37 protein-coding genes and 1 riboswitch are annotated in these 46091 nt (G+C 59.8%); of the genes, 26 read left to right on the top strand and 11 right to left on the bottom strand.

All coding sequences use genetic code 11. The annotated features are described in order from the left end of the window. Positions 1 to 259: 259 nt before the first annotated feature. Entirely contained in the window at positions 260 to 1594 is a 1335-nt protein-coding gene (locus R4P64_RS28845; RefSeq protein ID WP_317823583.1) for a plasmid pRiA4b ORF-3 family protein, read from the top strand. A gap of 69 nt (positions 1595 to 1663) precedes the next feature. Here the strand turns inward: R4P64_RS28845 and R4P64_RS28840 are convergent, their stop codons facing one another. Beyond that, positions 1664 to 2239 (bottom strand): TerD family protein, encoded by a 576-nt coding sequence (locus tag R4P64_RS28840; protein WP_033235982.1) that lies wholly within the window; start codon positions 2237 to 2239, stop codon positions 1664 to 1666. Positions 2240 to 2351: 112 nt separating this feature from the next. Further along, positions 2352 to 5579, bottom strand: a complete 3228-nt coding sequence (locus R4P64_RS28835) for a DEAD/DEAH box helicase (RefSeq protein ID WP_317823582.1) — start codon at positions 5577 to 5579, stop codon at positions 2352 to 2354. Positions 5580 to 5689: 110 nt separating this feature from the next. Here R4P64_RS28835 and R4P64_RS28830 point away from each other — a divergent pair, with 110 nt between their 5' ends. Both R4P64_RS28830 and R4P64_RS28825 read left to right on the top strand, forming a co-directional pair. Continuing rightward, positions 5690 to 6784: an alpha/beta hydrolase gene (locus tag R4P64_RS28830; protein ID WP_141486668.1), complete on the top strand. Its 1095-nt coding sequence runs from the start codon at positions 5690 to 5692 to the stop codon at positions 6782 to 6784. Between the two features lie 120 nt (positions 6785 to 6904). Beyond that, the gene (locus tag R4P64_RS28825) at positions 6905 to 7999 is read left to right on the top strand and encodes an alpha/beta hydrolase (RefSeq protein WP_095888562.1); all 1095 of its coding nucleotides are present in this window, start codon (positions 6905 to 6907) and stop codon (positions 7997 to 7999) included. Between the two features lie 58 nt (positions 8000 to 8057). On the opposite strand, the gene R4P64_RS28820 is transcribed toward R4P64_RS28825, so the two are convergent. After that, complete coding sequence (locus R4P64_RS28820; protein WP_033236112.1) at positions 8058 to 9428, bottom strand: dicarboxylate/amino acid:cation symporter; 1371 nt, start codon at positions 9426 to 9428, stop codon at positions 8058 to 8060. 319 nt (positions 9429 to 9747) lie between these two features. On the opposite strand from R4P64_RS28820, the gene R4P64_RS28815 reads away from it, so the two are divergent. Next, entirely contained in the window at positions 9748 to 10665 is a 918-nt protein-coding gene (locus tag R4P64_RS28815; protein WP_317823580.1) for a phosphodiesterase, read from the top strand. A 6-nt stretch (positions 10666 to 10671) separates the two neighbouring features. Here R4P64_RS28815 and R4P64_RS28810 read toward each other — a convergent pair whose 3' ends face one another. After that, complete coding sequence (locus R4P64_RS28810) at positions 10672 to 12087, bottom strand: stealth family protein (RefSeq protein ID WP_045071533.1); 1416 nt, start codon at positions 12085 to 12087, stop codon at positions 10672 to 10674. Between the two features lie 412 nt (positions 12088 to 12499). Next, a riboswitch (SAM riboswitch) is annotated at positions 12500 to 12613 on the top strand. 89 nt (positions 12614 to 12702) lie between these two features. Between R4P64_RS28810 and R4P64_RS28805 the strand changes: the two genes are divergently transcribed. The 3 genes from R4P64_RS28805 (at position 12703) to R4P64_RS28795 (ending at position 15642) form a co-directional block, all read left to right on the top strand. Then, on the top strand, positions 12703 to 13929 hold the full coding sequence (locus R4P64_RS28805) for an LLM class flavin-dependent oxidoreductase (protein WP_317823579.1): 1227 nt from the start codon (positions 12703 to 12705) through the stop codon (positions 13927 to 13929). Between the two features lie 19 nt (positions 13930 to 13948). Next, positions 13949 to 15316: an NtaA/DmoA family FMN-dependent monooxygenase gene (locus tag R4P64_RS28800; RefSeq protein ID WP_317823578.1), complete on the top strand. Its 1368-nt coding sequence runs from the start codon at positions 13949 to 13951 to the stop codon at positions 15314 to 15316. An 80-nt stretch (positions 15317 to 15396) separates the two neighbouring features. Continuing rightward, entirely contained in the window at positions 15397 to 15642 is a 246-nt protein-coding gene (locus R4P64_RS28795) for a hypothetical protein (RefSeq protein ID WP_045071479.1), read from the top strand. Between the two features lie 3 nt (positions 15643 to 15645). Here R4P64_RS28795 and R4P64_RS28790 read toward each other — a convergent pair whose 3' ends face one another. Further along, positions 15646 to 16071 (bottom strand): nuclear transport factor 2 family protein, encoded by a 426-nt coding sequence (locus R4P64_RS28790; protein ID WP_116104351.1) that lies wholly within the window; start codon positions 16069 to 16071, stop codon positions 15646 to 15648. 378 nt (positions 16072 to 16449) lie between these two features. On the opposite strand from R4P64_RS28790, the gene R4P64_RS28785 reads away from it, so the two are divergent. From R4P64_RS28785 to R4P64_RS28765, 5 genes are read left to right on the top strand one after another with little or no spacing between them, the layout of a single operon-like run. After that, a complete protein-coding gene (locus R4P64_RS28785; protein ID WP_317823577.1) occupies positions 16450 to 18054 on the top strand; it encodes an ABC transporter substrate-binding protein in 1605 nt (534 codons plus the stop codon). A gap of 8 nt (positions 18055 to 18062) precedes the next feature. Then, positions 18063 to 19019 carry an ABC transporter permease gene (locus R4P64_RS28780; protein ID WP_317823576.1) on the top strand — a complete coding sequence of 319 codons (957 nt, stop codon included), beginning with the start codon at positions 18063 to 18065 and terminating at the stop codon, positions 19017 to 19019. Beyond that, complete coding sequence (locus tag R4P64_RS28775) at positions 19019 to 19873, top strand: ABC transporter permease (protein ID WP_033236003.1); 855 nt, start codon at positions 19019 to 19021, stop codon at positions 19871 to 19873. Before R4P64_RS28780 ends, R4P64_RS28775 begins: the two co-directional genes overlap by 1 nt. Positions 19874 to 19906: 33 nt before the next feature. Then, a complete protein-coding gene (locus R4P64_RS28770; RefSeq protein ID WP_095888574.1) occupies positions 19907 to 21607 on the top strand; it encodes an ABC transporter ATP-binding protein in 1701 nt (566 codons plus the stop codon). Positions 21608 to 21661: 54 nt separating this feature from the next. Continuing rightward, positions 21662 to 22654 (top strand): TauD/TfdA family dioxygenase, encoded by a 993-nt coding sequence (locus R4P64_RS28765; RefSeq protein ID WP_317823575.1) that lies wholly within the window; start codon positions 21662 to 21664, stop codon positions 22652 to 22654. Between the two features lie 83 nt (positions 22655 to 22737). Here R4P64_RS28765 and R4P64_RS28760 read toward each other — a convergent pair whose 3' ends face one another. Continuing rightward, on the bottom strand, positions 22738 to 23739 hold the full coding sequence (locus tag R4P64_RS28760) for an MBL fold metallo-hydrolase (RefSeq protein WP_317544499.1): 1002 nt from the start codon (positions 23737 to 23739) through the stop codon (positions 22738 to 22740). Between the two features lie 300 nt (positions 23740 to 24039). Between R4P64_RS28760 and R4P64_RS28755 the strand changes: the two genes are divergently transcribed. The 7 genes from R4P64_RS28755 (at position 24040) to R4P64_RS28725 (ending at position 35046) form a co-directional block, all read left to right on the top strand. Further along, positions 24040 to 25140 (top strand): LLM class flavin-dependent oxidoreductase, encoded by a 1101-nt coding sequence (locus R4P64_RS28755; protein WP_317823572.1) that lies wholly within the window; start codon positions 24040 to 24042, stop codon positions 25138 to 25140. A gap of 98 nt (positions 25141 to 25238) precedes the next feature. Continuing rightward, positions 25239 to 27332, top strand: a complete 2094-nt coding sequence (locus R4P64_RS28750; protein ID WP_317823570.1) for a hypothetical protein — start codon at positions 25239 to 25241, stop codon at positions 27330 to 27332. After that, a complete protein-coding gene (locus tag R4P64_RS28745; protein WP_045071461.1) occupies positions 27325 to 28836 on the top strand; it encodes an ATP-binding protein in 1512 nt (503 codons plus the stop codon). Before R4P64_RS28750 ends, R4P64_RS28745 begins: the two co-directional genes overlap by 8 nt. Continuing rightward, positions 28833 to 31757 carry a Z1 domain-containing protein gene (locus tag R4P64_RS28740; RefSeq protein ID WP_317823568.1) on the top strand — a complete coding sequence of 975 codons (2925 nt, stop codon included), beginning with the start codon at positions 28833 to 28835 and terminating at the stop codon, positions 31755 to 31757. The genes R4P64_RS28745 and R4P64_RS28740 overlap by 4 nt, the downstream gene beginning before the upstream one ends. 33 nt (positions 31758 to 31790) lie before the next feature. Further along, entirely contained in the window at positions 31791 to 32645 is an 855-nt protein-coding gene (locus R4P64_RS28735; protein ID WP_092807616.1) for a ParA family protein, read from the top strand. After that, positions 32642 to 33133: a hypothetical protein gene (locus tag R4P64_RS28730; protein WP_317823566.1), complete on the top strand. Its 492-nt coding sequence runs from the start codon at positions 32642 to 32644 to the stop codon at positions 33131 to 33133. The genes R4P64_RS28735 and R4P64_RS28730 overlap by 4 nt, the downstream gene beginning before the upstream one ends. A gap of 62 nt (positions 33134 to 33195) precedes the next feature. Further along, complete coding sequence (locus R4P64_RS28725; RefSeq protein ID WP_317823565.1) at positions 33196 to 35046, top strand: TerD family protein; 1851 nt, start codon at positions 33196 to 33198, stop codon at positions 35044 to 35046. 174 nt (positions 35047 to 35220) lie between these two features. On the opposite strand, the gene R4P64_RS28720 is transcribed toward R4P64_RS28725, so the two are convergent. Continuing rightward, positions 35221 to 35991, bottom strand: coding sequence for a hypothetical protein (locus R4P64_RS28720; protein ID WP_317823563.1), 771 nt, complete (start codon positions 35989 to 35991; stop codon positions 35221 to 35223). 144 nt (positions 35992 to 36135) lie between these two features. Here R4P64_RS28720 and R4P64_RS28715 point away from each other — a divergent pair, with 144 nt between their 5' ends. Further along, positions 36136 to 37059 (top strand): HNH endonuclease signature motif containing protein, encoded by a 924-nt coding sequence (locus tag R4P64_RS28715; RefSeq protein WP_317823561.1) that lies wholly within the window; start codon positions 36136 to 36138, stop codon positions 37057 to 37059. Between the two features lie 131 nt (positions 37060 to 37190). Here the strand turns inward: R4P64_RS28715 and R4P64_RS28710 are convergent, their stop codons facing one another. Further along, a complete protein-coding gene (locus tag R4P64_RS28710; protein WP_317823559.1) occupies positions 37191 to 37787 on the bottom strand; it encodes a T3SS (YopN, CesT) and YbjN peptide-binding chaperone 1 in 597 nt (198 codons plus the stop codon). Between the two features lie 244 nt (positions 37788 to 38031). Between R4P64_RS28710 and R4P64_RS28705 the strand changes: the two genes are divergently transcribed. From R4P64_RS28705 to R4P64_RS28680, 6 genes are all read left to right on the top strand, one after another. Then, positions 38032 to 38331, top strand: a complete 300-nt coding sequence (locus R4P64_RS28705; protein WP_317823557.1) for an IS1096 element passenger TnpR family protein — start codon at positions 38032 to 38034, stop codon at positions 38329 to 38331. Between the two features lie 19 nt (positions 38332 to 38350). After that, positions 38351 to 39418: an IS1096 element passenger TnpR family protein gene (locus R4P64_RS28700; protein WP_317823555.1), complete on the top strand. Its 1068-nt coding sequence runs from the start codon at positions 38351 to 38353 to the stop codon at positions 39416 to 39418. Between the two features lie 389 nt (positions 39419 to 39807). Beyond that, positions 39808 to 41460: a sodium:solute symporter family protein gene (locus tag R4P64_RS28695; RefSeq protein WP_411742715.1), complete on the top strand. Its 1653-nt coding sequence runs from the start codon at positions 39808 to 39810 to the stop codon at positions 41458 to 41460. Between the two features lie 27 nt (positions 41461 to 41487). After that, positions 41488 to 41619, top strand: coding sequence for a putative transporter small subunit (locus R4P64_RS28690; protein ID WP_045071446.1), 132 nt, complete (start codon positions 41488 to 41490; stop codon positions 41617 to 41619). 103 nt (positions 41620 to 41722) lie between these two features. After that, positions 41723 to 42166, top strand: a complete 444-nt coding sequence (locus R4P64_RS28685; RefSeq protein WP_411742714.1) for a MarR family winged helix-turn-helix transcriptional regulator — start codon at positions 41723 to 41725, stop codon at positions 42164 to 42166. Further along, on the top strand, positions 42163 to 43956 hold the full coding sequence (locus R4P64_RS28680; RefSeq protein WP_317823550.1) for a long-chain fatty acid--CoA ligase: 1794 nt from the start codon (positions 42163 to 42165) through the stop codon (positions 43954 to 43956). Before R4P64_RS28685 ends, R4P64_RS28680 begins: the two co-directional genes overlap by 4 nt. Here the strand turns inward: R4P64_RS28680 and R4P64_RS28675 are convergent. The 3 genes from R4P64_RS28675 to R4P64_RS28665 are packed head-to-tail and all read right to left on the bottom strand — an operon-like array spanning position 43953 to position 45808. Continuing rightward, positions 43953 to 44333, bottom strand: coding sequence for a helix-turn-helix domain-containing protein (locus R4P64_RS28675; RefSeq protein ID WP_317823549.1), 381 nt, complete (start codon positions 44331 to 44333; stop codon positions 43953 to 43955). The genes R4P64_RS28680 and R4P64_RS28675 overlap by 4 nt on opposite strands. A gap of 24 nt (positions 44334 to 44357) precedes the next feature. After that, entirely contained in the window at positions 44358 to 45587 is a 1230-nt protein-coding gene (locus R4P64_RS28670) for a type II toxin-antitoxin system HipA family toxin (protein ID WP_317823547.1), read from the bottom strand. Further along, positions 45584 to 45808 carry a helix-turn-helix domain-containing protein gene (locus tag R4P64_RS28665; protein WP_092807465.1) on the bottom strand — a complete coding sequence of 75 codons (225 nt, stop codon included), beginning with the start codon at positions 45806 to 45808 and terminating at the stop codon, positions 45584 to 45586. The genes R4P64_RS28670 and R4P64_RS28665 overlap by 4 nt, the downstream gene beginning before the upstream one ends. Positions 45809 to 46091: the final 283 nt, after the last annotated feature.

Here is a 46091-nt window from a genome sequence, read left to right as displayed (position 1 = left end):
TCCCCGAAACACCCCCGGGATCGAGCGAACGGTACACCCGTCGCCTCGGATCGACCGAACGTACCGTTCGCACCATCGCGGGCGGGTTAAAACTCCGCAAACAGGGTACGTAGCGACGACAAAACTCATGGGATGTCAGTAGTTCGTGGCATAGTGAACAGCTATGGTTGGCCTCCGCAACTCCAGTGGCTCGCACCTGCGACTTGTGCCGACAGGATTGGATCAGCAAGAACCCGCTGCTTCACAGCAGACTCCCGCTGTGCCCGAACATCCCTCGATGAACTCGCGTGGACAGCGCCGTTCACTGCCGGCAGGTCTACGAATCTCGATTCGGCTTGAAGAGGTGTCCACGCAGATATCGCGGCGGTTGATTGTCGATTCCGATTTCACGCTCGACGATTTCCATGCCGTAGTTCAACGGGCAATGGGTTGGCACGATATGCATGGACATTCGTGGCGGAAGATCGGCACACGGTTTCCTGGTGATTTTCTGGAATACGCTCCGCGTAATCGTGTGGCTGATCGTCGTAGCCGCGGCCAGAGCGCAGTCGCCGAGAACGAGGTCCACGTTCACGAAGTTCTGATGTCTCCCGGTGACATGATCCAGTACCGGTACGGACGAGCCGGTGCGTGGCGGCATTCTGTGACTCTCGAATCGGTTGACGACGAGGCCGCGGACAAACCCGCGGTGTGCATCGAAGGTGTTGGTGCGTGCCCGCCCGAAGAATGTGCGGGACCTGAAGAATTCGAGCAACTATTGAGTGTGCTGCTTTCCGAGGAATTGCGCTCTCGGGAGTGGACTCTGGAGTGGGCACAAACCGATTTCGAGCCGAATAAGTTTGTGTTGGAGGAGGTCAACGAGCGATTGGCTCGTTGTGTCGGAACGGTGGCGCGCGAGTCCGCTATCGCGTCGTTCCCACGCACCTTCGATATCTGGAATCTTTTCGAATTGCTCGCGCCGGCTAGCGCACCTGAGTTGCATGACGTCTTTGCGATGGCGCGACTCGATGATCGGTCCGAGTCTTCGTTGCAGATACGTGTTGCTGTGGGCTCGCGGCTTCAGATGTTGTTGACGTTGATCGGTGACGATGGAATCGATGTCGAGTCATTTCTGTCGACGGTCGACGCGGCGCTGGACCAGCCGGAACTCGAGCCGGTTAATCTTCCCAAGGCTCAGCGTTTGTTTGTGCTGCTCCGAAGCTGGGGTTTGGCCAGGAAGCTGAAGGGCCGGATTGTCCTGACTCGTCGTGGGCGTTCAGCGAGTGCAGATGCAGACGCTTTGTGGAATTGCATTGTCGACGGGGTTCCCGTTGCGTCGGCGGGACCTGCGCGGGCGATTGAACTTCTTGTCCTGCTCGCTGTTGCCGCGGGGCTGGAGCCGTCGGATCGACATCACCTTGTTGCGGGAACTCTTGGCCAGATCCGATCGTCCCCGGCGTTGGTTGCAGAGCCCGCGATTCCGGGCAAGTCTGCCGGCACCACGATCGAGGTTCTCGATCTGGTCGGCGCGATTGGATACGACCTGGTAGGGATGATCTCGACGTCGGATATGCCCTGGGCGCAGTATCTTGCGCGGGCAGTCCTTCAGCGCTAAAAGTACCGCTGGAACGAACATGGGGTCCGAGCCTGAATCAGGCTCGGACCCCATGTTCGTGGCGCGATGTCAGATGTTGACGCCGTAGTCACGGGCGATGCCCGCTAGGCCTGACGCGTATCCCTGGCCGATTGCCCGGAACTTCCACTCGTTGTTGTGCCGGTACACCTCACCGAAGAGCATGGCTGTCTCTGTGGACGCATCTTCGGACAGGTCGTAGCGAGCAAGCTCTGATCCGGTGGAGAGGTCGACCACGCGAATGTAGGCATTGGTGACCTGGCCGAAGGATTGGAGGCGCGCGTCGGCGTCGTGGATCGATACCGGGAAGAAGATGTTGGTGACGTTGGGCGGTACCGCCGGGAGGTCGATGTTGATTACCTCGTCGTCTCCGTCGCCTTCGCCGGTGAGGTTGTCGCCGGTGTGCTCGATGGCACCGTCAGGGGACCGTAGGTTGTTGTAGAACACGAAGTGAAGATCGGAAAGTACCTTGCGTTCCGGGCCGGTGACCAACGCACTGGCATCAAGGTCGAAGTCAGCGCCACTGGTACTTCGTGCGTCCCATCCAAGTCCGACAGCGATTTTGGTCAGATTGGGTGCTGCTTTCGACAGAGATACGTTGCCGCCCTTGGCAAGTGTGACGCCCATTCAGGTTCCTCTCGTTCGAATGTGGTGATATCCGCATTCGTGAGTTCTGTGTTGTCCGTTCACAAATAACCATACCGTTCCCCGAGATTACGGGGTGGGACAAGCCTGGCGTTTACTCGAATAGCGAACGGATGTCTTCGGCGCCCAGAGTGGAACTGAGGAGCTCGTCGGAGTCCATCACGCTGGCGAACAGCGCGGATTTCTTGGCTTTGAGAGCCATCACCTTGTCTTCGATCGTGTCCTTGGCGATGAGGCGGTACACCATCACGTTCTTGGTTTGGCCGATGCGATGTGCTCGGTCCACGGCTTGAGCTTCGGTGGCGGGGTTCCACCACGGATCGAGAATGAAACAGTAGTCGGCCTCGGTGAGGTTGAGCCCGAAGCCACCTGCTTTGAGACTGATCAAAAACACTGGCGCAGCACCGGTTTTGAACTTTTCCAACACGTCGCCGCGGTCGCGCGTGCTGCCGTCGAGATAGCAGTGCTCGATGTTATCGGCGTCGAGGCGGCGGCGAACGGCGTTGAGGAAACCGGTGAACTGACTGAAGATCAAGGCGCGGTGTCCGCCGGCGATGACGTCGTCCAATTGCTCGAGAAGTGCGTCGACTTTGGCTGACGGGATCGTCGCGTGCTTGTCGTCGATCAGCGAGGCGTCGAGGCTGAGTTGGCGAAGTAGTGTCAGTGACGCGAGGATGGTGAAACGGTTCTTGTCGACGTCGGACAGCAAGCCGAGGATCTTCTGGCGTTCGCGTTGGAGATGCGTGTCGTAGAGCGCGCGATGCTTGGGGTAGAGGTCGATCTCGAGTACTTGTTCTTGCTTTGCCGGTAGGTCGCGAACCACCTGCTCCTTGGTGCGTCTGATCATCAACGGTTTGACACGTCGGCGCAGTTGTTCCAATCGCTCTGTGTCCCCGCCATTTTCGATCGGCCGACGGTACAGCTCGGTGAAGTGGGCGGAATTCGGAAAGAGTCCGGGAGCCGTGATCGCAAGCAGTGACCACAGTTCGGAAAGGTTGTTCTCCATAGGTGTGCCGGTGATGGCGAGTTTGAACGGCGTCTCGAGTTTTCGTGCGCACTGGTGGACTTTGGATTTGTGGTTCTTTGCGAACTGGGCTTCATCGAGGATGAGGCCCGACCAGCTGTTGGCAGAATAGGCGTCGGAGTCGAGGCGGAGCAACGCGTACGACGTGATGACGATGTCGGCGCCGATAACGATGTCGGTGAGATCGAGGTTCTGTCGTTTGAGTGTCCCGGTGACGATGACCGTACTGAGTTCTGGTGTGAATCTGGCTATTTCGGATTTCCAGTTGGAGACAACGCTGGTCGGGGCAACGATCAGAAAAGGTGGTGCCACCGGATCGGATTGGCGTGCACGGGCAATCATCGCCAGTGTTTGAAGCGTCTTGCCGAGCCCCATGTCGTCGGCCAGTATTCCGCCGAGTCCGTGTTCCAGAAGGAAATTGAGCCACCGGAATCCGTCGACCTGATAGGGACGCAGTGTGGCCAGCAATGTCGACGGAACATCCACGTGGTCGATGGAGGCATGGGTGAGCAACCCGTCGACCTGCTTTTTCCACTGCGCTGCTTGACGTTCGACGATTCCGAGCGACGTGAGATCGTCCCAGAGTCCGGCTTGGAACTTGCTGATTCGCAGCGGTCCGTTGGGGCGATCGAGGAGTGAGCGTGCTTCGGCGATGAGGCGTTGCAGTTCACGGAGTTCGGGTTTGTCGAGGCTGAAGTATGCGCCGTCGGGCAACAGCAGTTCGGTGGCGCCGATGCTGAGGGCGGCAAAGATGTCGGCAAAGGGCACTTCTTGGCCGTCTGCGTTGACGGTGACCCCGAGGTCGAACCAGTCCGATCCGGCGCTGTCCGGCGAAGCGCTGGTGGAGAGCCCGATGACAAGCGAATCATCGGTGGCGCGATAGTTGGCGGGTGTCCCGTCGATGGTGACGTCAGCGTCTGGATGGTCACGGAGCAACGGAAGGACATCGAGTGTGAATCGCATCGTGTCCAGGCCCGCCAATGAACCGTGGACCAGTTCTCGCGTGTGTGGCCGAGTGGTGTCGGAGGGGCCGAACAGGGGGCTCACGGTGTCGAGGATGGATTGTTCCCTGGCTGGAGAGCGGCCGTCGAGTGACCCGGGATGTTCACCCACGCCTACGGTCAATCGATCGTTCCCGATGGTGTACTGCCACTCCCACGTCAGGTCAACACCATGATCATCGCCGTACTTCGCTCGCAGGTGAAGGACCGGACCGCTGATCTCGGGTGACGCGTACGAATTGTCGCTGGAGACGATGTCGGCAATTGAGCTGAGTCTGACCGCGAAGCGGGAGGTGAAGGTTTCGCGGTGTTCTGCCGGCACGTCGATGGCGTCGCCTGCGTTGATGAAGTCCTTGAGGGCGGGGGAGACGGAGGTGTTCAGCGGTGCCAACCGGATTCTGCCGTCGTGGTCGACTGCGTAGATGCCGTGGACAGTGCTACCGATTGTTCCCCAGATCGGTGGGGTTGGCTCTGATGTTCTCTCGCCGTCGTTCGTGAAAAATGGGCGCGGTGTGACTTGAAGTCCGTTGTCCGGACCATGCGTCACGTCGATGCACACGTCCACTCCGTCATCGATCAATACTGGTCCGAGGCTCGGCTTGGCATGGAGGAGTGGGATGCCGGCATTGCGCGCCTCGGCGAGCAACGCCCACAGGCCAGGACTGGGGAAGTCCGCCAGATCGAAATCGGTGGCGTTGTAGTGGCGGTACGCGGTCCTGGCACTGATCAGTAGGTGGATGTCATTGAGTATCCGGATGTGTTGCGCCGGGTGTTGGTGGAAGCTGCCCAGCTTGTTCCACGCGAGGCCCCCGGAAATCCATCCCCGCGCGCCTGGTTGCACGGGTTTGACCAGTAGTTGGTTTCGTGGGCCGTTGGTGCGCAGAGTGAATTGAATGCCAAGATCACTGGCGCCTCGTTCGACAGGATTCGGCCGAAGTAACGCCCGGATCGTGTCTTCCCAGTTCTTGGGCGCCGGTGGTTGTGAGGACCTCGCCGCGGCAGCTATGACCAGGGCAGCGACGTGCTTACAGTTCATGCGCACCGGGCACGTGCAAATGCCACGGAGGATCGTGGCGACGTTGGTGGTGTTGTTATGGGTGCGCCGGCTGAGGAAGACCGTAGATACGTACTCCTCGTTGCCGATTACCTCGCCTTCGAGAGTCTGGGTCGCCTCGTCCCACTCGAATTCGCGAACGGCTCCTTGGCGGAAATAGTCGAGTCCGCGTTGAAATGTGGTTGTGCCGACTACAGCGCGGATTTGGTCCAGGTCGAGGACTAGGACTGATTCCGGCTGCATCTTTCCACCCTAATCCGCGAGTCCGACACCGCTGTGAAACAGCGGTAATGACCGCCGATTTTAAACTGGACGGTATGTTCACTTTGTCGGATTAGAAATTGGGAGTCTGGATGAATGTCCATGTGAACACGCGTGCCCGGATTGGGAAGCTCGGGGCCGCGCTGATCGCGGCGTGTGTCGCGACCGCGCCGCTGGTCGGTGCCGGTACGGCCAACGCGCAGCAGAGCACCGGCAGTATCGGAAGTTTCGATTTCGGATCGAGCGTTCCCGAGATATTTCGGGATGATCCCGGACCGCTTCCAGTTCTGCGCGACGACATAGTGGCACCGGCAATTGTGGGTGAAGTGCACACCGGAGCGCAGGCGTCGCGCCTGACTGTTGCGTCGCCGGCCTTGAAGCGCGAGGTGGGTGTCGAGGTGCTACTTCCGGCCGACAACTCGGTTCCGCGCCCGACGCTCTACATGCTGCAGGGCGTCGACGGCGGTGAGGGCTCGAACGGCTGGGTCACCATGGGCGGCGCCCCCGCGTTTTTTGCTGACAAGAATGCCCATGTCGTCATGATCAACGGGGGATCAGCGAGCTTGTTCTCGGATTGGGAGAACGAGGATCCGGCGCTCGGATTGCACAAGTGGGAAACCTTCATCGCGAAGGAGTTGCCACCGTTGATCGATGCTCACTTCGGGACCAACGGCGTCAATGCAATCGCCGGGACGTCGATGGGCGCACAGGGCGCGATGATGCTCGCTCATCGGTACCCGGATCTGTATCGCGGCGTCGCGGTGTTCAGCGGTTGCTATTCGACGATGGATACCTGGGGCCGAACCAGCGTGCAGGCGACGATTACCTCGCGCGGCGGTGATCCGGCCAATATGTGGGGAGAGCTCGGTGGGCCCGAGTGGGAAGCACATGATTCCGTGTTGAACGCAGAAAGCCTGCGCGGCAAGGAGATCTACATCTCCACTGCCAACGGCGCCCCCGGGGCGGATGAAACGCTGCAGACGCCGGAACTGCTCGAGCGGCTGGTTGTCGGCGGCGGGATCGAGGCTGCCGCAAAGGTGTGCACCAAGGTGTTCGATCAGCGATTGCGGTCACTCGATATCGACGCCACCGTGGACTACGAGCCCAACGGCACCCATGCGTGGGCGTACTGGCGTGAGCGCTTGCCGAAGGCGTGGCCGACGCTGTCGAAGGCTCTGGGTGTCTGACGGTACGTGCGCAGCTGTCGTTTCGCCGCTGATCAGGCGTGGTGCGATGGGCCAGCGGGTGAGTGTGTCCGAATTACACGGTATCTTTCAAATGACTGTATTTAATTGTTTGGGAGCCTGATGTCGAAGTGCCTGACCCCGCTCACCCCCGTGAGGCGGGCGGGAATCGTTGTAACCACTGCGTGTGTGTTCGGACTGCAGGTGCTCGGTATCACTTCGGTAGGCGCGACGCCGATCTCCGACAGTCTCGAGACGTTGGAATACGGTTCGACTGTGCCCGGGTCCATGCAGGGCGACCCAGGGGCACCAGCACAACTGTTGGACGGCATTACGGCCCCCGCAATTGTCGGAGAGAACGTGACTGGACCGCAGTCCGTTCGGCTGACGGTGGCATCTCCTGCTTTGCGGCGTGACGTCGGCGTCGAAGTTATTCTTCCCGCGGACAACTCTGCGCCGAGACCTACCCTGTATCTCCTGGACGGTGCCGACGCTCAGGAGAAGTCCAGTGGGTGGGTGCGGTACGGCGTCGCGCCGGATTTCTTTGCCGACAAGAACGTCAACGTCGTGATGATCAACGGCGGCAAGGCCGGCATGTACACGGATTGGGAGAACGAGGATCCGGCACTTGGACTGCACAAGTGGGAAACGTTCATTGCGAAAGAGTTGCCCTCGCTCCTGAACGCGAGATTGAACACCAACGGCGTCAATGCAATTGCGGGCATTTCGATGGGCGCGCAGGGTGCGATGATGCTCGCCCACCGAAATCCGGGCCTGTACAAAGGTGTGGCGGGTTTCAGTGGGTGCTACTCGACCACGGACACCTGGGGGCGCGCCAGCATCCAATCGACGGTCACGTCGCGCGGCGGAAACACCGACAACATGTGGGGGATTCCGGGCGGGCCGGAATGGGAAGCGCACGATTCGCTCCTCAATGCCGAGCAACTCCGCGGAACGGAAATCTACTTGTCCGTCGCGACGGGCGTGGCGGGCGAGAACGAAAATTTGCGGACGCCTGACTTGGCCGATCGTCTGGTCGTCGGTGGCAGTATCGAGGCGGTTGCACACATGTGTACCAAGGCATTCGACCAGCGTCTCACCGCACTCGGTATCGATGCCACAATCGACTACGAACCGACCGGTACGCACTCGTGGCCGTACTGGCGTGAGCGTTTCCCCAAAGCGTGGCCAACTTTGGCCAAGGCGCTCGGTATCTGACCAGAAAAAATGTCCCCACACCGATCACGGTGCGGGGACATCTTTTGGTGTGGCCGAATTATGCGTCGACGAGTTCTTCGGCAAACGGATTACCGTTGCGAGGCGCGTTGAAGCGGGCCGTGTCGAGGATGCCTTCGCGCTTGGCCACGATCACCGGGACGAGTGCCTGCCCGGTGACGTTGACGGCCGTACGGCCCATGTCGACGATCGGTTCGACGGCAAGCAGCAGACCGACGCCGGCAAGTGGCAGTCCGAGTGTCGAGAGCGTCAGGGTGAGCATGACTGTTGCGCCGGTAGTTCCAGCGGTAGCGGCCGAACCGATAACCGACACGACAACGATCAAGAGGTAGTCGGTGAAGTTGAGCGGAACGTCGTAGAAGCCGGCAACAAAGATGGCGGCGATTGCGGGATAGATTGCGGCGCAACCGTCCATTTTCGTGGTGGCACCCAGCGGCACGGCAAACGACGCGTACTCGCGCGGCACGCCGAGATTGCGCTCGGTGACGCGTTCGGTCAGTGGGAGTGTGCCGATCGACGAGCGGGAAACGAAGCCGAGTTGAGTGGCAGGCCAGACGCCGGAGAAGAAGTTACGAACCGAGAGGCCGTGTGCAGCAATGAGAGCCGGGTAGACGACAAAGAACACGATCGCCAGACCGATGTAGACCGCGGCGGTGAATACACCGAGCGATCCGATGGCGTCCCAGCCGTAGGTTGCGACGGCGGTGGCGATCAGGCCGGCGGTGCCGATCGGCGCGAGGCGAATGATCCACCACAGCACCTTCTGGATGATTGCCAGGAGGGAAGCGTTGAACTCGAGGAACTTCTCTGCCTTGGCGCCGACCTTGAGCGCCGCGATTCCGATTGCCGCTGCGATGACAAGCAGTTGCAGAACATTGAAGCTCAGTGAGGTTGTCGCGACGCCTTCGGTGACTGACGTCTTGGCACCCAGACCGAGGAAGTTGTTCGGCACCAGGCCGGTGATGAACGCCCACCACGATCCGGAGCTCTTCGGTTCCTTGGCAGATTCGACGGCAACGTCGGTACGTGAACCTGGATCGGTGATCAGGCCGACGACGATGCCGATGATGACCGCGATGAATGCCGTGATCGCGAACCACAACAGAGTCTGCACAGCCAATCGAGCGGCATTGGCAACCTGACGCAGGTTTGCGATGGAACTGACGATGGCGGTGAACACCAGCGGAATGACCGCGACCGTCAGCAGTTTGACGTAGCTGCTGCCGATGGTCTGGACAGTTCCGACGAGCCAGTTCACATTGCCGTCTGCGGCGTCAGGCATCGCGCGGGCAACCAGACCGAGAATGACACCGATAACCAGACCGGCAACAATCTGAGGTCCGAATGACGTTGCCCACGAGGGGAACCGGGTTTTTGATTCCGGCACGCCGGTAGAGGTGGAGCTGGGCATGACAATGCCTTTCAAAAAATTGAAGAGAGCGAAACGCGGCACGCCGTGAAGAAGTTCAGGCGGGGTTTCGTGAAAATGTTTCCTGGTACGCGTCTATCAGGCCGAGCGCGGACACATTGCGCTCGCCTGCAGGCGAAGGTCGACGTAGCGTCGAGAGGTCAGGAACAACACTGCGAAGACTCTACTCGCAGCTTCAACTACCGATGATTCCGGGCGGTCCATGGGTGTGCGTGAATGAGGGCCGGAGACTCGATGACTACTGTCGAGGTTCGGTAGGTGCACCGGTACCTGCGCGTCGGCTAGCGGAAGCGAGAGACCGATGAGCGTTCGACATGCCGAATATCCACGTCCAAAGCACTTCCTGGTGCATATAAGCGACACGCACCTCGTCGAGGGCGGGGACCTGTACGGCGCCGTCGACGCGACAGCTCGACTGCGGCAGATTCTTGCCGGCGTCGAGGCGTCAGGGGCGCGTCCGCGGGCGTTGGTGTTCACCGGGGATCTCACCGACAAAGGGGAGTCGGACGCGTACGAGACGCTGAAATCGATCGTGGAACCGGTGGCAGGCAGACTTGGTGCCGAGGTCGTCTGGGTGATGGGTAACCACGACGATCGGGAACACTTCCGGACGCGGTTGTTGAACGAGTCACCGTCGACCCGGTCGGTCGATCGGGTCTACGACATCGACGGCCTCCGCATCATCACGCTCGACTCCACTGTTCCCGGCCACCACTACGGATCGATCAGCGACGCCCAGTTGGATTGGCTGCGAACACAATTAGCGACTTCAGCGCCCGACGGAACGATTCTCGCCCTTCATCACCCGCCGATTCCCTGTATCCAGGATCTGGCTGTGCTGGTCGAACTACGAGATCAGCCGCGGTTGGCCGAAGTGCTCCGGGGAAGTGACGTGCGGGCAATTCTCGCGGGCCACCTGCATTACTCGACGACGGCGACGTTCGCGGGAATTCCCGTGTCTGTGGCGTCGTCGGCCTGCTACACCCAGGACCTCAACGTAGCGGTCGGCGGACAGCGTGGCCGAGACAGCGCACAAGGCTGCAATCTCGTCCACGTGTACGCCGACACGATTGTTCATTCGGTAGTGCCGCTCGAGCGCGACGACGTTGTCCGCGACGATACGGTGGGTGAGGCCGTCAGCGCCCGCGACGCTGCGGCGCGTCTGGCGGACGCAGGCATTCGCATCGGTGAGCACAACGATATTGCCGTCGCGCAGTAGTATCCGTCAGGCCTCCCACGGCGCTTTGACGGGATAGTAGTTCTCGAGGAATTCGGTGACCTTACGGGTACGTAGTTCGAGATCGATTTCCGGTTCACTACCGTCGTTGAGGCAGAAGAAATCCATCGAACGGTCTTTGAGTAGTGAATTCATCTGTCGCAAACCGGCTTTGACAGTGGTGTCGACGTATTTGACGGTAGCCGACTTCTGTACGACGGAGCGGCCGCTCATCAGCGCGTAGTAGTGGTACAGCGAATTGGTGACCGAAATGTTGGTGCTTGCGCGGAAGGTACTCGCAGCGGTGGCCGCAAAATCGTCCGCGAATTCGCGTTCCATTTCCGCCATGACACTTTTGCGTAGCGGGGTGGCGGCATGCTCGAGGTGCCGAGTTGTCATCAATCCGAATCGCTCTTGTAGTAGACGTCGATTGACCCGAGCCGCATTCTCGAATCCGCTGCGATCGTCGTCGTTGTGTCCCAAACCTATTCGCGTATCCGCCTCGATGAACATGCTGATTCCACCGGGCGAGAAGAACATGTCGGGGCCGACGGATCTGCCGAAGAACATGTCGTCGTTCGAATAGAGGAAATGTTCGGAGAGTCCGGGTATGTGATGCAGTTGGCATTCGACCGCTTGAGAATTGTGAGTGGGCAGTACAGACGGGTCGGCAAAGAACTTTTCGCTGGGCATGAAAGTGACCCGAGGATCGTCGGCCAGCCAGGCCGGACGATCGGAATCGGTGGCGACAAAGATTCTTCGGATCCACGGCGCATACATGTGCACGGACCGTAGTGCGTACTTCAATTCGTCGATTTGACGGAATCGTGCTGCGGATTCGTCACCTTCACCGACAATGTAGTTCTGCATCCGAAGTGCGCGTTGCGCCTGAAATTCCTCGGAAGAACCGTCCACCCAGGAAAAGACGAGGTCGATGTCGAAATTGATGTCGGAGGCATGGGCGGCAAACATGTTCTCGATCGTCGGCCACACACGGCCGAAACGCTCCACCGTTCCACGAACTGCTTCTTCCGGACGCACCGTCCGCCGGGTCAGTGAATTTTCGATGGGCAGAACGATCTCTGTGTCGGACATCGACCACAGTTCGATCTGAAGTCCGATATTCGCGCCGTAGTTCAGGCCACTCGCCAGATGAACGCGCGGCCGAAACAGTCGAAAGATGCGGGCTTTTGGTGTGGAGGACAGTGCGCCGTCGGCTATCAAGAGCGCTGGACTCTTCTTCGCGTCGAGAGTCTTCGAATAGAAGGGTGTGTTCTGGCATCCGTCGATCAGCGCGCGGCGCAATTTCTTTCGGTTGGCCCAATTGACCGCGATGACTGCGCGTTCGTCGTTTCCGCGTACGAGGAGGTATTCGACACCTGCCGCGTCGAGAATATCGCGGATGAACAGCAGGTCCTCGATCATCGCTTCGAGCGGGGTTGTGGTGACGATAGGGAGGGCAAACCGATTCTTGAACCGCACAGTTTCCGGGCGGTCCTCCAATCGAGCGCGCACGGGGGACGAGACGGGTTTCACTGTGTCAGTGGTGTCCTGCTCCGGGGGTACGAAGTAGATGTCGTGCGGAGCGGGAGATTGTGTGATGACGTGCCTTTCGATGACAGGGCGCGCGGAGGCGGTGTCGTGCCAGTCTAGTCGGGAATTGGAGCGATTCGTGTTGGTGGGGAGTTTGCGCATACTCGGTACCGACACGCGAATTCGAATCCTCGAGAGTGAAAAGGATCGGGTGCCGGTTGTGGCAGGTGGCGCGTGGTTTCTGCCATCTTCTGGCATCTCGGGTTCATAGGGACCAAGTGCTGTTCTCGATAGGGTCACAGCAGGTGCAGAGTTCCAGCGACAAGGACCGGCTAGCTGGACGGCAACCCTTCATGCCGATGGGGTGCCCCGGGATCACACCTGGCGACACGCGTGGTGTGTGTCGCAAGCGGCAGTTGCGGCACTACCCGTCAGTGAAAGAGGGCTGACGGTTCTGCGGCCGGCACTGTGCGCTCCCGAGTAGTCCTCGAACAGGAGTAGAAGCCGATGACCTCCACCCTTCCCATCCACCTCGCCGTAGCGCTTGACGGCGCCGGCTGGCACCCCGCGGCCTGGCGAGAACCCCATTCGCGTCCGAGTGAGCTGTTCACCGCGTCGTACTGGACCGATCTCGTGACTACAGCCGAACGCGGTCTGCTCGACTTCGTGAGTATCGAGGACAGCCTCTCCGTGCCGGGCAACCCGTTCGAGCCCGTCGGTGACGCGGTCGATCGTGTGCGCGCTCGACTGGACGCGCATCTCGTGGCGGCCAGGCTGGCACCGGTGACGCGCAATATCGGATTGATTCCGACGATCACCACAACGCATACCGAGCCGTTCCATGTCTCCAAAGCTGTTGCAACGCTCGACTACACGTCGCGAGGCCGCGCGGGGTGGCAGGTGAAAGTCTCAGCGTCTGAAGCGGAGGCTACGCATTTCGGCCGGCGCGACATCCCCGCGTTGACCGAAGATGATCGGGCATTGCTGGTTTCAGGCAATCTTCCCGATTTTGTGCGGGATCTGTTCGACGAGTCAGCAGAGGCCGTCGACGTGGTTCGGCGTCTCTGGGACAGCTGGGAGGATGACGCCGAAATTCGTGACGTGGAGCGTCGACGGTTCATCGATCGAGAGAAGTTGCACTACATCGACTTCGAGGGCAAGTACCTATCCGTCCGTGGACCGTCGGTCACTCCGCGGCCGCCGCAGGGGCAGCCAATCATCGCAGCTTTGGCGCACCAGCGCGTTCCGTACGAGCTGGCTGCTCGAACAGCCGATCTGGTTTTTGTGACTCCTCTCGACGATGGTCAGGTGCCCTCGATTCTCGCCGAAGTGCGGGCGGCGCAGGAACGGGTTGAGCGCTCGGGCGAACCGCTCCGGGTATACGGCGACATTGTTGTGTTCTTCGATGCGGCAGGGGAATCGGGTCGAGAACGACTCGACCGCCTGGACAATGCATCGGGTACCCCGTACCGCTCTGATGCACTGATCTTCACCGGCACGCCGGCTGAATTGGCCGATCACCTTCTCCGCTGGCAGCAGTTGGGGATCGAGGGCTTTCGTTTGCGACCCGGTGTTGCCGTGGACGATCTTGACACGATTGTGAATGACCTGGTACCAGAACTGCAGAAGCGCAACGTATTCCGTCCAGCGTATCCAGATACGAATCTCCGCGGACTTCTCGGATTGCCGATCGACGTCCCCAACCGCTACGCCGCCGGCACTCCGGCTGCCTGAACAGACGAGGAATACTTTCATGAGTTCTCAGCAGCGTAAGCAGGTCATCTTGGGTGCCTACCTGGGCGGCGTCAACCATCAGACGGCGTGGTGGGATCCGCAGGCGGGCAGCCAGATCGAATTCGACTCCTTCGAACACACCGCTAGAACCGCCGAGCGCGGAAAATTCGACTTCTTCTTCCTGGCAGAAGGACTGGCACTTCGCGAACGCGCGGGACAGATCTTCGATCAGGACATCATCGGCAGGCCGGATACCTTCACGGTGCTCGCCTCATTGGCGGCAGTAACCGAACACCTCGGATTGGCCGGCACCATCAACTCGACGTTCAACGAACCGTACGAGTTGGCCAGACAGTTCGCGACGCTCGATCAACTGTCTTGTGGCCGCGCGGCCTGGAACGTCGTGACTTCGTTCGATGCCTTCACCGGGCAGAACTTCCGTCGCGGCGGTTACCTCGATCGTGCGCAGCGGTACGAGCGCGCCGAGGAAACCGTCGCACTCGTCCGTGAAATCTGGGATTCGTGGCGAAGTGACGACATCGTCGCAGACAAGGATTCCGGTCGTTTCCTCGCGCGAGCAGAGGCTGGTGAATTCGCTTTCCACGGATCACAATTCGATGTGAACGGTCGGTTCACTGTTCCGCGCAGTCCGCAGGGGCGCCCGGTCATTCTTCAAGCTGGTGTCTCGCCGCAAGGGCGGGATTTTGCGGCCGGCAATGCCGACGCGATCTTCTCGCCGTACGGGCAGCTGCCTGAGGCGTCGGACTTCTATCGGGACATCAAGGCCCGTGCTGTTGCAGCCGGGCGTGATCCGGGTGACATCAAGATTCTGCCGTCGGCGAGCTTTGTGCTCGGCACGTCCGAGGCTGATGCTATCGAGAAGTACCGTGACATTCGCGATCAGCAAGTAACAGGTCAGACTGCGTTGATCCTGCTCGAGCAGATCTGGAATCTCGATCTTTCGGGTTACGACCCGGAAGGACCGCTACCTGATATCGCACCGGATCCCGAAGCACCCCCGATCATTCAAGGACGGGCATTCATCCATCAGGACCGATTCGAGACGGTCGCGAAGTTGCGCGCCGTGGCCGAGAACAAGAAGCTGAATCTGCGTGAGGTCGTGATCGATCAGTTCGAGCGCGGGCCGATAGTCGGTACAGCGCAACAGATCGCCGAAAAGATCGATTCGTTTGTGCAGAACGACGGTTCTGATGGATTCATCCTTGGTTCGCACCTCGTACCAACAGGATTGGACGAGTTTGTCGACGACGTAGTCCCGCTGTTGCAGGACCGTGGCGTCCTGCGCGCCGAGTACGAGGGAACGACGCTACGCGACAATCTTGGTCTGGCAATTCCGGCTGATCGTGGTCTTGTGGCGCCGCGATGACGCGTGCGAGTAGCGCGTGGGGATCGGGGTACTCCGACAACGTCGGCACCTAACGTCGGCAGTCCTGGAGGAGGAAGGCCATGCGTGTGAAAAGCCTGGTCGGAGCCGGCGCAGTGGCAGTTGCCCTGGTTGCCGGTCCCCTTGCCCAAACGTCTGCCCAAGCATCCGCGGAAGGCTCAGTGGCTCCGGGCTCGGATAGCCTGCCAGACTCGCTGACCTGCGAGAGCGTCTTCGACGCCTTGGAGGATCAGAGCCCGGAGTGGACGGAGGAGGGGATCGACCAGGTCGAAGACTGGTGCGAGTCGATCACCGGTGAAGAGGACTGACCGTCAGCCGCGCGCTATGACGCGTCGTGAGAGTCGCCAGCGGCCGTCCTCCAGCTCGAACTCGTCTGCGTAACTTCCGACGCCACTGAGGCGAGGCGCCGTGGCGGTGTCGACGTAAAACGTCCACACCGCTTCGGCGCGGGCCGTGGTGTCCGACGTGACCTCGACGGCGACCGCGGTGGTCACGTGGCGGGTGAAGGTTCCCGGTCCCTGAATTCCGGCAGCACGGCGTTCGCGCACACCGGCAGCGATTTCCTCGCGGCCGCGTCGTACCTGGAGCGGCAACCCGCGGTCGGGGTTGGCCGGCATTGTCCATTCGGCCTGCTGAGTGAATTGTTCGACGTAATCGTCGACTGCTCCCGTATCGGCGAGGTGAGCGATCCGCGCGAGTGCGGTTCGGATCTGCTCGGCTGGGCTTTCGGGCTGCATCTGTCTCCTTGGTATTAGGGCGGACTTTCCGGACGCTACCGCGGTGAGCTGGGAATAGTAGGTCCGGTCTCGTTGAGCGGTCACAAAATTCGTGAGTTCGGATCACCGTGAGTCCAACTATTTCCCCAACATAAGGGGAAATGATTAAGTGTGTTCACGAAGGCAAGTGCCTTGAATCTGACCGGAAGGTTTACCGTGTCCGTCCCTCTGCGATGTCTGCGCTGACTTCTTCAGCGCCACACCGGCTGGTGTAGCCCTCATTGCCCACTGAACTTCACGGTTCGGGTTCTTCGAGGCCACCAGGACGACCACTTTCCCTTTTGCGTGCCGCGCTCAGCGCGCGTTGCTGCGCACCCTCATACGAAGGACCACACCTCCGTGAACTCGTCATTTCCGACGGCCGGGCTTGATCGCCGTGCCTTTTTCCGTGGCAGCGCTATTGCCGCATTCGCAATTCTTGGTACCGGCTCACTGGCTGCGTGCTCCTCGGCTGTTGGTGAACAGCGTTCGGATGCAGGTGAATCGGTGGAACCAGTGCGCGGCGGCACGCTCACCCTGGCAATTCCGGACGATGTCAGCCCATCCGCTCTTTTGACCAGCACAACAATTGCCGGCACTACCATCTCCGGGCTTGTCTTCGAGACATTGACCCGCTACCCGATCGATTCCGTAGTGCCGCAACCTCTTCTCGCCAAGGACTGGAAGCTCTCGGACGACGGTCTGACGTTGACACTGAATCTGCGCGACGACGTCACCTTCCACACCGGCCGCCCGTTCACCTCTGTGGATGCGGAGTTTTCGCTGCGTACGTACGCCGATCCCAAGTTCTCCGCGCAGCTGCGCAGCACAGCAGCCGCCATCACAGGCTACGACTCCTCGGATCCGAAAAAGCTGGTACTGACGCTCGCGCACCGAACCGGTAACATCTTCGACTTGCTGGACCTGGCGCCGATCTTCGACTCGGAGACCTTCGACAAGGCGGTCAGCGGTGAATCCTTCATCGGGACAGGACCGTTCGTCTTCGCCTCGCGCACCCCGAACAGCTCGATCTCCTTCGATCGCAATCCGAACTACTGGGTTGCTGAGCGTCCCTTCCTCGACCGCGTCGAGGCTCGTATCGTCCCCGATTCACAAGCCCGTCTGACGTCTCTCAAATCAGGTCAGGTTGCGCTCGTCGCCCCGGGATCGTTGACCTTCCGTGATTCTCAGACAGTTGGCAAGACAAGCGGTTTCGCAACTTCAGCTCTCGACGGGGCGGAACTGCAGACGTATCTGGGCGCCAACGTCACGGCTGACGGATTGACCGATGTACGAACCCGGAAAGCCGTGGCGTATGCCATCGATCGGGATCGCATCATGAGTGAGGTGTACCGCGACGCAGGCTACGCCGTGAACCTGCCGTGGCCGAAGTCGTCGCCCGCATACGACGCGGCCAAGAACTCCACGTATACGCGTGACGTTGCCAAGGCTCGGTCACTGGTGAGTGAGGTGGGAACACTGCCGACCATTCCGTTGACGTACACGGGTGCCAGCCCGGACTTTGAAGCGGCAGCTCAGATCGTGCAGGCCAATCTTGCTGAAGCGGGAATTCGCGTCGAGTTGGACCCAGTCGAAGCGACTATCTTCTTCAAGCAGTTGATCGGCGCAGAGTTCAAGGGGCTGTGGCTGACCAGTCACACCTTTGCGCAGTATGTTCCGTCGACGCTGACCGTCAGCGCCTACCCTTTCAATGCCGCGCACAATGCGTCGAAGTTCAGTTCGCCGGCATACTCCGCGGCCGCCGACTCAGCGTGGCAGGTGCCCGACGGCTCGAGCGACGCTGCAAAGAAGCTGTACGCGGACCTCGGCACCCAACTGTTGGAAGAGCTGTTCCTGATCGAGATCGGTGTGGTGGTTCCGCAGGTATCGGCTGCTTCCACCGTGCATGATCTTGCGTGGACCAAAGGTCGTCAGCCGCAGTTCGCCAACACCTTCCTGGCCTAGGGGAGAACATGATTCGCTATGTTGTCGGCCGACTACCGTCGGCGGTAGTGGTTCTCTTTCTTGCATCGTTGTTGATTTTCTCGGTTATGCGACTGGTTCCCGGTGATCCGGCCTTGGCGCTGGCCGGTCCCGATGCCACGCCGGAAGCGATTGAGGCGATTCGTCATTCGCTTGGTCTCGACAAGTCGGTCTCCGCTCAGTACTTGTCGTGGATCGGCGATGTTCTGACGTTGGATCTGGGTCGGTCGTTTGTCCTCGGTGGTCAGATATCGGATCTAGTGCTGGCCGGGTTGGGCAATACTGCGGTGCTTGCCGGCAGCGCATTGCTGTTAGCGGTAACGTTGAGCCTGATTCTCAGTGTGGCCGTGGTGGTCTGGCCGAAGAAGTGGCTGACCAGTGTGGTGAACGTGCTCAACACGCTCTCTGTCGCGCTGCCCAATTTTGTAACGGGTGTTCTACTGGTCCTGGTGGTTGCGGTGCTGATCCCGGTGCTGCCTTCCGGTGGTGTTCCTCCGGGCGGGTACCTGGCTCGCCCCGACATCACGCTGCAGTATTTGGTGCTTCCGGCACTGTGCTTGGCCTTGCCGGTCACAGCCGCTCTGACCAGATTTCTCTCGGAGGCCCTGCGCACCGAGATGGCGCAGCAGTATGTGATCACCGCTCAGGCTGCGGGAGTCACGCGCTGGAACCTGGTGACCCGCAGCGCTTTACGCAACGCGCTGCCGACCATGTTGACTGTCCTCGGAATTCAGACCGGGCATCTCCTTGGTGGAGCCGTGCTGGTCGAGGCCATCTTTGCCTGGCCGGGAATCGGTCAACTGATTCAGCAGGGAATCGGTCGGCGCGACTACCCCGTGGTGCAGGTGCTTCTGCTGCTCTCGGTCACGATCTTCGTGCTGATTCAGTTGCTGACAGACATCGTGCACGCCTACCTCGATCCGCGTATCCGCATTGGAGGACAGTAATGACTGTCGTTGATCAACGCCAGGACACGCAGACTCGACGTTCGCACCCGGTTCGTGACGCGCTGACTCACGGCCAGGGACTTGCGGGTGTCCTGATCGTGCTGGTCATCGCAGCGGCGGGCATCGCGGCACCGCTGTTGACGAACTACGGACCCAACGAACAGATCGAGGGCGCAAACCTGTTGGGCGCCAGCGCACAACACTGGTTCGGCACTGATCAGGTGAACCGCGACGTCTTCACTCGCTCGCTGTACGGCATCCGAATCAACCTGGTCATCGTGCTTGTCGCGGTGCCGTTGGGTGCGATCATCGGCTCGCTTGCCGGCTTGATCTCTAGCATCAATCCGGTTGCCGATGTCATCGCGCAACGAATCTTTGATGTGATCCTTGCTTTTCCGCTGCTGATTCTCGCGATCACGCTGGTAGCGATTACCGGACCCGGTATTTTTCCTGTGGTCGCGGTGATCGTGGCCGCGGAGATCCCAATGTTCGGGCGCCTCGTACGTACCAGTGTGCTCAAAGTTCGCGAGCTACCGTTCGTGGAATCGGCCGAAGTGATCGGGGCCGGCCGTTGGTGGGTACTGCGTAAACATGTGCTGCCCAACGTGGTCGAACCGTTGAGCGTGCAGATCGCCCTGTCGATGTCGGTGGCCGTATTTGCCGAAAGTGCGATGAGCTTCCTGGGTATCGGTGTGCGACCGCCGGATCCGTCACTGGGGTCCATCATCTCCGACGCCATCCCCAATCTCGACGTCAATCCCGCTTACGCCGTCGGGCCGCTGATCATCGTCTCCGCCTTGGTCTTGAGTTTCCTCCTGATCGCCCAGGCGCTCGGCAAAGCCCGTCGGATCTGACGCCGCCTAAACGACCACTTCAAGGACACAAGCATGAACGCAGTAAAGCAGCAGGCGGTCCTCGCCATCGAGGATTTGGTGATCCGGTTCGGTACCGCGGATAGCCGACGTGAATCAACCACCGTTGTCGATCAGGTGAATCTCGAAGTGGCACAGGGTGAAATTCTGGCACTGGTCGGAGAATCCGGATCGGGTAAGTCGCTCACAGCGCGTGCAGTCCTCGGCTTGCTGCCGGAAGGGGCTCAGGCAAGCGGCTCGATCGAACTCGGTGGTCAGCAGGTTCTCGGAGCTGACGAGGCAACCTTGAACAAGGTGCGCGGCACCCGCGCCGCAATGGTGTTTCAGGAACCCCAGACCGCACTCAACCCCGTCCAGAAGGTGGGGTGGCAGATTGCTCAGGTCCTGCGGGCGCACGGCAAGATATCCCGGGCCGACGCTCGGGCCCGTGCCGTCGAACTGCTGCGGATGGTGGAGATTCCGGAACCGGAGCGTCGGGTCGATTGGTATCCACATCAGCTGTCGGGCGGTCAGAAGCAGCGAGTAGTTATCGCGCTGGCTCTGTCGGGCTCGCCGGATCTGCTGATCGCAGATGAGCCGACGACTGCACTCGATGTGACGGTGCAGGCCGAGATTCTGCAGTTACTGCGGGATCTGCGCGATCGGTCAGGGACGGCGATTCTGTTGATCACACACAACATGGGAGTCGTTGCGGATATCGCCGATCGCGTGCTGGTGATGAAATCCGGTCAGGTGGTGGAACAGCAGTCGGTTTTCGATCTGTTTGCGTCACCGCGGGCGAGCTACACGCAGGCTCTGCTGGCAGCGGTGCCTCGGCTGCCGGAAGCCGAGCACGCCAAACCAGCCGTTGCGCTGGTCGATGATGTCGAGCGCGCGCTCACCGAGCCCATTCTCCGGTTCGACGACGTCTCGATCGTGTACCCGGCCCGTCTGGGTAACAAGGCGTTTCGGGCTGTTGATCAGGTGAGCCTGAGTGTGCGGCCTGGTGAAGTAGTGGGTCTGGTCGGTGAGTCGGGCTCGGGGAAAACAACTCTCGGGCGCAGCGCGCTGGGTGTCATTCGGGCCAGCAGTGGCACCGTGAGCTTCGACGGAACCGACCTGGGCACGATATCCGCAGCGAATCTTCGAGGTCTGCGTAAGGGTATGGCACTTGTCCATCAGGATCCGGCGGCGTCACTCGATCCCCGGCGGACCGTCGGGCAGAGCATCGGTGAACCCCTCGAAGTCCACCGCTTTGCTACCGGGGCCCTGCTTCGGAACAAGGTCGAGGAGTTGCTCGAATCCGTTCGTCTCCCCAAGTCATTTGCTCACCGGGCACCGGGAGAGTTGTCCGGTGGTCAGCGCCAGCGGGTGGCGCTGGCGCGAGCACTCGCACTCGGGCCACGACTGTTGGTTGCCGACGAGCCGACCAGTGCGCTCGACGTTTCAGTCCAAGCCGACGTTCTTTCACTATTTGCCGACCTACGAGAGGAATACAAGTTCGCATGCCTGTTCATCAGCCACGACTTGGCCGTCGTCCATCAGGTGGCCGACCGGGTAGCGGTGCTGCGCAGCGGGGAATTGGTCGAAGAGGGCCCCGCTGCGGAGGTATTCAGCTCACCGCGCCAGGACTACACCAGGAGATTGGTTGCAGCGGTGCCGCTTCCGGATCCGCTGCGCCAGCGCGAAGGACGGGGAACTACTCGAGTGGAGCCAAGCCTGACTGTTGCTGTCTGACCGGTCCGCTCGCACGACACACAACCCTTCACTCTCACTTCACAGGAGAATTTCATGTCTATCACCGAACTCGAACGCGTCGCACTCACCCCTGAAGAGATCTACGCCGCAGGCGGAATCACCGTCCACAAGGTGGGTGAGCTGATCGGCGCACGTATCGACGGCGTTCATCTCTCGGGTGATCTGTCCGCGGAGACCGCGTACGCAATCAACTACGCTCTCGCCGCCCATAAGGTTGTTTTCTTCCGCGGGCAGCAGCATCTGGACGACGTGTCGCAGTACGAATTTGCCGGCACGCTCGGCACGCAGACCACCACCCACCCGACGCTGAAGTCTGCCGACAACAAGCTGTTGGTTATCGACGGTGCGGCCAGCAGCTGGCACACCGACGTCACATTCATCGACCGTATCCCGAAGGCATCGATCCTGCGCCCCACCACAATTCCCGAGTACGGCGGAGCAACGACCTGGGCTTCCACGACGGCCGCGTACAACCAGTTGCCGCATTCGCTGAAGGTTCTGGTCGAGAACCTACGGGCCGTGCACACCAATGCGTACGACTACGCCGAGGCGTACGACTACTCCGAAATTGTCGACAGGGTGAAGCAGGGCGAGGGCGAGCGTCAGACCAACTACGGAGAGTTCACTCGCGAGATCTACGAAACGGAGCACCCGGTGGTTCGCATCCACCCGGCAACCGGGGAGAAGACCCTGCTTCTGGGCCACTTCGTGAAGGAGTTCGTCGGGCTCAAACCGTCGGAGTCGGTTGCGCTGTTCCAGCTACTGCAGGCACGAGTTATCAAGTTGGAAAACACAGTTCGTTGGGCCTGGGAGGCGGGAGATCTGGCGATTTGGGACAACCAGGCTACCCAGCACTACGGCGTCTCCGATTACGGAACCCAGGCGCGCAGCGTGCACCGGGTGACGTTGGCCGGGGACGTGCCGGTGGACGTCCACGGCGAATCCAGCCGCATCATCAAGGGCGACGCGTCCGAGTTCTCGATCGTCGCGGACATCGAGCGGCTCCCCGGGTTTGCCGCGAACTGATCTGATAGAAAGCGTCTGACAACGAGCGCGTTTGGTGGCCGATTGTGCGGTCACCAAACGCGCTTCGTTGCGTTCAGGTCATCTCAGTACGTGCGGGCGAACAGTGCCGGTTCCGTATCGGAAACCTGCGTAACCTGCTCGCGCGCAACCAGATGACGCAAATGTGCGGCACCCTCGGACAGTGCCATGGTCTTGCCCATCGGGGAGATATCGGACCACGGCTTGTACCACTTCATATGTGCCGCAACATCCCACACCGTCAGCTTCTGATCGCCGAAGGCCTCGAGTAGGTGATCCAGGCGTTCTTCGTGGTGCTCGATCAGCTCACCCGCGCGGCCACCCACGCTGTCGATGGGGATGCCGTGTGCGCCGAGTCCACGCGTGATGTCCATGGTCTGGACGCGTCGTAGAGACGCGAAGAAATCGGCCAGGGCGTCGCGTTCCTCGAGGGGGTACGTGAAGTTGCCGACGTGCGGCGTTGTCTTCTGCAGGACGTGGTCGCCGGTGAACATGACGTTTGCGTCGTCGAGATAGAAGCAGACATGCCCGGGGGTATGGCCTGGTGTGTAGACAACGCGGAGTCCGCGACCGGTGAGGCTGATGATCTCGTTGTCCGAGAGGATCCTGTCGGGAGCGGAGTCCGCGCTCGTCGGCGGGTTTCCGTCGGCTGCCTGCCGGAATGCTTCGCGATCAGCTTCCGGGGCTCCGGCCTTGGCCATGTTGGACAGCTGGTAGGCCATCCACTCTTCGCCCTTGCTGCTGGCCATCTTGTTGAACAGGTCGTGATCGTCCTCATGCATCGCGATCCAGGCACCCGACGCCTCACGCACGCGACCACACAACCCGGTGTGATCCGGATGGAAATGGGTCACAACAACGCCTTCGATATCGGTGACCGAATGACCGATCTCCGCCAACCCGGCATTGAGGCCCTGCCAGCCGTTGTCGTCGTCCCAACCCGCATCAACCAGGATCAGGCCGTTCGGGGACTCCATCGCGTACACCAGCGTTGCACCGAGTGGGTTGTCGGTGATGGGCACCGGAATCTGGAATATGCCATCGCCGATGGCAGCTGCACCGTTCATCTGTAGTACCTCGTTTACCGATTAAGGAATCTGTTTCTATGTCCTTCATGTTTACCGTGCGCTCGATTAGCCCGTGACGCAGGTCCTACCTGGCGGGAATGTGTGACCGTCGGAGTGCATTTCGGATCGGCGAGAGTTTAACCTTCCTACTTGTCGGTATTTGTGGAGAACTGTTGAAGCAGTGCATGTTTCGTTGTTCTTCCGGCTTGAGGGTTGCGCTGCCACGGCGGTTCGCTGGAGGCAAGCGAACTAGCGTGTCGAGGGACAGGCGCCGTGCGGCGGTCTCGAGAAAGACGGGTCATGCGTTTTCAGGTTCTGGACATCATCTTCAACCCACCCCATCCAGGGACCGGAGAGGAAGTAACACCCTCTGACCGACTCAATCGCGTGGTCGAACTCGCCGTTCTCGCCGAAGAGCTGGGCATCGACTCCTTCTCGGTGGGGGAGCGTCACGCCGGCCCGGTGCTGTCCTCTGCGCCGACGGTCATCCTGGGTGCAATTGCGCAGGCCACAGATCGAATTCTGCTCTCGACAGGCGTCACCGTCCTGTCGTTGCTGGACCCGATTCGGGTGGCCGAGGACTTCGGAACCATCGACCAGCTCAGCCGCGGGCGCCTCGAAATCGTGATCGGCAAGGGAAACGAGGTGCTGCAGTACCCGCTGCTCGGACTCGATATCTCCAAGCAGTACGAATACCTGACCGAGAACTACGAACTCCTCAAACTGCTGATCAGCGAGGAAAACGTCAAGTGGGTGGGTACCCACCGGCCCTCCCTCGAGGACGCAACGACGCTACCGCGTCCGTACGACGGGCCTTTCCGCATCTGGCACGGGTCCGCGACGTCCTTCGAGGCAGTGGAACTTGCAGCGAAGTGGGGAGATCCCATCGTTACGGCCAATGCGCTCCAGCCCCGCGAGAACTACAAGGTGCTCATCGACCACTATCGCGAGCAGTATCTCGCTCACGGCCACGATCCCTCCCGTGCGTACGTCGGCTCCGGCTCGGGTGGGCTGTTCCTCGCTGACACGACCGAACAAGCCGTCGAGGAATTCCGTCCCCTCTACGAGGGCGCTGTCGCGCAGCAAGACAAGCGGAAGCACGACCCCAAAGCAGTCGGTAAGTCCACGAGCTTCCGGACCATCGAGGAAGCCGTCGACCGTGGCCCCGCTTTGGTGGGCTCCTCGGAGCGTGTCGCCGAGAAGATCCTGGACTACTACGAGAGTTACGGTCACGACTTCCAGTCCGTATCCGTCAATCACGTCCTCGACTTCGAGCAGCAGAAGGACACGTTGCGCCGTTTTGCCGAAGAAGTGATTCCCCTCGTGAAAGCGGAAGTGTCGACCAACCTGTGGAGCGTCGGCGACGAGGATCGGGCGAAGGGTTTCACCGCAGTCGACTGAGCAGGTGAGCGTAGTCAGGTCCGACGCTGCGACGAGTCACAGCCTGCAGTAGCTTATTACCGACATCGTGGTCGGTTTTACACTGCAATGAAAGTTCTGTGAGTGGGAGTAGTGCGTTGACGTTGGGTGTGAACTCGCTACCCGCGACAGAACTGTCGGACACGCTCTGGGTCGATATTCTCCCGTGGATGGACGACTACGTGTCTGACCGTGCCGCCTTGCTCGAACCGTTGGCACCGTCCCCGGACTGGTGGTTCAGTGAGTCGCCGTCGTTCACCGTTCTCGAGGTCGATCTCGAAAAACTGCTGTCCGAGTTGGCGTCGCTGTACATTTCCCACCACTCGTCGGCGGTTCTGAAGGAGAGTTTCCCGCTCCTCGATCCGACTGTGCCGATCAGTGCCCTCGCGCTCGATACACGGGCTGTGACGTCGCTGGCCCGTTTGGCCTCACAAGGGAACGTCGGCGACCTGCTGACTCACGCCACCGCTGAGATTTTTGGTGTTCGCGGCACCAGCGAGCAGACAGTTCACGATGTGGTTCTGAGCTTGCTGGTGTGTGCGGTGATGACAGATCCGCGCTCGCGCATCGAGACGCCGGACGACGGAGCCGCCCCGCCCGCGATCACGGCCTTGCTCGACGATCTCGAGCAGCTGGCGATGTGGCGACGGGTCCGCGGACAGGATGCGCGCCCGCTCGTCACTGTCGAGATCGATGACGAGTCGCCGGAACCCATCCAGGAGCTGGCTGCCCGGATTTCTGCGTTGACACCCAACGATCTACCTGCCACGGATCGTACCGACGCGATGGACGAGATCGACAACCTTTTCTCGCAACTCGACGAACGCGAGTCGATAGTGTTGCGGGAGCGCATTGTGGCGCCGGTGCCGCAGCGACGCGGAGCGGTTGGCGCGAAGCTTGGTGTGGGTTCGGGACGGGTAGGGCAGATCGAGGCTGAGGTGAAAGCCAAGATCAACGACGCCTGCGGGTTCGGAACTGCCGTCGGAAATCTGCTTGCCAGCTTGCGGGTCGAGATTCAGCCGGTCGCGTTGCTCGAGCGCCTTCTGGAACTGCATCCGAGCATTGCTGCCGAAGTGCCCGGGTATGGCGTTCCACTGTGGTTGGTTCTCGATCGAATCGACGACTACTTCGAGGTCACCGATGGTTGGGCCGCCGCGCCCGGCGTTGCGGCAGCAAAGAAGCGTACGCAGACATTGCTCGAGGACTTCGAATCACCCAACGGCGTAGTTGCTCTCGGCGACGTTGCCGATACGGTGTCGATGTCTGCCGGCGAACTCGAGAAATGGCTCACCTGGTGCGGAATCACCGTTGTTTCCGGGTCCGCGTTGACGAGGGCGCGTCGAATCTCCGACCTGGCAGTTGGTGCCCTGGAGGCACTAGGGACGCCGAAGACGGTTCCCGAGTTGGCGGCGCTGCTGAAGACGGATCGCACCGAACGGTCGATCGAGCGGGCCCTCGAATCGGATGATCGCGCCGTCCTCGACGCCGGTTTATGGCACCTTCAGGCGTGGGGTAGTGCGGATTCCATTGTGGAAGAGCCTGTTCCGGAGCAGAGCGAGTTCAACGTCGGCGGCGACGGAATTGTTCGACGTAAGCGCACACGCGATACTGCTAAACCGCCGGAGCAGACGCGTCGCCTGTACCGCTCCGGCAATGTCTGGCGATACCGTACGGCGGTCACGGCCGAGCACTTGCGAGGTTCGAGCTTTGCGGTGCCCGCCGGCCTGGCGGTCGCAGCTGGTTGTGCGCGCGGCGAGAGCGTGGAGCTCGAGAGTCATCTTGGTGTGCAGGCTGTTCGGTGGAGTGGTGCTCAGCCGACCTTCGGCACGATCCGCCGGTTCCTGCGTGAGTTGTCTGCTGTTGTGGGCGAGGACATCTTGCTCGAATTGTGGCAGGACGGGACGTTCCGGGTGGTGCGTCCGGTTGTTGTGCATGCCGATGTCGATCCGTTGCGGCAGGCACTTGCCGAAATCGGAAACCGCGAACCGTTGCGCACCGCTGATCGGCACGTCGTGCGTATTCTTGCCGAGGCGGTGAGTCTTCCCGGGGAAGATCGGCCGCGAAAACTGCTGCGAGTCTATGAAGATCGAGGTGAGGACATAATCCTCGATTTGTTGGAAGCGGCCTGGGTCCACTCCGACGTATCGGCGGACTCGGAGATCGGCGATGCCTGACATCTCCGAGGTCTCGATCGTCGGAACCCAGGCGCTGACGGCTGACGAATCTCTCGCCGGTGCAGTGGGATTGCACCACACCATCACCACGGCCCTCGCCGACCTGGTGGACAACAGCCTCGACGCCGGTGCTGCGCACGTGTTGATTCGCTTTGTGCAGGACGGGACTCGAATCGTCTCGATGCTCCTGATCGACGACGGCTGTGGAATGGATGCCGTCACCATCGATGCAGCGATGACATACGGGCGCCGACGCGATTACGGCGCCGCAGATTTGGGTCATTTCGGCGTTGGTATGAAGGCCGCATCGTTGAGTCAGGCGAGAGTGCTGCGGGTGTGGTCGAGGCGCTCGGGTAATTCCACCCAGGGCCGTGAGATCGACTCTGGGCAGGGACGCCAGGCGGTTTCGGTAATCGACGAGGGGGAGGCAGTTGCTTTCTTCGACGCCGTCACACCTCGTTTTCCGTTCGAGGCCGGCACTATCGTCGAATGGCGCGGGATCACAACCTTTCTGATGTCTGCGAACGCGGACGAGCAGACCAGTTGGCTCGAGCAAACCATCAACGATGTGCGCAGCCACCTCGGTGTGGTGTTTCATCGATTGATCGAATCCGGCCGAGTTGCGTTGACTGTAGATGTCTTCGATGTCGCGGCTGGGCGGGCAGGGGCGTTGCGCTCGGTTGGCGCAGTTGATCCGTTTGCCTATCCGCGCACTGGTTCGCCGAATTACCCTCGACAACTGACTGTGTCGATCAACGGATCGACTCCAGTTGCTCACGCCCACATCTGGCCGGCGCGGAGCAATGCGCCGGAGTTTCGGCTGCACGGTGCACCAGGCAGGGATCAGCAAGGTTTGTACTTCTATCGACATGACCGACTCTTGCAGATCGGTGGCTGGAACGGGATTGTTCGCGGTCGTCCCGATTACGGATTGGCCCGCGTCTCGATCGACCTCGACGACAATGTGTTGCAGCACATCACGATCAACCCCGAAAAGTCGGGAGTCACTCTTGACGCCACTGCAACGGCTGCCATCGACGGCGGAGTATTCGCTGATGGAACGGCGAACTTCCGTTCCTATCTCGATGACGCCGAAAACTCCGTCCGCGCAGCGCGCAGCCATCAGCCCCGGCCCATCAGCGTCGTAGAACCTTCTTCTGGTCTTCCCGAGGATGTGCTCGATTCTTTCAGCGACGCATTCGAATTCACTGTTGGCGCCGACCCTGTTGCCATTGGATGGCGAGCATTGGCACGGGATCAATTCTTCGAAGTAGATCTCAAAACCCGCACCTTGTGGATCAATGCGCGTTTTCGGCGCGACCTGCTAGGGCGCCGAAGTCTCGACAACACGGACGCACCGGTGCTGAAGTCGCTCATCTATCTGCTGGTCGGTGAAATGTTCGAGGGTGTCAGGATCAGCGCGCGGCAGAAGGAAAAGATGCAGGCGTGGCAGGAAGTCCTGATCTCTGCAATGGCGGCACATCGAGAGCAGGTAGCGCAGTGAGCGAGGAAGTCTTCCGTGCCGTGGCACGCGAACTGGGCGACGGGTTTCCACCTGAAAACGTTCTGTACCCGGTCAATGCGCGGTTGCGGGCCAGCTTTCCCGACGGGTTGACCATCGCCGACATCGTTGACGTCTTCCTGGACGACAGCGCTGTTGCCGTGCGTACCGCTCTGCGGTCACGATTGCGTCAGTGGGATGCCGAGAGTGTCGAAACGTGGGTAGGAGCCACCGCCGCGCAGAGCGACGAGCGTCGAACTCTGATCTACGAATTGCTCGGACTGCCCGCTCAGGTGCACGACGACCTCAGTGCGAGGTTTCCCCGCGACGGTGGACCAGTGGTCATTGCGGCTCAGCAGCCGTGGGATCCCTGGTACACCGCCGAGCGGCGGCGCGAGCATGACTTCTACTGGCGTGCGTACAAGCGTGTTCTGGCGGACAAGAATTGGGACGATGCGACGATCGGCAAACTGGATGTAGCCACCACTGAGGTCGTTCACCGGCTCGCCGACCCAACCCGGCCGGAGCCGTATCAGTCCAAGGGGCTGGTGGTCGGGTACGTCCAGAGTGGAAAAACGGCGAATTTCAGTGGAGTAGTGGCCAAGGCGATCGACGCCGGCTACCGATTGGTCATCGTCTTGACCGGCACGATCGAGATTCTGCGGAGCCAGACTCAGCGACGTCTCGACATGGAACTGGTCGGCCGTCAGAACATCAGCGCCGGCGTCGACGACGACTACACCAATGACGAAGATTGGCGCGCGGGGAACTTTCTCGAGCACGAAATCGATCCCAACAAGACAAACGAGATTCCGGCAATCCGTCGACTCACCACGTCGACGTTCGATTACAAGAGCCTGCTTGCGGGCTTGAGCGCGTTGCACTTCGAGACCGTCGATCACTCACTTCCGCTCAATGATCCGAAGAATCTGTACCCCAGCAATATTCGGATCGCTGTTGTCAAGAAGAACGTCTCCAGTCTCAAGAAGCTGGTCGCGGATCTGAAGAAAGTCCCCACCGAACTCGAGCAGATCCCGGCTCTGATCATCGACGACGAGGCCGATCAGGCGTCGGTGAACACGATCGATCCGAAGAAAATGGAAACCGAGCAGATCGAGCGGACTGCGATCAACGGTCAGATTGCCGAGATCCTCGGTCTTCTCAAGCGGGCTCAGTACATCGGTTACACCGCAACACCCTTCGCCAATGTGTTTGTCGATCCGGAAGACAGTGTCAACGTCTTCCCTTCGGACTTCATCGTCAGCCTCGAGCGGCCCGGCCCGTACATGGGTGGTGCGGACTTTCACGATCTCGACGATGTGGATGACGATGACAAGACGCCGGCCAATTCGAACGAGAAGGCATACGTACGGGATCTTCGAGCCGAGTGCGACGAGGATCGCTCAGCCGAGCAGTTGCGAGCGCTCGACTCGTTTGTCCTGACCGGGGCAATCAAACTATTCCGGGAATCAAAGGGCGCCAAGTCGTATCGGCATCACACGATGCTGGTGCACGAATCGGTGAAGCAGGCCGAGCATGACGCCGTAGCCGACGACTTCAAGGCCTTGTGGCAATCGGCCGGATACAGCCAGGCCAAGAGTCTTTCCCGGCTGGACAAGCTCTGGGCCGAAGACTTCGCAGTGGTGAGTGCGGCTCGGGGCAGTGAACTGGAGAATCCTGGTTCGTTTGCCGAGTTGGAGGAATTCATCGGCGCTGCCTACGACAAGATTTCCGAGGGAACCAGCCCCGTTATCGTGGTCAATGGTGCGGCCGAGAAGGACTACAAGCAGGATTCCCTCGACTTCCAGGAACGCGGCGTCTGGAAGATTCTCGTCGGCGGTACGAAGCTGAGTCGAGGCTTCACGGTCGAGGGACTCACCATCACGTACTACACCCGCAGAACCGGCCAAGCCGACACGCTGATGCAGATGGGTCGATGGTTCGGTTTTCGTCCAGGCTACCGAGACCTGGTGCGGCTGTTCATCGGTCGTACGGTCGGCGGGCCAGCCGGTGCCGAGTACGACATGTACAAGGCGTTCGAGGCTATTGTGCGGGACGAGGAAGAGTTCCGGCGTGAGCTCACCAGGTTTAGCGGTGTGAACGAGAATGGCGAGCCGTGGGTTACCCCGCGCGATGTGCCGCCAATGGTGTTCCAGCAGCTTCCGTGGCTCAAGCCCACTGCGCGGAACAAGATGTTCAACGCCGAGCTGGCTTATCGCGGTATGGGTGGCGAGAGTTTCAGTTTCACGATGCAGCCTCCGCGCGGTGACGGCTCGATCAATGCCCGACATTTTGCTGCCGTCGGTCCGGCGTTGAAGTCGCTCGGCGATTCCGGGACCTTCAACTTTGTGGACAAGGACGATGTTGTGCGGTCCTTCACAGCACGGTACGGAATCGTCCCAGCTCCCGTTGTTCTGGATGCAGTCGATCAATTCGAGTGGGCGACGGGCTGGAACTTCGGTCCGCATCGTGAAGCGCTCGCGGCGGCAATCGAATCCGGGTTGCTCGAGGATTTTGCCGTTCTTCTGCCACAGCCGAAGACGCGTGAACCCATCGAGATCAAGGGCTGGCACGAGAAGCTTCCGATCGTCAATCGCAAGCGTCAAGAGCGTGAGTATCGGACGGGGTTCACCGGCACCGCCGTTCGCGAGCGTGATGCTATCGAGCACATTGCCGGCAGCCCGAAGAAGAACGGTGGGCCACTTGCCGGGGCGCTGCACCGTAAGACTCGCGGCGCGTTGATTCTGGTGTTTGCCAATGATCCGGGTCCACGTCAGTTGAAGCGGGCACAGGCTGGCCCGGTGGATTCGCGTGACTTTGCGACACTGATTTCGTACGCCCTGCCGCAAGCTGCGGAACCATTGGGGCGGATCGGGTTTCGAGTCAAACAATCAGGGACAGGTGCGATAGTCGATGCAAACTAGGTGTGTAGTGGTGAAGGACAGGGACGGATTCTGATGGCAAAGACCATTGCGACAATCAACCTCAAGGGTGGCGTCGGTAAGACGACGATCACGGCAGGGTTGGCGGAGTTCATGTCGCTCGAATTCGGGCAGCGTGTGTTGCTGATCGACCTGGATGCCCAGATCAACCTCACCACCATGATGATCAGTGAGGATCACTGGCTCGAGCTGAACAAGAAGGGGCTCACCAGCGCGACCATCTTCCGTGACGCGGTTGAGGGTACGTCGAACTTCGATCTGCAGGGGACAATTCAGAAGTCGGTCTCGCCGGTCAAACACGTGACTGGCGTAGATCTGCTGCCCTCGTCGCTGGACTTGATCGAGCTGCAGGAGGAGATCAGTGCCCTTCGGGTGGCTGACCGCAGTTCCACCAAGCCGGTCGAGTTGCTACGCGATGCCGTGGCTCCCGTGATGGATTACTACGACTACGTGCTGATCGACTGCCCACCCAACCTGGGCCCGATCACGCTCAACGGGTTGGCGATGGCCGACGGCTATGTCATTCCCACGATCCCGGATGTGCTTTCCACTTACGGCATTCCGCAGATTCAGACTCATATCGCCAAGTTCGGCAGGGAAATCGGCCGTGAGCTCTTCGAGTTGGGGCTGGTGATCACCAAGTACAAGTCCAATTCCGCCGTGCACCGGACCACCGTCAGGAATCTCCGACGCGACCCCAACGTCCCACACGTCCTGCCGGAGTATCTCGCGGAGTCGAATCAGATTGCCGCGTCAGCTGAGTTTCATCCGTACGGCACCTTGAAAGTGAAGTACGGAAACGCAGGTCAGTTCGATCAGATGCGTGCAATTACGCAGAACATTCTCACGGAAGCGCAGGCGAAGCTATGAGTGCGGGTATCGATGAAGCGCGTCGTCGGGTGCAGGTGCAGGAAACCGGTGCAGCGCTCCTGAAGTTGGGAGCAACCAACGCCTCAGCATCGGTGTTGCTGGCCAAGCTGGTTCAGGTAGTCGCGGAGGAAGCTGCCCGTACCCCGCGCTTCGCGAAGGCAATCGAAGAGGCTTTTGCGGTTCCATCGGATGGAGCGACGGTTGCGTTGCCTGCTGCTGCGCCGGCGCCGCGTCGTCGTGCTGCTGCCCCGAAGGTGAAACGGGAGCCGGGGGCTTTCGACCCGTTCGAGGTCTTCAAGCTCGATGGGGAAGAGGTTCTCTTGGAGCGTCTTTCGGCCCTCGACGCAGACGGTATCAAGGACATCATCGCGGAACAGGAAATGGATACGCACAAGGAGACGGGCCGCAAGCGCAAGGTTGATGTGCTCGCAGTCTGGACCGTCGAGCGGGTGAAGGCACTGACCTCGAAGGGCAGTGCGTTCCGGTAGGTCGGGGACCTGATTTGCAACTGGCTCGTCTGTTTTCACTGTTGTCTGACGGAGGTATTTCAATGACCAGCACGCTTCGCCAAGCAGAGAGCTACCGACTGCCGGGTGATCACCGCTGGGTGGTTGTCGATGTCGAGACGTCAGGCCTACGGGCAGCGTCGCATCGCGTGCTCAGCATCGCTGCATTGGTTCTTCGAGAAGATGGCACTGTTGAACAGCAGTTCTCGACGCTGCTCAATCCGGGGTGCGATCCGGGACCCGTCCACATCCACAACCTGACGCCTGATCGTTTGGCTGGCGCCCCACGATTTGAGGACATCGCCGACGAGTTCGCTGAGTTGTTGTCCGGTCGAACCATGGTGGCGCACAATGCGTCGTTCGATTATGGCTTCCTCGACGCAGAGTTCCAGCGTGTCGGCTCCGGAGCCCCGGTCGATCAGCGTCTGTGCACGCTTGCTCTGGCGCGTCGATTGGAGCTGGATGTACCGAACCATCGCCTCGAAACCTTGGCAGAGTACTGGAAGATCGAACAGTTCAACGCGCATGATGCGTATGACGACGCACGGGTGCTTGTCGATGTCTTCGGGCGGAGCGCAACACTCGCAGAATCACTTCAGCTTCCGCTGCCTGTGGTCGGTTGCAATGACCGTCGTGTCACTGTCTACCCACAACAGATCAAGCGGATGCCGTCGTCGTTTGCCAATCCTGGGCGCCTGGATCTTGCGCACGGCCTGGTTCAGGGGATGAAGGTTGTTATCAGCGGATCCACACGTACTCCTCGAATTGCGTTGGCAGCCCGCCTCACCGAGGCAGGGTTCGACGTGATGAACGGAGTTAGTCGACAGACGAGTGTTGTGGTGTGTGAGAACCCCGCGTCGCAAAGCGGGAAGGTGCGTAAGGCCGGCGCCAACGGTATCCCCGTCATCTCGGAGCAACAGCTCGACGAACTGTTGGCGCGAGCATTGCCGGGTGTGCTCAAGACAGATAGCGCTCCGATCGTAGTGTCACTGGTCCCGGAAATCGTTGTGCCGGTGCAGTCGCTGGATGGGCCAGCCCCTGTTGTCCGGTCGCCAATTGCAGCTGCCTCACCAGATCCGAACCGAAAAGCGAAGGCGTGGAATGGCCGTCGGGTCCTGATTCTTGGTGGCAGTCATCTCGACGGTGTGATTATGCGGTCACGTCTTGTTCAATTAGGTGCCAGGCCATCACTCAATCTGACCACTGCGGTTACTGACGTCTTGATGCTCGACGGAGGCCAGTCTGACAAGCGGATGGCTAGGGTTACCGAACGAGGGCTCCCACAGATAGCCGAGTCCGATGTCAACGAGGCGTTGGTTTCCGGTGTGGTTCCGGAGCACATGAAGCTTGAATCACGTTTGTCTGCACCTATTTTGATTCGTGGCGAGGCTATCGATCTTCCCGCAGCTCGGTCGGCGTGGTCGGTCAATGTTGCGTGGCGGGCGGAGAACGTCGGCGGAGAATTCGATGTAGACGTGGTCGCCTTCCTTCTTGATGACACGGACAATGTCGACTCCGATCAAGACTTCATTTTCTACAACAACGTCGCGGACGAAGATGGCGCAGTTGAGCTTTCCGTTGACGGGGACAGCGAGCAGAGTATCCGGACAGATCTCGATGCGTTACCTGCCGAATGCCGGCGGGTTGTGATCGCAGCTGCTGTCGACGATGAAAAGACGTTCGGCGACCTGGGAGCAGTCACTGTCAGCATCGACGGCCCCGACGGAACATTTGCGACGTTTGTACTCGATCTCGGGACAGTCGAACGCACCATGGTGCTTACCGAGATCTATCGCCGCGGAGATGTCTGGCGTCTGCGCGCCGTTGGTCAGGGTTACGACCATGATCTTGGTGCAATGGCAGTCGGTTACGGCGTTGAGGTGGACGAGGACTGATCACGTTCGCGGGACGCACTGCCAGGCGCGGTCACTCGCAACCTTGTGGACTTCGATATCGATACCATGTCGAATTCAAAGGCGGCGATACTCCGGAGCTCGTGGAACTAAAATCTTCGACAATTCGACAGCTCGACCATTCGCTGCCATCTCAGGTGTTGCGACTCGCGTACTTCAGAACAAGGTGGGCATTGCACGTTCGCCGTGACGAGCTTCGGCAACGCGAGCAGTCCAGCGCTTGACAAGCCACATCTCAATCAGCTCTGGGTTTGTCAGGGTTTTGGTTGCCCATGAGGTGACCAACTGGTTGTAGCGGTGATAGCGACGCAACGTAAAACTGCTGACGGATGGATCTTCCAGCCAACCTTCGTGTATCAGGGTCGAGACACCGAATTGGTCGATCAATTGTGCGCGGCCGCCCTCCACTGAGACTTCAGCAGCCCACATGAATGCCGACAGGAGAGAGACCCCAACGCCTGGTGTCATTGGCCACCCCGACCACGTGTCACGGTGGATATTCGGCATGGTGCGGGTCTTGATGCAGTAATCGAGGACAGTCTTGATCGTCTTCAAAGGATCGTCACCCTCAGCGACCTGCGTGCTGAATACGTCAGGGAATCTGCGTTTGAATCGGCGACTGCGGTGAGCACTTTGCCAAGCCGCGCACAGAAATAGCAATCCGAGTCCAGCATGGTCTGCGGTAAAGAGCTCACTGCCGGGTCGAAGGTCGTTGCGCTGCACGGTAGCCAGACCAGACGTGACAACCTTGCCGTCGTCGTCTCGGCCGTATAGCTGGATCTCGTGCTTGGCCTCTCTTAGGTGGGCATTCCACCAGTCCAGATCCACTCGGGCTCCATCGTCGAGTACATGCAGATCGTAAGTCCGTGTCTGGCACCATTGAACGCACGCCTCTGGCGTCTCGAATCCGTCGTCCTCGATATGCATGTGGGCGATCCTGGCACGTCTCACCGACATATCGCTCGAGGTGGCCGGCGTGGCGCCGGGATCGAGGTCGTTACCTCCGATAACGTGAACGCCAGTGCGTGTGCATGAACATGTGGGGGATAGGACGCCTGGGTGACTGACATTGTGAGTATCGCGCACGGTGCTGAGGATTTTGATACGCGTCTGCGGCGCGAAGCAATGCAGTTTCTTACAGTGCGAACCAACGACGGTCTCAACTCCATCAGCAAGCAAGAGCTGCTCGACTTCACCATCGACGGCGAAATGTTCAGACTGATGGATCCCCAACGAGGTATCCGCAAACCACGTCAGCTCTCGTCGGCTCTTTCGATCAGCACGGTTTATCGTCGTGAAGGCGCTGACCGACCATATGAGGATGCGGTCGGAGCTGACGGATTTCTTCGGTACAAGTGGAGCGGCGTGGACCCGGATCACCAGGACAACCGCGGGCTGCGTGCGGCAATGGAGCAGAAAGTGCCGCTGATCTGGTTCTTCGGTGTGGGACCTGGGCAGTTTCAGCCGGTCTTCCCGGTCTACCTGGTTGACGAAGAGGTGGGTCTCCATCAGTTTGTCGTTGCCACCGAATTTGCTCGTGATCTCCACGTGACGGATTCTCCGATCGAATCTCATCTTCGTCGTTACCTAATCGCAGAAACCAAGCGGCGGCTGCACCAGCCGGTATTCCGAGCTACAGTGATGCGGGCCTACGAAACGCGTTGCGCTGTCTGCTCTTTAGGTCACAGCTCATTGCTTGATGCGGCGCATATTGTGCCCGATTCCGATGAAGCTGGAGTAGCTTCGGTGCGAAATGGCTTGGCAATGTGCAAGATCCACCACGCGGCATTCGATGTTCATATTCTGGGGATCAGTCCTGATCTCGTCGTCGAGATCAGGCAGGATCTTCTCGAAGAGATCGATGGTCCGATGTTGGAGCACGGGTTGAAGGAGCGTCACGGTCAGAAGTTGATGGTGATTCCAGCGCTCAGATCTGAACGCCCCGACCCGGAGTTGCTTGCACTGAGCTACAAAAAGTTTCAGTCCGCTGGCTGACGTTGCTCGCAGGACCTGTCGCGGATAGGCGGCCTATGTCGGTTCGGTCCCGGCGCTGGCGAAACCGCCCGCGCGCGTGCATCGCTTAGTTGGAGAGATGCACGCGCGCAATATAAATCGTGGGCCGCTAGCTACTTGCTGGGCGTCGAGGCGACTGCCGTGATGCCAAGCTCACCGTCGGCGTCATCGCCGCAATCGCAGTCACAATCGTCGCCGCAGCCACCGGTGTTGCATTCGCCGGCGTAGCTGTCGTCGTCCTCGTCGCAGTCGAGGGTGCCGCCGAAGGACTCTGCAAAATCGTCGTCGAGTTCGTGAGTGAAGGCGTGAACCTCGTCGACCAGGTTGAGGAGATGCTGCGGGGCGAAGGGGTCCGCATCAAGCATCGTCGAGACCAGCAGGTGGTCGCCACTGAAGGCGAAGCGCAGCCGCGGCCATTCCTGTGCGAGTTCGATCAGCTGCGTCGCAGCATGGGCGGGATTACCGAGGCCCGTGAGGACCGAGGACCAGACGTTGATCTGGGGGCCGTCATCCGCGACGGTCACGTAGACGACAAACCCGTGAACCGGCACGACAATGTCGCCGTCGTCGTCGGTGTCGGGCTCGCTGCCCAGCAGTTCGGCGAGGGTCTGAACGCACAGGCGAACCAATTCGTCGCGCTCGTCCGTCACTAGGGCAATGGCGCCGTTGATGTGAAGGGGCTGGTCGGCGGTCGTGTCGTGGTCGCTCATGGATCCTCATGTTCCGTGCCAGTCCGAGCAGGCGCTGGGCACTGTTTTCGTGCGGTGGGTGTCAGGTCTACGGTAGTCGGCGCACACTCTTGTCCGCTTAGTGGATCATCCAATAGTGTCCCTTTCGACGGGCGCTGAAAGAACTTCGCCGGCGCAGAGCGAGGTGACTCGAGTCCCGACAAATCCGGCAGCGTTGTGGCAGTGAGTATCTCGGCTTGTCGGTAGGTAGATCTAGTCTCCACAAATGACGGGTCAGCGAGTTCAACGAGCTTCACATCTGCGTTTGGTGCCTGTATTTCAAGCGGCACAAACCGTCCGTACGCCGAGGCAGATGCGGAATCAGCGTCGACGGCCGGAGGTGGCGAACTTTGTCATGCGGATCGAACTTGATTGCGTCGCGCCACCCATTTGGCGAAGGTTCTCGGTGCCGTCGAATATCGAACTCGACCAATTACATTCGATCATCCAGGCGGTCATGGGATGGGGTGATCAACACGCACATCAGTGGGGTGAGCGTCCATCATTCAACGAGCAATGGCCCTGATCGGTATATCGCGCGAGAGGTGATCGAGCGCGATGGATATCAGGAAGACGAGTTTGGTGAGGACGAAGTCCGGATCGACGAGGCGGTCACCGCGGTAGGGGAGTACGTCCGATACGAGTACAACGTACGTGCCAAGTGGAGTCACACGTTGTTTCTCGAGCAGATTGTCGAAGACCAGCCGATTTCTGCGCCATCCTGTCTTGACGGCGCGAGAGCGTGCCCGCCGGAGGATTCTGGCGGTCCGGTCGGGTATCTCGAGTTCCTGAACGCGCAGGTGAGTACCGGGCTGTTCGATCCCGAACGTTTTGTTCTCACAGTGTCCAATGCGGCAGTCACCACGTCGGTGGCACTGCATAGGTCACCGCCTGTGGGCAGTTCGCTGTTCGAGAAGTTCTTGCGTCGCCTGTCGGTTCATTCCGCGCCGAAACTGTTTGCCGCAGTTGCCAAAGCGGAGCTAAGTGGTGGGTATGACAACTACTTCGAGACGATGTGTGAGGGAGCAACCCGCCAGTTGCTGTGGCTGCTGAACTCCGCGCGAGGCGGTGGGATTGTGTTGACGGCGTCCGGGTCCCTGCCTCCTGACCTTGTTGTGTCCGCCCGAGACGAACTCGATTGGGACAGTGAGTGGACCGATGCCGCGGGAGGGAGTGACTCGCAATTAGCAGTACTTGTTGAAGTCGCCAAGACCCTGAGATTAGTCCGAAAACTCCGAGGCACTTTGATTCTGACTCGACTCGGCGCGTCAGTTCTAGCGTATGAAGGCGAGCTGTGGCGCCACATCGTGATGACCATGCCGTTGGGAAAGGGCGAGCTGGCGCAGGAAGCCGGCCGAATTCTGTTCCTTACGTTGGCTGCCGGCCTGTCGGAGTCCGAACGTAGTGAAGTGATGATCGAAGGACTCACGGCATTGGGTTGGTCGACGACAGACGGAACACTCCTCGGCGACGACGATTGGATGTGGATGGTGAGAGGCACTCTCCTGTACCTGCGAATGATCGGGGCGATTGTCTCCAATCCGTTGGACCAGCATGTTTCCGCCGATCCTGAGTGGGGCCGACGTTTTGCCAGGATGGTTCTGTCTAAATAATTACCCGATCGAATCGACCGTCGATATCAATCGATGCAGAGTTGTTATATGTGCTGGAAGCGCATGATTTTCCGGCTACGGAATCCCGAATATTTTCGGGTGGCAAAATATGCGAGTTTTTGTTCGAAATTGCCATCATGCTAGGGTCGATCCTCAGTTGTTGAATTGCGTGGTCGAGCCAAAAGCTTGCGCAGAAGATTTATTTTGTGGAGGTTGGGTTTCGGAAAAGGCGAAGTGCGTGTTGCTAGTCAATTGAATATGTGACCGGTGTTGGTATGACGGTCGCTCCTAGGGCGTGCAGAAGCGAAGCGCAAAGATCCTGAACAGGGGTTTTTGTGCGTTGTTCTGCCGATTATGTGCGAAGGATGTGGCATGTGACGGGGTCCGACATGGTCCAGTTCAGTACCTTGGTAATTGTTTCACTGCTTGTTGCTTTTTATGGTGGAACATTTCTGATTTCTCTTCGTATCGGTAAGAAGCAGGAAAATGCCGACGGTTTTATGACCGCCGGAAACAAATTAGGATTTGGTGTTTCGGCCGCGAGTATGACGGCCACTTGGATTTGGGCGTCGTCGATGTACGCATCCGCCACTTCTGGCTACACCTACGGAATCTCCGGCCCCATTCACTACGGTTTGTGGGGCGCGTTGATGATTCTCTTCATTTATCCCTTTGGCCAGCGAATTCGTAAAGTGGCACCGAAAGCCCACACTCTGGCCGAGGTCATGTACGCGCGGCACGGACGCTCGAGTCAGCTGATGCTCGCGGGTTCCAATATCGTCGGCAGTCTCATCAGTCTGATGTCGAACTTCCTCGCTGGTGGTCTGCTGATCGCGTTGCTTTCGCCGTTCAACTTCATTCAGGGTGTGTTCATCGTCGCGTTGGGCGTTTTGCTGTACACGTTGTGGTCGGGTTTCCGTGCTTCGGTGCTGACCGACTTCGTTCAGCTGATCGGAATGCTCGGTGCGGTAGCGGTTTTGGTGCCGTTCATCTTCTTCGCAGCTGGGTTCCCGGCGGCCTTCGAATCCGGCGCAGGCAACCTCACTGCTGAGCAGGGCAACTTCTTCTCGAGCGTTGCCTTCTTCGAACAGGGTGCGCCGTACATCGCGGCAGTTCTTGCCTACGCAATTGGCAACCAGACCATCGCCCAACGACTCTTCGCGGTCCGCGAAGACTTGATCAAGCCCACCTTCATCACCGCAACCGTCGGATACGGCGCAACGGTCATCGGTGTCGGAATGCTGGGTGTTCTCGCGCTGTACCTCGGAATCGAGCCAACTGATGGTGACGTCAACAACCTGATTCCGCAGATGGCCGCGTCGTACCTGCCCGGAATTTTGCTTGCTGTCTTCTTTGTCATGATCATCGGCGCGCTGTCATCGACGGCGGACTCGGACCTTGCTGCACTCTCGTCCATCGTGATGACCGACGTCTACGGCCAGGCTGTCGCCGGCAAGGCTAATGCGAACCCTCGACGGATGCTGCTCATCGGCCGAGTAACGATGATTGTTGCCACGGCGGCGGCTATCTCCTTGGCAAGTCTGCAATTGAGCATTCTGGATCTGTTGGTGTTCGTCGGCGCGCTGTGGGGCGCTTTGGTGTTCCCGGTTATTGCGAGCTTCTACTGGGGCAAGGTCACCAACAAAGCCTTCACTGTGTCGGTGCTGGTGGCTCTTGCTGCCTTCTTGCCCGTCCGATTCAGTTGGGTGCCGATGGATGGGGTGTTCGGGATACTCTCCGACATCGTTGCCGTGGTCGGTATCGGAGTGGTGCTGGGGCTCATGACATTTGGATTCTTCGGTCTGAAGGTTGCGCAGATCGTCGGTGGCCTGGCGATCGTGCTGTCCGCGCCGTTCGCGATCGGCTTCCTGCACGACTACCCAACGCTCAGCGGATCTTTGGTGGCCTATGCCGTCAGTACCGTCGTGTGTTTTGCGATGTCCGTCAATCAGCGTGAGACGTTCGATTTCGAACTGATCAAGCAGCGGACGGGAGACTTCGACGAGGAAGAGTTTCCTGCTGTGGGAGCGTCCGGAAAGTAACCGTCGAGTCACCTGGAAGGAATTCGAATGAGCACAGCTCTACTGACCGTTTATGTTCTGATCTGGCCGGCGTTGGTCCTGGTCGTCTTGGGAGTCATCAGCAAGGGATTCTTCAAGGATTGGGCAACCGCTCGCCGCAACGGTGAAGATCTGGTCTAGCTGTTCACGCCGCCACCGACGCACTTGCTGTCGGTGGCGGCGGTCATATTGCGTCGGACACAGGGGTCGGCGTTATAGTTGCTCAGTGCAACACAACGGAGCAATGTCGCTCACCGGGCCGCCGGCCGTCCATGACGAGCTGGTGCATCTGACGCGACAGCTGATGACGGGGGATCGGCATTCCGACGATCAGCCGTCCATCGCGCAGCACTCGTTCCTCTCGTTCATCGGCCGCAATGACGGCTGCCGGGCAACCGAGATCTCCGACGTTTTCGGCGTCAACCGCTCGACCATCTCGCGCCAAGTGCGTGGATGCATCGACGCAGGCTGGGTGTATGCCGATCCGGGCCCCGTTCGCTTGGGAAATCCGCTCCACCTCACTGACGAGGGTCGCAAATATCTCGACGCCGCCGACGCGCGTCGACTCGACCAAGTCGTCGGCAGGCTGCACGATTGGACTGAGTCCGAGATCGAGGAATTCGCCCGTGCACTTCACCGCTTCAGAATCAGCACAGAATCGCAGACCGACGGAGATGACACCCTGTGAGTGAGTACAGCGCCAAAGCCCAGTTCACTATCTCCGACAACGAGTCGGTGGTGCACACAGTCTTCACTCACGCTGAGCGCACCCCGAACCTCACGGTGTTCTCGCGGCCGATGGGCAACGGGTGGGTCGACGTCTCGGCGAAGGAATTTGCCGAGCAGGTCGTGGGCGTGGCAAACGGGTTGATTGCCGCCGGTGTTCAGCCAGGGGACCGCGTCGCGCTTCTGTCGGCCACTCGCTACGAGTGGACGCTTTTCGACTTCGCCATCTGGGCGGCCGGCGCTGCGACGGTTCCGATCTACGACTCGTCATCGAAGGGCCAGGTTGCTTGGATCCTCGAGGATTCCGAGTCCGTCATGGCCATCGTGGAGACGGGGACGCACGAGCAGTTGTTCCAGGATGCGCCGCCTAGCCTGCGCGCTGTCATGCAGATCGACGCCGGCGCTGTGGCAGAGCTGACCAAGCAGGGCATCGACGTCGACGAAACCGAGCTGAAGAAGCGCCTCGACGGTATCCGCGCTGACGACCTTGCATCGCTCGTCTACACATCCGGTACGACGGGGCGGCCGAAGGGCTGCATCCTCACTCATCGGAATTTCTTGTCCGAGGTGCGCGGCATTCTGACTGCGTCGATCGGTAAGGTCGCGGTTCCGGGGAACCGAGTTCTGACCTTCCTTCCCCTGGCACATGTACTTGCTCGTGCAGTGTCCTTGGCGACGTTCGAAGCTGGTGCTGCGCAGGCGCATTGGTCTGATTTCTCGAACATCACAACGCAATTCGAGCGGTACAAGCCCAATACGATCCTCGGCGTCCCGCGGGTCTTCGAGAAGGTTCGCGACGGTGCGGCGCGGAAGGCGGAATCCGGCGGCAAGGTTCCCGGTGCAATATTTGCTTTTGCAGAAGCAACGGCCAAGGAGTACAGCCAGTCTCTCGACGCCGGTGGCCCGTCCCTGGTGCTCAAGGCGAAGCATGCTGTCGCAGACAAGCTTGTGTACTCGAAGCTGCGCGCAGCACTCGGCGGCGAGTGCTGGTTCGCCATTTCCGGCGGCGGTGCACTTACCCCGGAACTCGGCCACTTCTTCCGTGGGCTCGGCGTTCCGATCTACGAAGGTTACGGACTCACTGAAACCACGGCAGCGCACTGCGTCAACATTCCCGGGGCTCAGAAGATCGGCACCGTCGGGCAGCCTATGGGCGGCAACGGAGTTCGCATCGCCGAAGACGGCGAGATCGAGCTCAACGGTGGAGTGGTCTTCAAGGGTTACTGGAAGAACGAAAAAGCCACCGAAGAGTCCTTCGACAACGGTTGGCTCCGCACCGGCGATCTCGGTGAACTCGACAGTGACGGTTACCTTTCCATCACCGGCCGTAAGAAAGACCTTCTGGTGACGGCAGGTGGCAAAAACGTTTCACCCGGCCCGATGGAAGACCGTATTCGGTCGCATTCCATCATCTCGCAGGCAGTGGTCGTCGGCGATGGAAAGTCTTACGTCACGGCACTTCTGACGGTTGATCCCGAGGTGTTCGAGAAGTGGAAGGCCGATAACGGCAAGCCCGCCGAAGCAACCGTCGCTGAACTGCGTGACGACAATGATCTTCGGGCAGAAATGCAGAAGGCGATCGATGACGCCAATTCGGCTGTCTCGCATGCCGAGTCGATCAAGAAGTTTGTGATTCTCGATCGGGATCTCACTGAGGAAGACGGTGAAATGACGGCAACCCTCAAGATCAAGCGAAACGTAGTCGTCGACCGGTTCTCCAAGGAAATCGAAGGTATGTACACCAAGAGCTAGGAGCGCTTGGGGAACTGCTCGCGGTAGGCCATGACGTCGTCGAGTCGGAATCGGCGGTGGGTTCCGCGTAGCTCGATCGGGAGCTTGCCGGCATCGGCAAGCTTGCGGACATACGTGTCCGAGACGCCGAGAATTTCCGCGGCTTGAGACGTTGTGAGTAGTTCGGCAACGGCACCGAGCGCAACACTGTCACCGCCCGCGAGGTAAGTCAGCAGCGCTACGACGGCATCGCCCACTGAGGCCGGGACGTCGATTGTCACGCCGTCGATCACGAGCGTCGTCGTGGCAGTTGAGGTTTGAGCGAGCGCTGACAGCGCGGTCTTGATCTTTTCTGCGTCGGCGCTACCGACTGCTGAAATTACGTGGTCAATGCTCACGTCGAGCTCCGATCGAAGTAGTTGTCACATCAGTGTTGTCAGGCGATGGCGAAGAAGGCCGGCGAGAAGTTCTGTTGTCCTTGCATCGAATCCGATCTCGGTGCATCGCTCGGCCCAGCCGTGTGCAGCTTTGACCAGCGAGTCGATCATTCGGGTTACCGCGCGTTCGCGAAGTCCGAGCCGTAGTCCGGCGTCGATGAAGTTGGCGCGGGTCAGGCGATTGGCGCGCCCGTACAGGTTCATCGCCATCGGATCATTCCAGCCGGTGTACGGCTGAGTGCTGAGTAGATCGTAAGCCGGACTCGGTTGCCACAATGCGTTGGGCGCGTAGATCGACAGGTTCTTTCCGTGTAAGTCTCCATTGCCGATGAGCCATGAAAAGGTCACTGTGCGAAGCAATTCCAGTGTGGATGCAGATTTGGAGCCGCCGCCCGCTTCGCAGGCATCGGTAAGCGCCGTGATGGCAGTCTCGGTTTTCATCCGGTACTTGGACGCCGGATAGATGCCGGCAACTTGGCATGCATCCTCTTGAGCGATGCGGTGGCCATCGCGACGGTCGAAACGCTCGACAAGTAACGCACTCCTGCCGTCGGCGTCGTGGAGAAGTCGAGTGGTCGGCACGCGTAGCCCACATGCTGCCGCCATTCTCATGAAAAAGTGTTCGTTCTCCGACAACAGTGGGAATCCAACGGGCGGAGTGAGTTTGAGGATCGCGGGCCCGGAGGGAGTGTTTGTCGGTACCGACCACATATTGGCACTGACCTTGGGCTGGACTCCGGAAAGTGCAAGCGGATCTGCGTCGACCGAACCGGCGAGGCGATTGAATAGGCTGTGGAAGTTGGCGTCTCGTTCCGGCGCAAACATCGGTTGCGGTTCCGGTGGGACACTACCAGCGGGCACGATCCGCACATTTCCGATGGTGTCGGCGCCGACGGCCAATAGCAGAGTCAGATGGTCGTCGATCGAGGTTTTGGTCGAGGAAACTACCGCGCCGAGGCGAACACCCTCCGGGAGAAGGCCTGCGAAGAAGGGGGGAACCGCACCGCCGGTGGTGACCACGGGGTAGTGCCCATTCGCGAGCAACGACCATGACACTGAGTGAGATCGGATCGATGACTCGGTCGATGACAGCGTGCTGTAGTCGAATTCGATCGTGTCGTTTGTTTGGCGTGTGAGGGTGGCAACCTGCTCGTCGTCGATGTAGACGTCTGCATTGTCGATGTCCGTCAGCGTCGTGCTGAGAGGGCTGCTCATTGAGGCGCCTCGAGTTCGGCGATCGTGATTGGCTGCAGGCGCAGTCCGAGGGCGTCGGCAATTTCGACGATTGATGCCAGCTTCACAGATCCGGTGCCGTATTCGAGCGCTTGAACGCTGGATCGGGACACCCCGGCTAGGTCGGCGAGTGTTTGCTGGGTGAGTCGGAGTTGGACCCTGCGTTCGGCAAACAACTCACCTATGCGTGCAATTTCAGGCATAGGACTGCTGCGCGTTGGTGAACTTCTACGTGGCTGACTCATTGCCGCTCCTATGCCTTATTTTGCAAGCATAAGTCAGGGTGGGGTCGCAGGGCAATCTCAAATGCTCGTTATGCTTGCATTTTCGTGCATTAGCTTTCCCTTAGCGGGGTAGTCGAGGAGATCGTCCATCGGAGCGTCAACCTACTTGCAGAGTTGGCGTTCCCCACCTTTCAGACCAGCCTGATCGGAATTCAAGTCGTTTGGCGAGAAGAGTTTTCGGGTGTCGCTCGAACCTAACTCC

The organism is Rhodococcus sp. IEGM 1366 (assembly GCF_033142425.1).
Lineage (GTDB): Bacteria > Actinomycetota > Actinomycetes > Mycobacteriales > Mycobacteriaceae > Rhodococcus_F > Rhodococcus_F globerula.
This window is presented reverse-complemented; position numbering and strand designations above follow the sequence as displayed.

Coding starts and splice junctions, on each gene's coding strand:
- R4P64_RS28695 (WP_411742715.1), top strand. CDS start 39,808: ATGGTCCAGTTCAGTACCTTGGTAATTGTTTCACTGCTTGTTGCTTTT.
- R4P64_RS28665 (WP_092807465.1), bottom strand. CDS start 45,808: ATGCCTGAAATTGCACGCATAGGTGAGTTGTTTGCCGAACGCAGGGTC.
- R4P64_RS28790 (WP_116104351.1), bottom strand. CDS start 16,071: ATGCAGCCCGAAAGCCCAGCCGAGCAGATCCGAACCGCACTCGCGCGG.
- R4P64_RS28825 (WP_095888562.1), top strand. CDS start 6,905: ATGTCGAAGTGCCTGACCCCGCTCACCCCCGTGAGGCGGGCGGGAATC.
- R4P64_RS28800 (WP_317823578.1), top strand. CDS start 13,949: ATGAGTTCTCAGCAGCGTAAGCAGGTCATCTTGGGTGCCTACCTGGGC.
- R4P64_RS28780 (WP_317823576.1), top strand. CDS start 18,063: ATGATTCGCTATGTTGTCGGCCGACTACCGTCGGCGGTAGTGGTTCTC.
- R4P64_RS28830 (WP_141486668.1), top strand. CDS start 5,690: ATGAATGTCCATGTGAACACGCGTGCCCGGATTGGGAAGCTCGGGGCC.
- R4P64_RS28730 (WP_317823566.1), top strand. CDS start 32,642: ATGAGTGCGGGTATCGATGAAGCGCGTCGTCGGGTGCAGGTGCAGGAA.
- R4P64_RS28770 (WP_095888574.1), top strand. CDS start 19,907: ATGAACGCAGTAAAGCAGCAGGCGGTCCTCGCCATCGAGGATTTGGTG.
- R4P64_RS28710 (WP_317823559.1), bottom strand. CDS start 37,787: ATGAGCGACCACGACACGACCGCCGACCAGCCCCTTCACATCAACGGC.
- R4P64_RS28815 (WP_317823580.1), top strand. CDS start 9,748: ATGAGCGTTCGACATGCCGAATATCCACGTCCAAAGCACTTCCTGGTG.
- R4P64_RS28835 (WP_317823582.1), bottom strand. CDS start 5,579: ATGCAGCCGGAATCAGTCCTAGTCCTCGACCTGGACCAAATCCGCGCT.
- R4P64_RS28840 (WP_033235982.1), bottom strand. CDS start 2,239: ATGGGCGTCACACTTGCCAAGGGCGGCAACGTATCTCTGTCGAAAGCA.
- R4P64_RS28795 (WP_045071479.1), top strand. CDS start 15,397: ATGCGTGTGAAAAGCCTGGTCGGAGCCGGCGCAGTGGCAGTTGCCCTG.
- R4P64_RS28820 (WP_033236112.1), bottom strand. CDS start 9,428: ATGCCCAGCTCCACCTCTACCGGCGTGCCGGAATCAAAAACCCGGTTC.
- R4P64_RS28745 (WP_045071461.1), top strand. CDS start 27,325: ATGCCTGACATCTCCGAGGTCTCGATCGTCGGAACCCAGGCGCTGACG.
- R4P64_RS28775 (WP_033236003.1), top strand. CDS start 19,019: ATGACTGTCGTTGATCAACGCCAGGACACGCAGACTCGACGTTCGCAC.
- R4P64_RS28805 (WP_317823579.1), top strand. CDS start 12,703: ATGACCTCCACCCTTCCCATCCACCTCGCCGTAGCGCTTGACGGCGCC.
- R4P64_RS28810 (WP_045071533.1), bottom strand. CDS start 12,087: ATGATCGAGGACCTGCTGTTCATCCGCGATATTCTCGACGCGGCAGGT.
- R4P64_RS28720 (WP_317823563.1), bottom strand. CDS start 35,991: ATGCATATCGAGGACGACGGATTCGAGACGCCAGAGGCGTGCGTTCAA.
- R4P64_RS28685 (WP_411742714.1), top strand. CDS start 41,723: ATGTCGCTCACCGGGCCGCCGGCCGTCCATGACGAGCTGGTGCATCTG.
- R4P64_RS28735 (WP_092807616.1), top strand. CDS start 31,791: ATGGCAAAGACCATTGCGACAATCAACCTCAAGGGTGGCGTCGGTAAG.
- R4P64_RS28765 (WP_317823575.1), top strand. CDS start 21,662: ATGTCTATCACCGAACTCGAACGCGTCGCACTCACCCCTGAAGAGATC.
- R4P64_RS28760 (WP_317544499.1), bottom strand. CDS start 23,739: ATGAACGGTGCAGCTGCCATCGGCGATGGCATATTCCAGATTCCGGTG.
- R4P64_RS28755 (WP_317823572.1), top strand. CDS start 24,040: ATGCGTTTTCAGGTTCTGGACATCATCTTCAACCCACCCCATCCAGGG.
- R4P64_RS28670 (WP_317823547.1), bottom strand. CDS start 45,587: ATGAGCAGCCCTCTCAGCACGACGCTGACGGACATCGACAATGCAGAC.
- R4P64_RS28690 (WP_045071446.1), top strand. CDS start 41,488: ATGAGCACAGCTCTACTGACCGTTTATGTTCTGATCTGGCCGGCGTTG.
- R4P64_RS28705 (WP_317823557.1), top strand. CDS start 38,032: ATGACGGGTCAGCGAGTTCAACGAGCTTCACATCTGCGTTTGGTGCCT.
- R4P64_RS28725 (WP_317823565.1), top strand. CDS start 33,196: ATGACCAGCACGCTTCGCCAAGCAGAGAGCTACCGACTGCCGGGTGAT.